38 protein-coding genes (2 of these 38 running past the window's edge) are annotated in these 57,671 nt (G+C 54.8%); 25 read left to right on the top strand and 13 right to left on the bottom strand.

The window, feature by feature from the left end; all coding sequences use genetic code 11:
* The 3 genes from MMC1_RS08235 to MMC1_RS08225 all read left to right on the top strand — a co-directional run.
* On the top strand, positions 1 to 913 hold the 3' portion of the coding sequence (locus tag MMC1_RS08235; RefSeq protein WP_011713273.1) for a ribonuclease J. 767 nt of this gene lie to the left of the window's left edge; the window shows 913 of its 1,680 coding nt (coding positions 768-1,680); its start codon lies beyond the left edge, outside the window; its stop codon occupies positions 911 to 913.
* Between the two features lie 3 nt (positions 914 to 916).
* Positions 917 to 5,350: a DNA translocase FtsK gene (locus MMC1_RS19885; protein ID WP_011713272.1), complete on the top strand. Its 4,434-nt coding sequence runs from the start codon at positions 917 to 919 to the stop codon at positions 5,348 to 5,350.
* A 304-nt stretch (positions 5,351 to 5,654) separates the two neighbouring features.
* On the top strand, positions 5,655 to 6,164 hold the full coding sequence (locus tag MMC1_RS08225; protein ID WP_011713271.1) for a hypothetical protein: 510 nt from the start codon (positions 5,655 to 5,657) through the stop codon (positions 6,162 to 6,164).
* A gap of 418 nt (positions 6,165 to 6,582) precedes the next feature.
* Here MMC1_RS08225 and MMC1_RS08220 read toward each other — a convergent pair whose 3' ends face one another.
* The 4 genes from MMC1_RS08220 to recA all read right to left on the bottom strand — a co-directional run bounded on the left by MMC1_RS08220 (position 6,583) and on the right by recA (position 12,106).
* Complete coding sequence (locus MMC1_RS08220; RefSeq protein WP_011713270.1) at positions 6,583 to 7,968, bottom strand: TRAP transporter large permease; 1,386 nt, start codon at positions 7,966 to 7,968, stop codon at positions 6,583 to 6,585.
* On the bottom strand, positions 7,968 to 8,510 hold the full coding sequence (locus tag MMC1_RS08215) for a TRAP transporter small permease subunit (RefSeq protein WP_011713269.1): 543 nt from the start codon (positions 8,508 to 8,510) through the stop codon (positions 7,968 to 7,970). The genes MMC1_RS08220 and MMC1_RS08215 overlap by 1 nt, the downstream gene beginning before the upstream one ends.
* Positions 8,511 to 8,558: 48 nt before the next feature.
* Positions 8,559 to 10,823 carry a DNA topoisomerase IV subunit A gene (gene parC, locus MMC1_RS08210; protein WP_011713268.1) on the bottom strand — a complete coding sequence of 755 codons (2,265 nt, stop codon included), beginning with the start codon at positions 10,821 to 10,823 and terminating at the stop codon, positions 8,559 to 8,561.
* Positions 10,824 to 10,960: 137 nt separating this feature from the next.
* Positions 10,961 to 12,106 carry a recombinase RecA gene (gene recA, locus MMC1_RS08205; protein WP_227665308.1) on the bottom strand — a complete coding sequence of 382 codons (1,146 nt, stop codon included), beginning with the start codon at positions 12,104 to 12,106 and terminating at the stop codon, positions 10,961 to 10,963.
* A gap of 240 nt (positions 12,107 to 12,346) precedes the next feature.
* Between recA and MMC1_RS08200 the strand changes: the two genes are divergently transcribed.
* The 7 genes from MMC1_RS08200 to MMC1_RS08170 all read left to right on the top strand — a co-directional run bounded on the left by MMC1_RS08200 (position 12,347) and on the right by MMC1_RS08170 (position 24,486).
* Entirely contained in the window at positions 12,347 to 13,384 is a 1,038-nt protein-coding gene (locus tag MMC1_RS08200; RefSeq protein ID WP_011713266.1) for a type IV pilus twitching motility protein PilT, read from the top strand.
* A 16-nt stretch (positions 13,385 to 13,400) separates the two neighbouring features.
* Entirely contained in the window at positions 13,401 to 14,018 is a 618-nt protein-coding gene (locus MMC1_RS19880; RefSeq protein WP_011713265.1) for a FlgO family outer membrane protein, read from the top strand.
* Positions 14,018 to 14,602 (top strand): FlgO family outer membrane protein, encoded by a 585-nt coding sequence (locus tag MMC1_RS08190; RefSeq protein WP_011713264.1) that lies wholly within the window; start codon positions 14,018 to 14,020, stop codon positions 14,600 to 14,602. Before MMC1_RS19880 ends, MMC1_RS08190 begins: the two co-directional genes overlap by 1 nt.
* Positions 14,603 to 14,775: 173 nt before the next feature.
* Positions 14,776 to 15,654: a 3-hydroxy-5-phosphonooxypentane-2,4-dione thiolase gene (lsrF, locus tag MMC1_RS08185; protein ID WP_011713263.1), complete on the top strand. Its 879-nt coding sequence runs from the start codon at positions 14,776 to 14,778 to the stop codon at positions 15,652 to 15,654.
* An 87-nt stretch (positions 15,655 to 15,741) separates the two neighbouring features.
* Entirely contained in the window at positions 15,742 to 17,814 is a 2,073-nt protein-coding gene (locus tag MMC1_RS08180; RefSeq protein ID WP_011713262.1) for a bifunctional aldolase/short-chain dehydrogenase, read from the top strand.
* A gap of 142 nt (positions 17,815 to 17,956) precedes the next feature.
* Positions 17,957 to 21,727 (top strand): helicase associated domain-containing protein, encoded by a 3,771-nt coding sequence (locus MMC1_RS08175; RefSeq protein ID WP_011713261.1) that lies wholly within the window; start codon positions 17,957 to 17,959, stop codon positions 21,725 to 21,727.
* 530 nt (positions 21,728 to 22,257) lie between these two features.
* Positions 22,258 to 24,486, top strand: coding sequence for an NADP-dependent isocitrate dehydrogenase (locus MMC1_RS08170; RefSeq protein WP_011713260.1), 2,229 nt, complete (start codon positions 22,258 to 22,260; stop codon positions 24,484 to 24,486).
* 147 nt (positions 24,487 to 24,633) lie between these two features.
* On the opposite strand, the gene MMC1_RS08165 is transcribed toward MMC1_RS08170, so the two are convergent.
* Positions 24,634 to 25,206, bottom strand: coding sequence for a hypothetical protein (locus MMC1_RS08165; protein ID WP_011713259.1), 573 nt, complete (start codon positions 25,204 to 25,206; stop codon positions 24,634 to 24,636).
* 391 nt (positions 25,207 to 25,597) lie between these two features.
* Between MMC1_RS08165 and MMC1_RS19875 the strand changes: the two genes are divergently transcribed.
* From MMC1_RS19875 to MMC1_RS19870, 3 genes are all read left to right on the top strand, one after another.
* The gene (locus tag MMC1_RS19875) at positions 25,598 to 26,848 is read left to right on the top strand and encodes a YeeE/YedE thiosulfate transporter family protein (RefSeq protein ID WP_011713258.1); all 1,251 of its coding nucleotides are present in this window, start codon (positions 25,598 to 25,600) and stop codon (positions 26,846 to 26,848) included.
* Between the two features lie 104 nt (positions 26,849 to 26,952).
* A complete protein-coding gene (locus MMC1_RS08155) occupies positions 26,953 to 27,306 on the top strand; it encodes a hypothetical protein (protein ID WP_011713257.1) in 354 nt (117 codons plus the stop codon).
* Between the two features lie 250 nt (positions 27,307 to 27,556).
* The gene (locus tag MMC1_RS19870) at positions 27,557 to 29,548 is read left to right on the top strand and encodes a carotenoid biosynthesis protein (RefSeq protein WP_011713256.1); all 1,992 of its coding nucleotides are present in this window, start codon (positions 27,557 to 27,559) and stop codon (positions 29,546 to 29,548) included.
* 438 nt (positions 29,549 to 29,986) lie between these two features.
* Here MMC1_RS19870 and MMC1_RS08145 read toward each other — a convergent pair whose 3' ends face one another.
* The 5 genes from MMC1_RS08145 to MMC1_RS08125 all read right to left on the bottom strand — a co-directional run bounded on the left by MMC1_RS08145 (position 29,987) and on the right by MMC1_RS08125 (position 37,308).
* Positions 29,987 to 32,962: a response regulator gene (locus MMC1_RS08145; protein WP_049757643.1), complete on the bottom strand. Its 2,976-nt coding sequence runs from the start codon at positions 32,960 to 32,962 to the stop codon at positions 29,987 to 29,989.
* Positions 32,955 to 33,491 (bottom strand): hypothetical protein, encoded by a 537-nt coding sequence (locus MMC1_RS21885; protein ID WP_041641022.1) that lies wholly within the window; start codon positions 33,489 to 33,491, stop codon positions 32,955 to 32,957. Before MMC1_RS21885 ends, MMC1_RS08145 begins: the two co-directional genes overlap by 8 nt.
* Positions 33,492 to 33,578: 87 nt before the next feature.
* On the bottom strand, positions 33,579 to 34,679 hold the full coding sequence (locus tag MMC1_RS08135; protein WP_011713253.1) for a TonB-dependent receptor domain-containing protein: 1,101 nt from the start codon (positions 34,677 to 34,679) through the stop codon (positions 33,579 to 33,581).
* Positions 34,680 to 34,709: 30 nt separating this feature from the next.
* Entirely contained in the window at positions 34,710 to 36,119 is a 1,410-nt protein-coding gene (locus MMC1_RS08130; RefSeq protein WP_011711816.1) for a transposase, read from the bottom strand.
* 154 nt (positions 36,120 to 36,273) lie between these two features.
* Positions 36,274 to 37,308 (bottom strand): TonB-dependent receptor plug domain-containing protein, encoded by a 1,035-nt coding sequence (locus MMC1_RS08125; protein WP_049757642.1) that lies wholly within the window; start codon positions 37,306 to 37,308, stop codon positions 36,274 to 36,276.
* A gap of 490 nt (positions 37,309 to 37,798) precedes the next feature.
* On the opposite strand from MMC1_RS08125, the gene napF reads away from it, so the two are divergent.
* From napF to pgl, 9 genes are all read left to right on the top strand, one after another.
* Positions 37,799 to 38,494, top strand: a complete 696-nt coding sequence (napF, locus tag MMC1_RS08120) for a ferredoxin-type protein NapF (RefSeq protein ID WP_320407289.1) — start codon at positions 37,799 to 37,801, stop codon at positions 38,492 to 38,494.
* Positions 38,482 to 38,748 carry a chaperone NapD gene (locus tag MMC1_RS08115; RefSeq protein WP_041641020.1) on the top strand — a complete coding sequence of 89 codons (267 nt, stop codon included), beginning with the start codon at positions 38,482 to 38,484 and terminating at the stop codon, positions 38,746 to 38,748. Before napF ends, MMC1_RS08115 begins: the two co-directional genes overlap by 13 nt.
* The gene (gene napA / locus MMC1_RS08110; RefSeq protein WP_011713249.1) at positions 38,745 to 41,258 is read left to right on the top strand and encodes a nitrate reductase catalytic subunit NapA; all 2,514 of its coding nucleotides are present in this window, start codon (positions 38,745 to 38,747) and stop codon (positions 41,256 to 41,258) included. Before MMC1_RS08115 ends, napA begins: the two co-directional genes overlap by 4 nt.
* 125 nt (positions 41,259 to 41,383) lie before the next feature.
* Positions 41,384 to 42,154: a ferredoxin-type protein NapG gene (napG, locus tag MMC1_RS08105; RefSeq protein WP_011713248.1), complete on the top strand. Its 771-nt coding sequence runs from the start codon at positions 41,384 to 41,386 to the stop codon at positions 42,152 to 42,154.
* Positions 42,151 to 43,008, top strand: coding sequence for a quinol dehydrogenase ferredoxin subunit NapH (napH, locus tag MMC1_RS08100; protein ID WP_011713247.1), 858 nt, complete (start codon positions 42,151 to 42,153; stop codon positions 43,006 to 43,008). The genes napG and napH overlap by 4 nt, the downstream gene beginning before the upstream one ends.
* A gap of 9 nt (positions 43,009 to 43,017) precedes the next feature.
* A complete protein-coding gene (locus MMC1_RS08095) occupies positions 43,018 to 43,476 on the top strand; it encodes a nitrate reductase cytochrome c-type subunit (protein WP_011713246.1) in 459 nt (152 codons plus the stop codon).
* A 68-nt stretch (positions 43,477 to 43,544) separates the two neighbouring features.
* Positions 43,545 to 44,135, top strand: coding sequence for a NapC/NirT family cytochrome c (locus MMC1_RS08090; RefSeq protein ID WP_011713245.1), 591 nt, complete (start codon positions 43,545 to 43,547; stop codon positions 44,133 to 44,135).
* Positions 44,136 to 44,341: 206 nt separating this feature from the next.
* Entirely contained in the window at positions 44,342 to 44,494 is a 153-nt protein-coding gene (locus MMC1_RS21880) for a hypothetical protein (protein WP_160162681.1), read from the top strand.
* A gap of 411 nt (positions 44,495 to 44,905) precedes the next feature.
* Positions 44,906 to 45,670: a 6-phosphogluconolactonase gene (pgl, locus tag MMC1_RS08085; RefSeq protein WP_011713244.1), complete on the top strand. Its 765-nt coding sequence runs from the start codon at positions 44,906 to 44,908 to the stop codon at positions 45,668 to 45,670.
* 119 nt (positions 45,671 to 45,789) lie between these two features.
* Here pgl and MMC1_RS19865 read toward each other — a convergent pair whose 3' ends face one another.
* Positions 45,790 to 48,783: a bacteriohemerythrin gene (locus MMC1_RS19865; protein ID WP_011713243.1), complete on the bottom strand. Its 2,994-nt coding sequence runs from the start codon at positions 48,781 to 48,783 to the stop codon at positions 45,790 to 45,792.
* Between the two features lie 161 nt (positions 48,784 to 48,944).
* On the bottom strand, positions 48,945 to 49,817 hold the full coding sequence (locus MMC1_RS08075) for a phosphate ABC transporter substrate-binding protein (RefSeq protein WP_011713242.1): 873 nt from the start codon (positions 49,815 to 49,817) through the stop codon (positions 48,945 to 48,947).
* 372 nt (positions 49,818 to 50,189) lie between these two features.
* Here MMC1_RS08075 and MMC1_RS08070 point away from each other — a divergent pair, with 372 nt between their 5' ends.
* Both MMC1_RS08070 and egtD read left to right on the top strand, forming a co-directional pair.
* Positions 50,190 to 51,641: an adenylate/guanylate cyclase domain-containing protein gene (locus tag MMC1_RS08070; RefSeq protein WP_011713241.1), complete on the top strand. Its 1,452-nt coding sequence runs from the start codon at positions 50,190 to 50,192 to the stop codon at positions 51,639 to 51,641.
* A gap of 143 nt (positions 51,642 to 51,784) precedes the next feature.
* Entirely contained in the window at positions 51,785 to 52,831 is a 1,047-nt protein-coding gene (egtD, locus tag MMC1_RS08065) for an L-histidine N(alpha)-methyltransferase (RefSeq protein ID WP_011713240.1), read from the top strand.
* A gap of 77 nt (positions 52,832 to 52,908) precedes the next feature.
* On the opposite strand, the gene MMC1_RS08060 is transcribed toward egtD, so the two are convergent.
* Positions 52,909 to 56,316, bottom strand: coding sequence for an IscS subfamily cysteine desulfurase (locus MMC1_RS08060; protein ID WP_011713239.1), 3,408 nt, complete (start codon positions 56,314 to 56,316; stop codon positions 52,909 to 52,911).
* Between the two features lie 113 nt (positions 56,317 to 56,429).
* Here MMC1_RS08060 and MMC1_RS08055 point away from each other — a divergent pair, with 113 nt between their 5' ends.
* Positions 56,430 to 57,671, top strand: partial view of a molybdopterin-containing oxidoreductase family protein gene (locus MMC1_RS08055; RefSeq protein ID WP_011713238.1) — the 5' portion only. 843 nt of this gene lie beyond the right edge of the window; 1,242 of the gene's 2,085 nt are visible here — the first part of the coding sequence; its start codon is at positions 56,430 to 56,432; its stop codon lies beyond the right edge, outside the window.

Raw genomic sequence — 57,671 nt, 5'->3', positions numbered from 1 at the left:
CCGCTCCATGGAGGCCAATGTTGGGGTGGCCCGTGAGCTGGGTTTTATCCGGCTGGATGGGGATGATCTGGTCACGGTCAAAAGCATTAAGAACCATGAACGCCATCGGCTTTGCATCATCAGCACGGGCAGCCAAGGGGAGCCCAACTCCTCCTTGATGCGCATTGCCCACCAAGAGCATCGGGATATTATCTTGGGGGCTGGGGATATGGTCATTCTCTCTTCCAAGTTTATTCCGGGCAATGAGCGGGCGATTTGGAGCTTGATTAACCTGCTCTATGAGCGGGGTGTTGAGGTTGTGCATGAAAAGGACAACCCCCACATTCACGTCTCTGGTCATGCCCCAGCGGATGATTTAAAAACCATGCTGGCGCTGACCAAACCACGTTTTTTTATTCCAATGCATGGCGAACCCCGCCATCTACACCTGCATCGCAAACTGGCCTTGGCAATGGGTGTAGCTGAGGAGCGCTCTTTGGTCATGGAAAACGGTGATCTGGTGGAGCTAACCCCCAACCATATCAGCATTATCGACCGGGTTGAGCATGGCCGGGTGTTTGTGGATGGTAAAGGGGTTGGCGATATTTGTGATATTGTGATGCGGGATCGGCGCCATCTTTCCGAGGATGGCATGGTGGTGGTGGTGATGGTGGTGGCTAAAGATGGCGGGCAACTGCTGGAGGGGCCAGAAATCCTCACCCGTGGGGTGATCCATGAAGATGAAAATCCCCAGATGTTGGAAGAAATGCGCGAAACGGTTGCACAGGCCCTTGCTATTGGGGCCAAAGGCATGGATTTTAATGAGGATGAACAGGTAGGCGCTAGTGATATCGCAGTACGTGCGTTACGGCGCTTTTTCAAAAAACGGCTAGGACGCCGACCGGTGGTTCTCCCTATGGTGATGGAGATGTAGGACGTGGCATCTACGCGAGGCAAGCAGCGCAATCGCGTCAAAGGATCTGACGCTGTCAAGGATGACAAGAGAGAGGCCCAATACCGTGAGGGAACGGGCATTGTATTGGCGTGCGCCACGGCTTTTCTTACTCTAAGTCTGGCTTCATATCATCGAGCCGACCCATCGTTTAACCATACCAACCCCATGCCCGCACAAAATTTAGCCGGGCAAGCGGGTGCCTATCTTTCCGATGTGATGTTTCAAACCCTGGGCTGGTCGGCGCTGTTGGTGCCCCTGTTTATGGCCATTTTGGGTTTACGCATGTTCCGACAGCCGCCCTTTTATCTGCCGTGGCATCGCGTAATCGCGCTGCCGATTTTTCTTGCCTCGCTCTGCGCCCTGATGAGCCTTGTCTTTCCAACCCTGCCGCTGAACGAGGGGCTACCCGCTGGACATGGGGGTTGGCTGGGTATTGTGACAGGCCGGGTGATGTACTACACCTTTGGCGCTTGGGGGTCGGTGGGGATATTGGTGGTGCTTGCCATCATTAGTTTTCTGCTCACCACCCATTTATCCGTCACCCAACTACTGGCTAGGTGGGCGCTGTGGCAGGATGAACGGGAGATGCACCAAGAGCAGGTTGATCAAAAATCCCAAGCCAAAGAGCGCCTTTTGGGTCATGTGGCAGAGCTTGGCAGCAACCCGGTACACAGCGGCCATATTGCTGAGGATCCCTTGGCAGACGAACGCGACATACCGGGCGCTGTTACCCAGTTAGGGGAGCGGGTTGGGCAGCGCCTCAGCCATGGGTGGGCACGCCTGTTACAGTGGGCCAGCCTGCTTACCCAGCTGGGCCGTTTACGTCGGCGTATGCAGTTAAATAGCCTTAAAAAGCATGCTCAGGATGAGATGCATAGCCGCGTAAAGAAACCGGTGATGGCACACATTCTGCGCAAGCCTGCCCGCAATGAGGATGCCGCTATGGCGGCCATGGCGGCGGTGGATGTGGATGCGCCTTTTACCAGCGCAGCGGAAGATGGCCGTCAGGAGCCCAGTTTTGAGGCGTTTTCTCCAGAGCTTACCCAGCAAGAGCCTCATTTTGACGATGAGCCTTGGCATGAGCCCACCGAACAGTTAAATCAAAACCTCTCTCAAGCCTTGGCGGAGGCCACGCTGCATGGTGGTGCGCATGACCAGCCACCTCCAACAGCGGAGAATGCCCTTTTAAGGAGCTTGGCTGATCTGGTGGGCGAGCAGCCCCCCTATGAATGTGACGCCAAACCTGCCACACCAGCCAGACCTACGGTGTCGTTGGATTGGGCACCGGCGGATGATCATGACGATTTTGAGCCGCAAGGGGGTTGGCATGACTTTGCCCAACAGGAGAAGGATCTGGAGGAACTGGAGGAACTGGAGGATGAGGATGAAGAGCGGGAGGAGGAGAGCCTACTCGACCCCTTAGCCGAGAGTATTGCCCGTCAATTGGCCCTCAAAGGGCTGCCCGAGGGGCACGCCATCGCCAGTGGTGAGGCAGAGGTGATGGATCCGGAACTTGATTTGGCGGATTTGACACAAGCCCAAGATCCCACGTTATCCTCCCTGGCACAAGCTATTGCGCAGCGCGGTTTATTGCAGGAACCCACGCCACCGGAGATGCCCCATTTAGATGCGCATGCCTTGGCTCAATTGCAAGAATCCGATGATGAAACAACGCCAGCTGCGACGCTGCTGGTGGACCCCAATGATCAGGTCAATCCCTTGCAAGAAGCCGAGTTAACCATTGCCGAAGCGGTAGCCTTAGCCGAAGCCACGGGGGATATGCATGAGGGGCCGGTTGGGGATATTGTGGTGGAAGATCCTGCCAATGGGGATCAACAGCCCGTACCCAACATTATTGCAGCCGCTCGTCAGGTTGCAGAAAAGCTCCATCCTGTCTTTCAAGGGGATACAAGCAGCTTGGATACGCCAAGAGAGGCTGCTCCTGAGCTACCCCCTACGCCACCGCCCCCCGCTGTGGATCCTTTACAAGCCAAAGAGGCGCGTATTTTACAAACGCTCAAGGCGAACCACGGCGCGTCCACGCTGCCCCCGTTAGCGAGGGATTTTTCCGCCACAGAGAGCCTATCAAGCCAGGAATATTCCGACCCTAGGCCAACCGCAGAAGCTGGGTCCGATGATGCGGATGCCGCCCTTCCAGAGAGTGGACAGGATGGTGCGGATAACGCCTTGATGGCGGCCTCACTACTCCAAGCGGCCCCTACCCCGGCGGCGGCGGCCCTCACCGCCATGGCCAGCATGGGCGAGAGCCTCTCCTCTGATTTGGATGGAGAAGAGGAATTCTGGCCAGATGTGCAATCGTACGAAGCATTTGAACCAAGCCAGACCGAGCCCACCACGCCCCATGATGTCATAGAGCCAGAGGCCGACGTGGTGGCAGCCGGTATCTCAGCCCCCATAGCCGAAAATTTCCCTACGGCTCCCGAGGTAGAGCGCTTCTTAGATCACCCCCCCGTGATTGATCGTGCCTTTGAGACCGCGCCCATCACGGATGGCTTTCATACAGCCCCCATGGCTGAGGCCGCTTTACAGGCCAGCCCCATGACACAGACAGAAGCTTTTGCCGAAAATCCTATGACGGCAAACACGTTTAATCAGCCCCCACTCATGGAGCCCCCTGCTGCGTCCGCTCCCGAGCTGGAAGACGAGGTTTTTGCCCAGCCCGCTCCCGAGCTGGAAGACGAGGTTTTTGCCCAGCCCACCCCTACGGATGGCTCCATTGAGGCTCTCCCTATGGCGCCGGAGGAGGCGCCCTTTGCCCAGGCTTCCATGGCTGAGGTTACGCTTCAAGCCCCTCCGCGCTCTGCACCTGTTGCCGCTGTGCCAACCTCTACAGCCCCCCCCTTACCGCCGGAACAGCGTTATATTTTGCCGGACATTGCCATGCTGCAACTGCCCGACCCCACGGCGCATGTGGTGGATGAGTCGGCGCTGAATGCCAAGGCACGGCAGTTGGAGGCGGTGTTGGGGCACTTTAAGGTTAAGGGGCAGATTATTGATTATCACCCTGGTCCGGTGGTGACCACCTATGAATTAGACCCCGCTCCCGGCTTAAAATCTTCCAAGGTAGTAGGCATTGCCGACGATCTGGCACGTTCTATTTCGGCGCTGTCGGTGCGGGTGGTGGGTAACATTCCCGGTAAAAGCGTGATTGGCATTGAGGTACCCAACGAGGTACGCGAAACGGTCTATCTGCGCGAAGTGCTGCAATGCAAGGCGTTTCAAGAGAACAAAGCCCCCCTGACCGTCGCCTTAGGCTCGGATATTGAGGGGGAGCCCGTGGTGGCCAACCTTGCCAAGATGCCCCACCTCTTGGTGGCGGGTACCACCGGTTCGGGTAAATCGGTGGCAGTGAACGCCATGATCTGCTCTATCCTGTTTAATGCCCGGCCCGATGAGGTGCGTTTCCTCATGGTGGACCCCAAGATGCTGGAGCTCTCCATTTACGAAGGGATTCCTCACCTGCTGGCCCCGGTGGTGACAGATGTGAGCAAATCGGCCACATTGCTCAAGTGGGCGGTGCATGAGATGGAGGAGCGCTACCGGTTAATGTCGGAGATTGGCGTTCGTAATTTGGCGGGCTTCAATGAAAAGATGGATCAGATGCTGGCCAGCGGCGAGCAACCCACCCGCCGTGTGAAGGTGGGCTTTGATCCCGAAACCGGGGCCCCAGTGGAGCGGGACGAGCCCATTCCACTCAAGAAAAAACCGCTGATTGTTATCGTTATTGATGAGCTGGCGGACCTGATGATCCAGGTTGGTAAAGAGGTGGAACCGGCCATTGCCCGTTTGGCACAGATGGCACGGGCGGCGGGTCTGCATCTTATTTTGGCCACGCAGCGCCCCTCGGTGGATGTTATCACCGGTCTGATTAAGGCCAACTTTCCCACCCGTTTGGCCTTTCAGGTCTCCTCGCGCATTGATTCGCGCACCATTTTGGACGCCATGGGGGCCGACCGTCTGTTGGGCATGGGGGATGGCCTCTACCTGCCGCCGGGCACCTCGCACCTACAGCGCATCCACGCCCCCTTTGTAGCCGATGGCGAGGTGCATGCTTTGGTCAAACATTGGAAACAGTTTGGCAGCCCCGACTATGACGATAACATTCTGATTCCCCGTGATGAGGATGATGGTGATGCCCTTGGTGACATGGGTATGGAGATGGGCTCCGCAGGCGGTAACTTGGCCGATTATGACGAATTTTATGATCAGGCTGCGCAGTTGGTGGTGCGGCAGCGGCGGGTTAGTACCAGTATGATCCAGCGTCACTTTAAGATCGGTTATAACCGCGCGGCCCGTATTGTGGAGCAGATGGAAGAGGATGGATTGGTCTCCCCCACCAACCACCAAGGCAAGCGCGAGGTATTGGCCCCCGAACAGCCGAGCATGGATTATTAAGGCGCAATCCCCCTGGCCGCCTCCCATGCTAGGGCTTGTTGCTTAAAGCGGCTCATGCATAGGATCAGGGTGCGTGAACAATCGGCATAGCCATTGCTAACCCAATAAAATTTAGTTTCTTTTTGCATATATACAGACACCTTTATATAAGGTTTTTTGTGCCCTTTGCTTTTTCTATTCCCACTTGAACATAAGAACGTCATAATATAGGGCGAGTGAGGCGCAGTTAATCATTGAGGGTTTGCTGGGTATTCAGCCATAGGACAGGGCAACCGAGCAGCAAACGCGTAAAGGGAAATTAACCATGAAAAGTGGCGAAAAAAAGTTCACGGGCCGTATTGGCGAACTGTTGAAAGCGTTTGAAGATCGGCATAAGAACGATGGCGTGCTCTATACCGATATTGATAAGCTGCAAGAGCGCATTGAAAACTGGAAACAGCTTACCGATGTTATCAGCCACATGTGCTACCTTATGGCCGATACGGTCGAGAGTCGTGGTTTCGCCTGTTCGGCGTTTCACCATCCCACCTTTCACCCGGATACTCGTCAAACCTACAGCAGCCAGATCACGCTGCAAGCCTCCCGCGTTCAGCTAAACAGCTATCCTCGTTTTCAACGCGAGGTTATCCGCGAAAAAACCCTGGAAAAGGCCGACCGTTTGATGTTTGAAGAGGCCATTCTTGATGGCAAAATGTGGGTGCATATGTGGATTGATGATCAAGCGGAAGAGCCCCGCGAATTCAAGCTCTCCAAGATTACCGAAGAGGTGGTGGAAGAGATTTTGATCGACTTTTTAAACAAGGTCTATCGCTAATCTCGCCCCTCTGGATTAACCATGCCCGCCACACAGACGCCCCCATGTTACCAACATGGGGGCGTCTGGCATATGGCGCGGACTCTCTACCGGAACATCCCACGGATAATAATCTGCCATCCGCGTGATAGGGGGTTGCGTGAATGGGCAGATGGATCGACGTCGCGATCAAGCATCACAGATTTTATGGCGATTGGAATGCGGCTTTTTGCGGCACTCAGTATACCGTGGGTGGCCGCTATTGCTGTGCAGCTGCCGCCCTTGCCAATAATTCTTGCATCCGTTGCGATTCTTTTTGTGCTTCTGCCAGGCAAGCGGATACACGTCACATCCCGGGCTTATGCTGCTCCTGCCAAGAATCGCCGCCATGGATAACCCTTTTTATTGACAACCGGGGGTTGCCCCCCCAATACCTTTGTTACTCGCCATAAACCAGCCTCGGCAACCATGTCGCCAGATTGGGCCACTGTGCCAGCGCGGCTAAAGCCAGCATCTGAAGGGCAATAAAGGGCAACACCCCTCGATAGATCTGTAGCGTAGAGAGCTGCGCAGGGGCCACCCCCCGTAGATAAAAGAGCGAAAAGCCAAAGGGCGGGGTTAAAAACGAGGTTTGTAAATTGATGGCGATCATCACCCCCAACCAGATGGGGTCAAACCCCATCATGAGCAAAATGGGGCCAACGATGGGCACCACCACAAAGGTGATCTCGATAAAATCAATAAAAAAGCCCAACACAAACATAAGCAGCATCACAGCCAGCATCGCCCCAAACTTACCACCGGGTAGATCCTGTAGCAGCTCTGCGACCAGCTGATCGCCACCAAAACCCCGAAAAACCAGGGAAAAGAGGGTTGCCCCCACAAAGATTAAAAAGACCATACTGGTGACACGGGTGGTGCCTTGCATAACCCTTTGCAGGGTTTGCAGGGTGAGCTGTTTTTGCAGGGCCGCCAACAGCAAGGCCCCCATGGCCCCCACCGAGGCCGCTTCGGTCGGCGTCGCCAGCCCGCCAAGGATAGAGCCCAGCACCGCCAGGATTAAAAACAGTGGTGGTACCAGCACCTTGAATACCTGCAAAACCAGCGCCCGCCCTTTTAAGGTGCGCTCTTGCGCGGGGATTGCGGGTACCGCCTCGGGCCGCCGCCAAGCCAGCCACAGCAGATAAAGGATATAGAACCCCACCAGCATTAAACCGGGAATCAACGCCCCCACAAACAGATCCCCCACCGAGATGGTGCGGGGGGAGTAGCTGCCCATTTGCAGTTGCGCCTGTTGATAGGAGGCCGAGATCACATCCCCCAGCAGCACCAAGACAATGGAGGGGGGGATAATTTGCCCCAAGGTACCCGAGGCGCAGATGGTACCCGCCGCCACAGCGGGATCATAGTTGCGTCGCAGCATGGTTGGCAGCGAGAGCAGACCCATGGTCACGACGGTCGCCCCCACAATGCCGGTACTAGCGGCCATCAGCATGCCCACCAGGGTGACAGAGATACCCAAGCCCCCCCGCAATGGGCCAAACAGCATGGCCATGGTATCCAGCAGCTGTTCGGCCACCCGGGAGCGTTCCAGCACCATACCCATAAAGATAAACAGCGGTACGGCAATCAGCGTATCGTTGGTCATAATGCCGAACAGGCGGTTGGGCATAAAGGCCAGATCGCTTAGATCGTAAAGGTCAAGTAGAGATCCCCCCCACGCAAATAGCAGCGCGGTTCCCCCTAGCGCAAAAGCCACGGGATAACCCGACAGCAGCACCACACAGACCCCAGCAAACATGTAGAGCGCGGCATACGCTTCCATTATGCCCCCTCCTGTTCATGGATCTCTTCGGTTAGGCCCGGCACTTCGTGTCCCCGGAGAATAAGCAGCGCTTTGCCGACCTGGGCCAACCCTTGCACCATCATCAAAGCGGGCATGATCAGCAATACAGATTTAAGCAGCCACACCCCATCCAAGCCGCCCGCCTCGTGAGAACCCTCGAAGATTGACCAGGATGCCGCCACATAGTCAAAGCTTATCAACAGCAAAAAGATCATCAAGGGCAGCAGCAGCAGCAGGGTCCCCAGCAGGTTGACCCACGCCTTGGCCTTGGCAGAGCGGGGTCGGTAAAAAAGATCCACCCGCACATGACCATCGTGACGCAGGGTATAACCGGCTCCCAACATAAAGAGCATGCCGTGCATGTAGGTAATGGACTCCTGCATGGCGATGGATCCCTGGTTGAACAGGTAGCGCAATACCACCACCACAACGGTCATGATCACCATGGCCAAGGTTAGCCAAGCGACGCCCCGCCCTACCCGTTCATTGATGCGGTCCAATCTCTGTAACCAGACGATCATGCTACAGCCCTTATGCCATACCGATGTTTGCTCAACACGGTGGTGTGGTCAGTCGTCAAACAGTTCACCTGTCAGTCCCTTACCCGCCTTCAGCGGCGAGGCCCCAGTACCGGCGAACACCGCCCCGCTCAAAAAGCCGTGGGGCAGCATCGCGCCCCGTCCGGCGCGGTTGCCATGCCACTGATCATAATCGGTGACATGTTTGGTCTTTTTGCCCGAATCCAACACAAAGCCCTCTTCATCGGTAAAGGTGGTGACATCCACCACCACCTCATCCGCACCCAATTTTTGCACCCGCACCCCTTTGCCTTTGGCCATCAAGGGGAATTGTTCAATGGGGAAGATCAACAAGCGGCGACTGCGGCTGATGGAGCCCACCCAAGGACCCTTAACTGGGTGCAGATGCAGCGGTTGGTCGCCACTTTTGAGGGTAATCAACTGTTTGCCTTTGCGCTGGTTGGCGATGAGATCCACCCCTTTAACGCGGAAACCCTGGCCCAGACGGGTAATCAGCAGATACTCCTGTTCTGGATCCACCGGCAACGCCCACAGCACCCGATCCCCCCCATCCAGATCAAACATACTGGTCAACGGTTCACCAAACCCTTTGCCTGCGGGCAGGTTGCTGGCCAAAATGGTAAACAGCTTGCCGCTCTGGCTAATAAACGAGACCGACTGATTGGTGTAGCAGGGGAAAGATCGCAGCAGCAGATCATCCCCTTTAAAGCGCAGCACCTCGGTGTTTACATCGTGGCCTTTGTTGGCTTTAACCCAACCCATTTGGGAGAGGATGACCGAGATGGGCTCTTTCTCCACAAAATCTTCGGGGCGCACATGCACATCCTCTACCGAGCCACAAATCTCGGTGCGGCGCACATCGGCAAACTCTTTGCGGGTCGCTTTTAGTTCGTCACGAATCGCTTTCCACATGATTTTATCATCGGCCAACATCGCCTCCAGCAGGTCGGCTCGGGCCTGCAACTCCTCCATCTCCTTCCGAATTTTCATCTCTTCAAGCTTGCGCAAATTGCGCAAACGCATGTTCAGAATCGCCTCGGCCTGAATCTCATCCAGGGAAAAACGCGCCATCAACACCGGTGCGGGATCATCATTCTTTTTGATGATCTCGATCACCTCATCAATATTCAGATGGACGATGAGGAACGCCTGTAACAGGTGCAACCGCTCACGGATTTTTTTCAGTTCATAACTGGCCCGGCGGGTATGTACCACAAAGCGGTGGTCCAACCAGTGGCGCAGGATGCCTTTAAGGTCCAACACCTCGGGCCGGTGCCCCCCCACAATCACGTTTAGGTTAAAGCTGGCGCGGGATTCCAGATCCGAATGTTTAAACAAAAAATGCATGATTAATTCAGGGTCCAGCGTGCGGGCGCGAGGCTCCAGCACAATACGCAGATTTTCGTCAGACTCATCCCGCACATTGGTTAAAAAGGGACATTTTCGGTCGATAACCAGTTGCGCGATGCGCTCAATCAGGCGAGATTTTTGCACCTGATAAGGAATTTCCGTCACCACGATCTGCCACAAACCCCGCCCCAGATCCTCCACCGCCCAGCGTGCCCGCAGACGTAGACTCCCCCGCCCTTCGCTGTAGACCTCCAACCGTTCAGCATGATCGGCCATCAAAATGCCGCCGGTGGGAAAATCGGGGGCGGGCAGGTGTTGCATGAGCTCTTCAATGCTACAATTTGGTTTGCTGATAAGCAGCAGGCAGGCGTCCAGAATCTCCCCCACATTATGGGGGGGCACATTGGTAGACATGCCCACCGCAATGCCCGATGAGCCGTTGGCCAGCAGGTTGGGGAAACGGGCCGGCAGCACCACCGGCTCTTCCATGGAGCCATCATAGGTGGGCATAAAGTCCACCGTATCCATCTCCAAATCTTCCAGCAGCGCTTTGGCCACACTGGTCAGGCGGGCTTCGGTATAGCGCATGGCAGCGGCGCTATCGCCATCAATATTGCCAAAGTTGCCCTGCCCATCCACCAAGGGATAGCGCACCGCAAACTCTTGCGCCAACCGCACCATGGCGTCGTAAGCAGCTTGGTCACCGTGGGGGTGATATTTACCGATCACATCCCCCACCACCCGTGCCGATTTTTTATAGGGGCTGTTGGGGTCCAGGCGTAGCGCGCGCATGGCAAATAGAATGCGCCGATGTACCGGTTTTAAGCCATCCCGCACATCGGGCAGGGAACGGCTGATAATGGTGGAGAGGGCATAAGCCAGATAGCGGCTCTCCAGCTCCTCACGCAGGTTACATGGATCGATCTGTTCAAAGGTATTGGACATAAGGCGCTGTATCTGCAAGATCCATTGAAGGGTGACAACCAAACAGGTAGACGAAGAGAAACATCGCCCACAGATTTTTAATCAACCGCTGTACCGACTGGCACAGCGGTTGATCCCATAACATAGGGTGCTAAGGGTTAGGCATCGTCGGCAAAGCTATCTTCGGTTGAATCCTCTTCGGCTGCGGCGGCTTTGGCTGCTCTCGACGAGCCTTTGGCAGAGGAACCACTCTTGGGGCTGGGCACGCCTTTGGTTTCGGTTGCGGGGCTTTGGCCCGCACCATGTTTAGCGCTTAAGCCCTCTTTAAGACGGATTTGATCTTCCAGTTTCATGGCTGCACTGGGGTTTTCTGCCATGTAGCGTTTGGCATTTTCTCGGCCTTGGCCGATGCGCTCACCGTCATAGGAGTACCAAGCGCCGGACTTTTCGACCACGCCCATCTCCACGCCCATATCCAGCAGTTCGCCATGCAGAGAGACCCCCTGTCCATAGGTGATATCAAATTCGCACTGGCGGAAGGGAGGGGCCATTTTATTTTTTACCACTTTGACGCGGGTGCGGTTGCCCACCACCTCTTCTTTATCCTTAATGGAGCCAATGCGGCGAATATCCAGACGTACCGAGGCATAGAACTTGAGGGCATTCCCCCCGGTGGTGGTCTCTGGGCTACCAAACATGACACCGATTTTCATACGGATCTGGTTAATAAACAGCACCAATGAGCTCGACCGGCTAATGCTACCGGTTAATTTGCGCAGCGCTTGGGACATCAGACGGGCTTGTAGACCCACGTGAGAGTCCCCCATCTCCCCTTCCAACTCGGCCCGTGGCGTCAGCGCCGCCACCGAGTCCACCACCACCAAGTCCACCGCGCCAGAGCGTACCAGCATATCGGTAATTTCCAGGGCCTGTTCCCCGGTATCGGGCTGGGAGATGATCAGCTCATCCACATTGACACCCAACTTGCGCGCATAGATAGGATCCAGTGCATGCTCGGCATCGACGAAAGCGGCCACCCCACCCACTTTCTGAATTTCTGCGGCCACATGCAGGGCCATGGTGGTTTTGCCGGAGGATTCTGGTCCATACACTTCGACAATACGGCCACGGGGCAGGCCGCCCACACCCAAGGCAATATCCAAGCCGAGGGAACCGGTGGAGACCACAGGAATATCGGTCGCGGCACCTTCGCTCATGCGCATGATGCTGCCTTTACCAAACTGACGTTCAATTTGAGCCAGCGCGGCATCCAGTGCTTTGCTCTTATCTTTATCCAAAGCCATAATGTTTCCTTTTGATGGCAGTCGCATCGCGATGATCCCATGGGGGCGACCCACGCGGGCAGGGTCACACCCTTTCGCAAAATGAAACACCCTTTATACAAAAATTTGCCTCTTAAAGCCACGGTTGCTGCATCGAAAGAGCGACAATTGCCCGCTGCGGTGCGGGGGTGTACCATCGTCAGGCACCGGATTTGCAAATCACCCTGGCAACCCCTTTTACTTGCGCGAGGATCATCACCCATGGAACTGAACGATCTGCTCACTTTTATCGTCCAGAATGGCGGCTCAGATCTCCACCTCTCTGCCGGGCTGCCCCCCATGGTGCGGATTGATGGGGATGTGCGGCGCATCGACGTACCCACCCAATCCAGTGACGATGTGCTGGCTATGCTGCACGGTATTATGAACGATGTGCAGAAACAGAGCTTTACCGAAACCCATGAATCCGACTTTTCATTTGCGTTGGAGGGGGTTGCCCGTTTTCGCGTCAACGCCTTCATGCAGCAACGGGGGGTGAGCGCGGTACTGCGGACCATTCCTTCCGAGGTGCTCACCCTGGAACAGCTGGGTGCCCCTGAGATTTTTAAGGAGATTGCCGCCACCCCACGGGGCATTGTATTGGTCACGGGCCCCACCGGTTCGGGCAAATCCACCACACTGGCGGCTATGGTGGATTATAAAAACAGTACCGATTATGGGCACATTCTCACGGTGGAAGACCCCATCGAATTTGTACACCAGTCAAAAAAGAGTCTGGTTAGCCAACGCGAGGTGCATCGCGATACCCTAAGTTTCACCAACGCCCTCCGGGCTGCCCTACGGGAAGATCCCGACACCATCTTGGTTGGGGAGATGCGGGATTTGGAGACCATTCGTCTGGCTCTAACCGCCGCCGAGACCGGTCACTTGGTGTTTGGTACCCTGCATACCAGCTCCGCGCCCAAGACGGTGGATCGTATTGTGGACGCCTTTCCTGCTGCGGAAAAAGATATGATCCGCACCATGTTATCCGAATCCCTTAAAGCGGTGATCTCGCAAGTGCTGTTAAAAAAACGCGGCGGTGGGCGGGTTGCGGTACACGAAATTATGCTCGGCACGGGTGCCATTAAAAACCTGATTCGGGAGAATCAGGTTGCCCAGATGTACTCATCCATTCAAACAGGCCGCAAGCTAGGCATGCAAACTTTGGAACAAGGTTTGCAAGAGTGCATACAGAAGGGTCTCATCACCCGCGAGCAGGCCTACGAAAAGGCCAACGTCAAAGACCAGTTCAAATAAAAACGGATAGGGTACCATGAAAAAACGACTCGCTGGCCTCTCCCTGGGTCTGCTGGCACTAAGTACGGCGCTGAGTGGCTGTAATATTGTGCTGCAAGCTCCCCCTCCCCCGCCACCGGTGGCGGTTCAATTAATGTCCGCCCCCGCTGAGGTCGATTTGGTAGGCATGAGCCACCAAATTGCTGACGCTTTGATTGCGGAGCTGCGTAAGAACCACCCTTCTTACCACCGCTCTAAGCCGATTTTGGTCACCAGTTTTGTGCATCGTAGCAATCTGGACAGCACCTCTGAACTGGGGCTCTTGATTGCCGATCACATTGCCTCACGCATTACCCAGCAGGGTTATGCGGTGCTGGAGCCTAAGCTGCGTCAAGATCTGGCGATTCGCATGCAGCAGGGTGAGTTTATTCTCTCTCGTGACATTGAAAAGCTCTCTGCCGAGTATAAGGCTTATGCGGTTGTCACCGGCACCTATACCCGTGGCCGTACCGAGTTGGATTTTACCACCCGCATGATACGGGTCAACAACCGTCAGGTATTGGCCTCGGTGGATGCCAAATTGCCCTTGAGTCCCAATACAGAGGATCTGCTGCTTGAGACGGGCGGCCCCTCACTGTCGGTGGTAGACCGCTAATGACTACCTTCGTCAAAGGGTTGGCCGTCACCCTATTGACGGCGGCTTTGCTCTCTGGTTGTGCGGAAGCCCGTTATCCGGACACCTATCCGCTGATCTCCACCCCCAGCGAACAGGGTAGCCCGCAAGAGACCCAGCTCCTTACCACTGCCTATGGGGCGGCGGATGCCATGATTGCCAATTTGGCCAATCGGTTTCCCCAGCGTTTTCCCATTGTTGCGGGCAGTTTTGTTGACAATGACGATCTGACCAAAACCAGCTCATTGGGGCGATTGGTCAGCCAGCAGATGACCGCACGTTTCACCCAGGCCGGTTACACCGTTACCCAGATGAATTTGCGTACCGATCTGTTGATGAAACCCAAAGAGGGGCAGTTTGTCCTGACCCGTGAATTGGACAAGATTTATAAAGAGACCCGCGCTGAGGCTATCTTTGCCGGCACCTATACGGTGGCTCGCAACCGGGTTTTCTTTAACGTGCAGCTGATCCGCATGAAAGACCGGGCCACTTTGGGGGCCCAGGATTTCAGTGTGCCTATTTCCAGCAATGTTCGGGTTCTGCTTAACCCCAACAGCCGCATGTAACACCCGCTCTATCCGTTTATGGTAACTCCCAGCCCCGCCCTTTGTTGGCGGGGTTTTTTTTATCTTGGGTCGGCACCGATTGTCTGTCGGTTGGGGCTTCTGCTACACTGCGGGGGTTTATAGACCGAGGCAACCATACAACCCCTTTTAATGCGATTAGGAGCATGGTGATCATGGCTGATAGCGATGGCGTGCAGGAGAGCAAAAACTACCATCTAAACATACCCCAGATCAATCCGCAGACCACCCTCAAAGGGTGCAACAGCTTGGATTGGGGCATGAAAAACCGTCTCTCTAAAATCTTCCGCCCCGAAACCGGGCGTACGGTCATGCTGGCGGTGGATCACGGCTATTTCATGGGGCCGACTACGGGTCTGGAGCGTATTGATGTTGACATTGTGCCGCTGCTCCCCTGGGCGGACACCCTTATGTGTACCCGTGGTGTGTTGCGCAGCATGACCCCCCCCAGCTACACCAACGGCGTGGTTTTGCGTGCCAGTGGCGGCCCGAGCATTCTGAAAGAGCTGTCGGATGAAGAGATTGCGGTCAATATGGAAGATGCCCTGCGTCTCAACGTGGCGGCGGTTGCGGTGCAGGTCTTTATTGGTGGGGAGTTTGAGACCCGCTCCATCCACAACCTAACCCGTTTGATTGATGCCGGCAACCGTTATGGCATGCCGGTGCTGGGGGTTACGGCGGTGGGCAAGGAGCTTACACGGGATGCCAAATATATGCGCTTAGCAACCCGCATCCTTGCCGAGCTGGGTGCCACTTATGTCAAAACCTACTATGTGGAAGAGGATTTTGAGACGGTGACGGCGGCCTGTCCGGTACCCATTGTCATTGCGGGGGGCAAAAAACAGCCGGAGCTGGATGCGCTGACCATGGCCTATAATGCCATTCAACAGGGGGCTTCTGGGGTGGACATGGGGCGTAATATTTTTCAGTCTGACGCCCCTACCGCCATGATTCAGGCGGTCAACAAAGTGGTGCATGAAGAGATGAAACCCAAGGAGGCTTTTGCCCTCTACCAGGAACTAAAAAACCGTTAAATGCACCTGATTAGGCTGGGGAGTCTCCCTCCCCAGCCACCCCTTGTAGGCAATCCTGACCACCCTCCTTTCAATAAAGTGACTGCCATGCAGAATCTCTGGTCCGAGCGTGACGCCGCCCAACTGTCAACCACCTATGCCCCCAGTGTTGGAGAAGCCCTGGCGCTGCGCACCTACAGCAGCCATCTATTGGGTAGCGAACTTGCTTTGGTACGACATGGCGGGGGCAACACCTCGGTTAAAGTCGAAGGTCAGGATCTGTTCGGCAATACCCGCTCTATTTTGCACATCAAGGGCTCGGGGCGAGACCTAGCAACCTTACAGCCGCGTGACCACGTGGCCATGGATCTGGAATCCCTCAAGGCACTGCGTCATCTGCCTCACCTTGCAACCGAACAGATGCGCAATCAATTGGCCCAGCTACGTCTACATCATGACGACCCCATGCCCAGCATCGAAACCCTGCTGCATGCTTGGCTACCAGCCACCTACGTTGACCATACCCATGCCGAGGCCATCCTGGCCCTCACCAATCGGCAGGACGGTGAACAGGTGGTACGTCAAGCGCTAGGGGATGCACTCCTCATTGTGCCCTATATGCACCCCGGTTTTGAGCTGGCGGTGGCGGCCCTGGACGCCTTTGACCAACATCCCCAGGCTATAGGTATGGTGCTTATGGGCCATGGTTTAGTGACCTGGGCAGAGCATGCCCAAGCCAGCTACAACCGCACCCTTGAACTGGTCACACGAGCTGAACAGTGGATTGCCCGCCAAGCCAGCCACGCCACCCCTCTGAGCGTGGATGTGGCGCAGGCTCAGCGTACTTATACCGCACTTGCCCCCAAACTGCGGGGCTTACTCAGCCCACCACAGAGCAATCGCGCCTTCCCTCGGCAACGCACCATTATCACCCCCATTATCCACCACGACATGCTGCAAGCCTTGGCCGCAGAGGGGGCCGAGGCGCTACTTACTACCCCCCCCATCACCTCAGATTATGTGCTCCGCATGAAACCCTGGCCCCTGTGGCTGGACAACCTGGAACAGGCCGAGGCACGCATCGCAGCCTTTCAGCAACGCTATACGGCCTATCTCCACACCCATGGGGGAGCACAGCCACCCACGCCGCAACATGCCCTGCCCCATGTGGTTTTTATACCCGGTGTAGGTGCCCTATGTGTGGCTCAAACGTTACAGGAGTCGGCAATTTTAGCCGACCTAACCGAGCAAAATGTGCGCGTTAAGCAGGCGGTTAAAGCCAGTGGCGGCACCTATAACCCCTTATCAGAACAGGCTTGTTTTGATATGGAATATTTCCTGCTTCAACGGGATAAAGTGGCGACCCCCACGGCCCTACCGCTCACCGGTAGCACCGCTGTTGTTACCGGGGCGGCGGGGGCCATTGGTTCGGGCATCGTGCGCCATTTGCTGGACTTGGGGGCCTGTGTGGCGGCCACCGATCTGGCCGGGGCCGCCTTAGAGAGTTTGATCACGGAGTTAAAACCCCAGTATGGCAAGCGGCTGTTGGGCATCCCCATGGATGTCACCGCGCCGACAGCCATACAGCAGGGTTGGGAGCGCATCATCACCCATTGGGGCGGGGTGGATCTGCTGGTGATCAACGCCGGTTTGGCCCACGTCGCACCCCTGGCGCAGTTGGAGATGGATAAATTCACCCTGCTGCATAAGGTAAATGTTGAGGGCACCCTTAATCTGCTGAAACAGGCGGCTCACCACTACGAAAACATGCAGATGGGGGGGGATATTGTGCTTATCTCCACCAAAAATGTGTTTGCCCCAGGGGCCAGTTTTGGTGCCTATAGCGCCACCAAGGCGGCCAGCCATCAACTGGCCCGTATTGCCTCTTTGGAGTTGGCGGGTATCGGGGTGCGGGTCAACATGGTGGCCCCGGATGCGGTCTTTTCTGATGGCCAGCGCGCCTCGGGTCTATGGGCCACGGTGGGGCCGGATCGCATGAAAGCACGGGGGTTGGATCAAGCGGGCTTAGAGGCGTATTACCGCAATCGCAACCTGTTAAAAGAAAAGATTACCGCAGAGGATGTGGCCCATGCTGTGGCCTACTTTGCGACCCGGCAATCCCCCACCACGGGGGCGACGCTACCGGTGGATGGCGGTCTGCCCGACGCCACCCCAAGATAATCCGTTTCAGCCCGAGGAGCCTCTGGTTGTTGCGGCATAAAGGGATACAAATCCCTACCTTTTATTCCAGGTCGCAACGACCGGTTACTTGGAGAATCGAGCCCTTTTATGGGGCTTGTTTATCCTGTTGAGCAAGGGTGCCATGGGTAACATCATTCCATCACGTCTGATTACGCTGGTCGAGCACGGTCTGTTCGACAATTTGCACACCTTTTCCGAGCTGGAGGCACGCTTTGGCGCGGTGGAGGATATCACCCTGCGCCATGAGTGGATGGCCTGTCTGCTGCACGGTTTGCTGGCCACGGGTCGGCTGCTGCGCATGACCGGTTTTCAGCTCTGGCGGGATCTACCCGAGCACCTGCGCGAGCAGATGGGGCTGCACCACAACAGCGACAATCCCTTCCAAGCCATTTATAAATCTCCCGAAGGGGGACTGCATGCGGTGGGGGCACTGTTTAGTGAAAATCGCGCCCCCATCACCCCTAAGCTGCTTGCCCCCTTTGCCGAGGCACAACCGGCCACCTTGCGGCGGGTATTAATCACCAATGCCAATGCTCTACCCAATAAGGTAATGGGGCAGGCCCCTTGGTTTGCGGTGCGTGGCCACGATCTGGATCAACTGACCCATGCTGATTTTGTGGCCCTGCGTCAATGGTTACGCAGTGGCCGTAGCGAGCCCCAACGCCATCAACCGGCCCCAGCTTTGGTGGCCTTGGCCAAAGAGAGCCTACAGGGATTACAGGCCAACCGCCGCCGCACGGTGGTGCTGCCCCCCAGTGGACTGACCGAATCGCTCCTGCTTACCTATCTGGAGGGGTTACAGGCCCCCGCCACGGTTACGGTTGCGGTGAGTGGGGGTTTGGCGCGACTGGGCAAGCTCTGGCGTCACTTAAATCGCCACGCCAGTTCGCTCTCCCTCAGCGTATTCCCGTTTCAACCGGAGGCGTCTCTGCGAGGTTCCAGCGACCGTCCCAAGCTCAACCCGTGGGAGCTGCCCTTTGCGCTCTATGATGAGCCTGCTGCGGTGGAGCGCTTTAGCCAGTGGCGTTTCCACGGCATCAAACTTTACCTCACCACCCCCGAGGGTTTACCCAAGTTAGAGGCGTTGTTACAGGGCAACCTGCCCATACTGCGCATGATTACCGATGCGCATAAGTTGGCGGGCAAGCGGCAGAGCCGTTATCCCTATTTATTTGAGGAGTTGGGGGATTTTGAGCCTGCCCGACAGGAGCCCCCTACCCTATTTTTGACCCACGCGCCAGAGCCCAAACAGGCGGGGCGGTTAAGCCCAGAGGGAGACCCCAAACCCCTCTACAGCATGGAGAGCGGCCAATTTGGCCCCCAGGTGATGCCGCTGGAGTATCGGGCTGCGGTGGAGCGCCAGTTGGCGCGTCCTTATCAGCTGCACTTGCCGTTGATTTTTATGCCCACGCCCACCGATGGACTCTCGCGGGAGGAGCATCTCAGCAGCGCCCAGTGGCGGGGCATCAAGAGTGTGTTAAACCGGCTGCGTCCCCATCGGGTGTTAAGCACCCATGTGAGCAGCAGTGCTGCGCAACAGTTTTATACACTACCGGGCCGACAGGAGCCCGATGCCCTGCGAGAAGGCTATGTGGTGCGCTGCTTTGATGGCAAATGGGCGGCCCACAAGCGGGAGAGCCAGTGGAACACCCTACAAGCGGACCCGCCCATGTTGTTGGCCCATAGCAGCTGTTTGACCAAGGGGGAGACCTGCCCACCGGTCGACGCGCTGTTACTGGTTCCACAACTGGAGGATAAGCTGGATCTGTTGGATGCCCTGCAACCGCTGTTGCGTCCCACTTTAACGGGGGGCACCCCCACGGCACATATTATTCTGCCTTTGGTGTTTCACCGTGGTTTTGATGCCCACGGGCGGGTCGCTGGTGAACCCTTTGGGCTCTCTGACCTGCAAAGCCTGCTCATGGCCTTAAAGGGTATGGATAGCCGGTTGGAGGCGTGTCTGCATGAGATTCGCCTACGCCAAGGTATGACCGGCACGCTGGATATTGCGCCGTTGTGGCAGAGTATTGAAGTAACCGGCCATGGTGTGGATGGGGCTGATTTTAAAGCCCGTTTTGGCGCTACTTTGGTAGAGGCCCTGGGTGGTCAGTGGGAGTGTATGCTGGGGGCCTTTGCCAGCCAAGCCAAACGGCTGCCGCCGCAGACCCCCTTTTCTACTGAGGATGACGCACTGGATAGCTGGGTTAAGCGCCAGCGCAAGGCCCAAGAGTTGGGCGCTTTACCAAAAGCGCGCCACCAAGCTTTGTCGGCGGTGGGGTTTGATTGGGACCCTGACGAAACCCAATGGCAGCTCATGTACCGCCATTTATCGGAGTTTAAGCAGCAGCATGGGCATGATGATGTGCCAGAGCCGTGGCAAGCCCAACCAGAGCTGCCGGGTTGGGTGCGCAAGCAGCGCCGTGATGGATTTATTGACAAACTCGCCGACCGCCACCGTGCCCAACTGGAGGCCCTTCATTTTGTGTGGGATCTCAAGTTGGCCCAGTGGCAGGAGATGTTTGAACAGTTGCGATCATTCAAACAAAACTATGGGCATGACCGGGTACCCGAAGGGCCCCCCGGCAACAGCCGTCTGCACCGTTGGTGCAGTGATCAACGCAAACTCTATGGGGCGGGCAAGTTAGAACCGGACCAGGTGATGCAGCTTGAACAGCTCCATTTTGTATGGGATCTGGAGGAGCAAGATTGGCAGATCATGCTGGCCAAACTGAAAGATTTCCTAGACCTATTCCCCGGCCAGGAGCCCGATGCTGAACAGCAGCAAGAGCTGTATAGTTGGAGTGATAGCCAGCGCAAGCTGCACCAAAAGCAAAAGCTTGCGGAGCATCGCTGGCGGGCGTTGCAGCGCATTGGCTTTGACTGGGACCCTGCGTTAACCCACTGGTGGCGCATGTTGGATCAAGCCATCGCCTATCAGCGGGAGCATGGCCACATCTATCTGGATAAAGAGGATGCCACGCAGCCGCAGTTGGCCCAGTGGCTGTTTGAGCAGCGTAAATTGGGCAATAAACAGAGTTTACCGCCCGATCAATTTGCGGCTCTGAGTGCGGTGGGCATGCAGTGGGACCAAAAGCAGCATGATTGGCACGCTATGCGGGTGGCTTTGGTGGAGTATCACAGGCAGCGCCGCCACTGTCATGTGCCTAAGGGTTGGTCAGAAAATCCCGCCTTGGCCAAGTGGGTAGTGGCCCAACGCAGCGCGCGCAAAAAAGAGCAGTTGAGCGCCGAGCAGGTGGCACAACTGGATGAATTGGGCTTTATTTGGGATGCCCAAGAGCTCTATTGGGAGCAGATGTTTATTCAGTTGGTGGAGTTTCACACCCTATTTGGTCACTGCAATGTGCCGGATGATTATGAGGCCGACAGTGAACTGGCATGGTGGGTCGAGGCCCAACGCAAAAGCTTTAAGGCGAGCAGCTTGGGCGAGGAGCGCGGCCAGCGGCTGGATGAGTTGGGCTTTGTCTGGGACCCCCAACGGTTAATTTGGGAATCCAGTTACGAAGCGCTGAAGGCGTTTCACGCGCGGGAGGGGCACTCAACCATTCCCATCAACGATGCCCAGCAACCCACCTTAGCGCGTTGGGTACAGCAGCAGCGGGCGGCGGGCAATAAAAATCTGCTCAGCCCTGAGCTCATGGCTCTATTGGATGAACTGGACTTTATCTGGGAGATCAAGCAGGCTCAGGCCGAAGAGTTGTTTCAGGCACTGCGCCAATTTAAACAGCAGCATGGTCACTGTGATGTCCCGGTGGCGTGGGCGGGTAATGCGCAGTTGGGTCTATGGGTACAGTTTCAGCGCCAGACTTACCAGGATGGCAAGATGGACCAAAAACGTTTCGACCGACTCAACGAGCTCGGTTTCCGCTGGTAAAAGCAGGTGACAAGAGCAGGCAAGGGGCGGGGTCTCCTTGCCTGCCTGCATCACGATCTACCCGCGCCACAATCGACCGGAGCTAGGCCCATACCTAGCAAGTCAATCCTTGCCTGGACAACGCGCCGCGCACACGCCCCCCCTCCTTGGCACACCCTTTACAAGGGAATGCGAGCCAACCAAGACAAAAAAAGTTTGATCTGCCAATAAAACATGCTACAACGGTTGACGTTTCCCTGGAAAATAGCTTTCTTAACCACAAGAAAAATTGGAAAAACATGCGCATATTTACGCGATTTGCGCAAAAAGGTTTTATATACACGCTGTGTTATATCTAAAAAAAACGTCCAAAAGCTAGATTCCAGCGCGTTGATTAGTCTTCCCTAATGGAAACAATGATGGCATTATGTGGCAAAATTATGACCCGCAATCGCGGCGTCAATATAGCCTGCCCCCTAAGTGCGTCTACGGACAAAAGGGGTCTTAATGAACAACGAGCATACTGATTTACTTGGACTGGAGAAGAAAACATGTCTGAACAGCCCGACATCATCTATACCATCGTTGATGAGGCTCCTGAGCTTGCGAGCGGTTCCTTTTTGCCGATTATCCAGGCTTTCACCAAACCCGCTGGCATATCTGTCGGTACTAAGGACATCTCTTTGTCCGGCCGTATCATTGCCGCTTTTAATGACAAGCTGCCTGCTGAACAGCGCATTCCCGATGCCTTAGCTGAACTGGGTGAGATGGTTAAAACCCCAGGGGCCAATGTGATCAAGCTGCCCAACGTATCGGCCTCCATGCCCCAGCTTAAAGCCGCCATCAAGGAGCTGCAAGAGCAGGGTTATGCCCTACCCGACTACGTAGACAGCCCCTCTTCGGAGGAAGAGAAGGACAATCAAGCCCGTTATGACAAGATCAAGGGCTCTGCGGTGAACCCGGTCCTGCGTGAGGGTAACTCGGATCGTCGCGCCCCCAAAGCGGTGAAAGAGTTCGCCAAAAAGAACCCCCATAGCATGGGCGAGTGGAAACCGGACTCCAAGACCCACGTGGCGCACATGCAATCGGGTGACTTTTTCTCTCACGAGACCTCCACCACCGTGGATAGCGCCGATGCGGGCAGCGCCAGCATTGTGTTGACAACCAATAGTGGCGAAACCAAAGTGCTCAAGAGCGATGTTAAGCTCAAAGAGGGCAGCGTGGCCGACGCCACTTTTATGAGCGCCAAAGCGCTTTACAGCTTTTTAGAAGAGCAGATTGCCGACGCCAAAGCCAAGGGTGTGCTCTTTTCCCTACACATGAAAGCCACCATGATGAAGGTCTCTGACCCCATCATCTTTGGCCACTGTGTTAAGGCTTACTTTAAGCCAGTGTTTGCCAAGCATGGCGAGACCTTTGCCAAGCTGGGCATCAATGCCAACAATGGTATTGGCGATGTCTATGCCCGCATTGGTGGTCTGGATGCTGCGTTGAAAGCCGAGATCGAAGCCGACATGCAAGCTTGCATGGATGAAGGCCCCGATATGTACATGGTCAACTCCGACAAGGGCATTACCAACCTACATGTGCCCAGCGATGTGATCATTGACGCCTCGATGCCTGCCCTTATTCGTGGCGGTGGTCAAGGTTGGGGTCCTGACGGCAAGCCCGGCGATACCAAAGCGGTTATTCCCGACAACAGCTATGCTGGTGTCTATGATGAGACCATTAAATTTTGTATTGCCAATGGTGCCTTCAACCCCTCCACCATGGGTAGTGTTGCCAACGTGGGCCTGATGGCGCAAAAGGCCGAGGAGTATGGTTCTCATCCTCAGACCTTTGAAATTCCCGCCGACGGTACTGTGCGCGTGGTAAGTGCCGCAGGTAACACCCTGCTGGAGCACACTGTTGAGGCAGGCGATATCTGGCGCATGTGCATCACCAACGACGCCCCCATTCGCGATTGGGTCAAGCTGGCGGTCAACCGTGCCCGCGCTGCGGGTACCCCCGCGGTGTTCTGGCTGAATAAAAACCGCGCTCACGATGCTCAGTTGATCAAAAAGGTCGAGAGCTACCTTAAAGATCACGACACCAGCGGCTTAGAGCTGCCTGTCATGGCCCCTGTTGAGGCCACCCGTTACTCCTTGGAGCGCATGGCTAAGGGGCAGGATACCATCTCCGTCACCGGTAACGTGCTGCGGGATTATTTGACCGACCTCTTCCCCATTTTAGAAGTCGGTACCAGCGCCAAGATGCTCTCCATCGTACCTTTGATGAATGGCGGCGGTCTGTTTGAAACCGGCGCGGGTGGCTCTGCCCCCAAACATGTGCAGCAGTTTGTGGAAGAGGGTTTCTTGCGTTGGGACTCTTTGGGTGAGTTCTGTGCCTTAGGGGCTTCTTTGGAGCATCTGGCGGCGGTTAAGAACAACCCCAAAGCCAATGTTATTGCGCAGGCCCTGGATAGTGGTATTGGCAAACTGCTGGATAACAACAAATCCCCAGGTCGTAAAGTGGGGCAGTTGGACAACAAAGGCAGCCACTACTACCTCGCCACCTATTGGGCCGAGGCACTGGCTGCTCAAGATGAAGATGCCGAGCTCAAAGCCCATTTTGGCCCCATTGCGGAGAAATTGGCGGCCAATGAGGCCACCATTGTGGCCGAGTTGAGCACCACCCAAGGCAAGCCGGTGGATATCGGCGGCTACTACCGTCCTGACGCGGCCAAGGTTGCCGCGGCTCAGCGTTGCAGCGCTACGCTCAATGCCATCATCGACGCCTAATAAATTAGGCGGCTGAAGGCTGTCACACCGAAAAGCGGCTCCAGTTTACTTACTGGGGCCGCTTTTTTTGATTGATCTGTTTTATGGTCAGCGTAAAGCCGTGCGCACCAAGCGAGCGATGGGGGGGGAGCAACCATTCGCACAATGTCAGCCCACGCAGAGTTGACCAAGCATCTCGATTTTACTGGCAAGCTCATCATGGCAGCGGTCACAGACGCCATAATAGACGTCCAGAGGGTTTTCTCCAGACCTTAAACCAAGCTCTTCTAACTGTTCAACATCGTGCCAAGACCATCGCACCCGCAGCGCATTACAGTGGCTACAGCGCTTCACTTGTTCTGCGCAGGCATAGCGATTTTCGGGCACGCGGTTAAAGACAACCGGGGTGATGAGAGGTCGCTCGCGCACCAGCCGGTGCTGCATCCTGAGCAGGCCGGATACGGGGGGATAGAGGGTCATCTCCATATCACGACGCAAATCAGGGGAGTCACAACGGTAGGCACAGACCAGGGGGGTTTGGCTATGACGCACTGCGTGCAGCATGGTCTCCACGAAAATACGGGTCGCTCCACCCTCAATATAATCGAACAAACATCTTCCCACCACCGCTTCATCGGTCAGATGTTCGCACCCGTTCTCTCGGGCAAAACGATGCCACGCTGTATTGACCGCGCAGATGAGATTGGATGCATCCACAGTTATTTCGACAGCAGCGTGCATGAGCGTTCCTCCAAACGGTACGTGACAACCCAACCGCACCCTCTCCCAAACAAAGCGGTTACTATAAAGATCAAGCATGATCCCTTTGTATCATTTTATCACAAAACTTCTCATTTGTATCTCGCTTTTATAAACGACTTTTTCCTTAATAATCTCATGTAAATATTAATTTTTTTCTATATTGCGTATCTTTTGCCAAAATTTATGCAGAATGAAGGGGTCTTATGTTCGTCAGACATTCAGCCCCCCATAACAGTCGGCAACAGGCCCTGCCCCAGAACGCCCCTATGCTCAGGCGAGAAAAACAGGCTGAATATTCTTCAGCAGAGGGGTAGGATGGAGAGGATGGTATGCTTTAATATCTTAGTTATCCGAAACGGAGGATCGTTCCATGCGCCCCATCCAAACCGTAGCAAACCACCTTAACACCCTGCTACGCACCCCCTTTGTACAGGGCTGGAGCCCTGCCCTTGGCGCACTATTGGTGGTCTTAGGCATGGGATTTTTTCTGCTTACAGGCAATGTATGGAGTGTTTTTGCTGGGGTGCGTTATGTGGGAGATGCCATCAATAATGTGCTCGGTTTGGGGCCTTTTTTACAGTTAGATGAACATCTCTTAAACCCTTTACGGCACCGCTCTTTTGTCTCGGATATGGCCATGGTTTTGGGGGCCATGGGGGCCGCCATGTTATCGGGCCGTTTTCGCCTAAGCCTGCCGGCCCCAACGGAGTATGGTAGCGCCGCCCTAGGGGGAATTTTAATGGGGATTGGGGCCTCTTTGGCGGGTGGCTGCACGGTTGGCGGATTTTTCACCCCGTTGGTGTTTGCCTCTCCGGCGGGGTGGATGATGTTGGTGGGGTTGATGCTGGGGGCGGCTGTCGGGGTACGCTTTCTATTGTGGGCCATGGAGGCACTACCTTGGGGCCGCGCCCCCAAACCGCTGTTTACGGGAGCAGGTTGGCAACTGTTTTTTACGTGGCTGGGCTGGCTACTGCTGCTGGCCGGCGTGGCCTGGGGTCTATTTTGGCTAACCCAGGGGGGGCAAGATGCCACGCTCACGCAACGGGGCTATATTGTATTGATTGCGCTTTTTCTTGGGGTCAACCTACAGCGTTCGCGGCTCTGTTTTTCCCGTGCGGTACGTGAACCTTTTGAAACCGGCAGTGGCCGTTTTGCCCGTGCGGTAATGTTGGCCATTCTGTTAGTTACCCCCCTTTCAGCCTTAATCATAAGCCAACTCCAAATTGATGTTTACGCCATCATCCCGCCACGTTTTTGGTGGGGGTCACTGCTGGGAGGTTGCCTGTTCGGGGTGGGCATGGTACTGGGCAGCGGCTGCGCCGCCAGCTCCCTCTGGCGTTTGGGTGAGGGCAATCTTAAAATGGTGGTGACCCTGCTGTTTTTTGCCTGGAGCGGTTCTACCAGTTTTGCCCTTATGCGGATGCAGGGTTGGCTGGAGTTGGATGTCGATGTTGAGTACCTTGATGGTGTACCGACTCTTACCGCATTGGGCTACCAAACCTATCTGCCCGATCTGCTGGGGGGCTGGGGCTGGACCATGGGCGTAACCCTGCTGATTGTGGTGGTGTGGTATATACTGGTTCAATATAATGAAAAAAACGAGACCTTTACCCTTTTTTAAAGGGGAAATTCGCATACGGTGAACCACACTTCATGCCAAATCGGGTGGTTTTTTAAACCACCGCTTTAACTGGTCAAATGGACCAATTTTAACAGGGAAGATCTATGGAACTGCGTTGGACCAAACAAGCCCATGGCTTTCAACAAGCGACCTTTCCTAAGCGCAATTTTCAGCTTACCGCCAATTTGGTTGAAGAGCGCTTGCTGGAAGGAAACCGAGTCGAGCAGATAACCCCTCTAGGACGGCTTATTGTGGAGGAAAATCCTGGACATCCCTTAAAACCCCTATTTGGCACCGAGTTGGCTTTTTGGCCAGAGGTACGTGAAAAATTGTCGCACACGACCCTCAACAGCCAACAGCAAGCGGAGCTGCTGACGCAGATCTCTACGGTCATCCCCCAAGCCCAAGGTGAAACCACCCCACGCTTTCGCCCCCGCTTTGATGGAGAGCCCTCCTAACACCCTTCCCCAGACGGGGCTAAGATCCTCTTCCCACCCAACAGAAAGGCGCGGCTTTGCTGTCTCGCCCCGCGCTGCGGGTTGCGCCAGGACAAAATCAGTCTCATGCACTGGGACAAATAAATTCTTTTAAAAGAATCTATTGACTTGCGCTAGACTTCTAAAAAGGTTATCTAAAGATAAGATTTTTTAGGATAAAATCTAGCTACTTGTTAACATGCGTATCCTTAATAACCATAGGACTTAACCCATGGAATCCCTGTTCGGCTCTGCATCCCCAGCCTTTATTCTTATACAACTGGTCAACTACACCATTGCGGTCATTCTGTTGATCTACAGTTTTCGCACCGATCGTCAGCTGTTCTGGACACTGGTTGCGGGTATCTTAATGGGCTTTGCCATTGAGTATTCACAAACCTCCAAAGTTGACCCACCCTATTATTATAGCGAGGCCTTGGTATGGCTGCCGGGCGGGGTACCCCTTGGGGTCGTGCTCAGCTGGGGTACCATCTTTTTCTCACTCTTTACCACGCTGCGCCGCCTGGAACTTTCGCTATGGGTCATGGCACCCCTTGCGGGTTTCACCGCTACCGTATTGGACCTTGTCACCGATCCGGCCTTTGTCTCTATTGGCTTTTGGGTCTGGAAAGTCCCTCCCGGTTGGTATGGCATCCCGTGGAGCAACTACATGGGGTGGTACATCATTGTCGCCGCCTTTGTGGCCTCTACCCAGTGGATGCTCAAACATTTCAAACCAGGGCAAGCTGGCCTGTTTTGGGAGATCGTGCGCGCTGTCTTACCGGTGCCCATCACCTTTGTCGCCTTTATTGGCCTGATGACCGCCTATGTCTACCTGTTCCAGGAGCATCATTGGGTACCGGAACAGTTGGTGGTTGGTGCCCTACTGCTGCTCACCGGTTGGCTGGCTGCGTGGCAACTGCGCCGTGCAGACCGCAGCTGGCCGGTCAATGCCTTTAGCCTTGTCACCCCTATCTTTTTGATCATCACCAGTCTGCTGATCTTGGTATTATCCCCCCTGCACACCACCTATCCGACCTTGGCGGTGGTTATGCCGGCCCTGTCCGCCCTGGTGCTGCTGGTCTACCTAAGCCCCTATTTGGACGTACTGCTAGGGCGCGTACATCCCGCCGAACCCTGTGAAAAATGCGCCCACATTACATGGTGGGCCATTTTGGCGACCCTGTTGATGGTGGTTTCTCTCTATTTTGGCTACCTTGCCCCCAAGCGGGGCTTGATCGGTCCCGTGGAGATCCCCCAAAATGATGCCTTTCTCCCGAATGAGCAGGTGCAGTGGTGGTATTGGACCGGCCATTTAAAGACCGAAAGTGGCCGCGAATTTGGTTATGAAGTGGTCTTTTTCGCCTTCAAAACGGGCCTGTTGATGCGTGACCAGCTTATTCAAGCGGCCATTACCGATGTGGAGGGGCAAAAGTTTCATTTTGGTCAAAAAGTTGTGCTTAAATTGCCAGAAATATTGGACAGCAAATTTGACTTAACCACTCAGGATGGCCTGAAGACCGGCAATATTGTGGTGACAGCCAAGGGTGGTGGTGGCCTAGACCATCTGCATGCCGAGGTAGACGGCTATGTGCTGGATGCCGAGTTAAAAGAGACCAAACCGGTTGCCTTGCATTATGGTGGCGATGCCCATCCCTATCGTTTCCAAGGGTATACCTACTACTACTCCCGCCCTCATATGGAGACCACAGGCACCCTTAGCTACCAGGGGAAAACGGAGAAAATCACTGGTACCACTTGGTTTGATCGTCAATATGGTGAGCTCTATCAGGCCATTGTAAAAGGGTGGCAGTGGTTTGCTATCGAGTTGGAAGATAACCGCCAGATCATGATCTACGACATTCTGGGTAACGCCAATGAGGTTGAGCGGGCAGGCTCTTTAACCGGTGCCGATGGTATAACCCGCGCCATTTCCCGGTTTGACTTTGATGTGGAGATTTTGGGCGAGTGGACCAGCCCCCATACCAAGTGCACCTATCCTTCGGGATGGAAAGTCACGGTAGGGGATGAGGTCTTTACCATCCTACCCCAAGTGAAGGATCAAGAGCTGCGCGCGGTACATGGCTATTGGGCCGGACCAGAGTATTGGGAAGGCACCAACACCGTGACCAGCGATAAAGTCAATGGGCGTGCCTATGTTGAGCTCAACGGCTACTGCCGAGGCATCGAAGGCACTTGGGGCATTCGCAATAAAAAGAAGTAGTCCATCAACGCTCCCTACCCTTTTGCCCCACAATATAAAGGGTCTCCTACCCCATAAAAGAGGCCGCCAGTTCCAGCTTGGCGGCCTCTTTGTTGTGTTCGGTGGTAACGCGCTTTCCCGGTGTGGTATCGGCACCCAACGAACGCCTTGTCGGTCTTTTGGCATGACCCAAGCCAGCCAAGGGGGCGGAACACCCCTTAACAGGCCCTTAAAGATGCGCCCAGTTCAACCGGCCTGCCCCATTGACAACCACCGAGCCGCCCTACGCTACCTGTTTGACCTTGCTCGGCCAGCCCTTTATTCTCTGGCCGAGCAGGCTCCGTGACCGATTAAATTGTCATCCGTGCATAAGCGATAGAGTTGTATAAATTCACGTTTATAAACATACAATAGGCAGAGCGACGGCAACAGCCTGACAAGAGCGCATATGCAACATCTCTAACGTGTTTGCTGGTAGATACGTAACCCTTCGAGGAGCTGCTCTAAGGATGCCACAGCCTGCATAAAGGCCGCTTCGTCCTCGGGTTGCTGCTCCCAAAGTTGGCAGCACTGGGCCACGTTGGTGGCCCCCAAACTCAAGGCGCTACCTTTTATGGTATGAATCTGTTTGTGCAGACGCTCTGCCCCATCTGCATCGGCCCAATCCTGCCGCAATTGCTGGGGCAATGACCCATTGATCTCCAGGTATTGGTTCAGCAGTTTAGCAAACATCTCTGGCCGCTTGAGCAGGTGCGCAGGCACCCGACCTGGATCAATCCCATGGGGAAAACTCATCGGGGCATGCTCAACACGCTTCTCCACCCACGCCCCTTCGGGTTGCTGCATACCCGCTGGAGCCTGTTTACTCTGGGTACGGCGTTCGAGCTCTTGGTTTTTGGCGGCCTGCTTATGGTCGGGGTGCAACCATTTACCCAGCATGTCATAAAGGGGTTGGATCTCGATGGGTTTGGTCAAATGCCCCTGCATCCCCGCAGCCAGAGAGCGGTCGGCATCGCCCGACATGGCGTGGGCAGTCATGGCAATAATGGGCAAGCGCGCCCTCTCGGGTAGCTGACGGATGCGACGGGTGGCTTCGTAGCCATCCATCTCAGGCATTTGAATATCCATTAAGATTAGGTCAAATCGCTCTCGTTCCACTGCGGCCACAGCCTTAACCCCGTCCTGGGCGATGCTCACCTGGAGCCCACACTGCTCCAGCAGCTCTTGGGCTACCTGTTGATTGATGGGATTATCTTCCACCAACAAGACCCGCCCCCCTTGCAACCACTGGGGCGGGGCCCCTTCTTGCACCAGCTCGGACTGTTCAATCAAGAGTGGCAGGCCCTGTAATAAACGCTCCACACTGTTGGCCAATTTAAGCGGGCTACACGCTTTAGGAATAACCCCATCTACACCATAGTGCGCAGCCCCCGCATTGAGGGAGGCCACTTTGAAGGAGGGTGCCAAAACCAGCACTTTTGGCTTGTGCGGCTGCTGTTGAAGCCTTCTTTTCAACCGTTCGACAACACCTGCCTCATAGGCTTGCCAACCGATGATCACTAGGGCGACAGGGTGGGCATAAGCCTGCTTGAGCAGGGCCAATAAGCCCTCTGCATCATCGACCATCTCGACCTTGACCCCAAAGCCGAGCAGGTTTTGCTCAATGGCACGACGTACCACCCCCGCTTCCTGCACAAAGACCATCCGTTCTTTGGCCCCATGGATGAGGTGGGATTCCGATTGCGCCATCTGCACACCACAGCAGATCGTGAACTCAAAATGACTACCGACCTGCTCTTGGCTGCGCACAGAGATGCTTCCCCCCATCATCTCCACCAAATTACGGCAAATGGCCAACCCCAACCCCGTCCCCCCAAAACGGCGAGTATGAGAGACATCCACCTGAGTAAAGGGGGTAAACAGTAGTGAAACCTGCTCAGAACTCATTCCCATGCCACTGTCAATAACCGAAAATTTAAGCAGCAGCTCCTGCTCTTGCTGGTGCAGGGGTTCGACCAACACCTGCACATGCCCCTCTGTGGTAAACTTTACGGCATTACTCACTAGGTTGGTTAAGACCTGTCCCAACCGCAAGGGATCCCCAATCAATGCCTGGGGTAGGTTGCTGCTGTGGCTAAAAATCAGGTCTAGGCCCTTCTCTTCGGCGCGGTTGGCATTAAGAGCAGCCACACTATCGAGCATCTCATCCAGGGTAAAAGGCAGGGATTCAACCGTGAGCTTACCCGCCTCAATTTTGGAAAAATCCAGGATATCCCCAATCAACCCCAACAGAGAGCGGGCTGAAAAAAGGATTTTATTGAGATAGTCGCTCTGCTGTTTATCTAGGTTGGTTTTTAAAGCGAGGTGTGAAAAACCGATCACTGAGTTCATGGGGGTGCGAATTTCGTGGCTCATATTGGCCAAAAAGGCGCTCTTAGCCCGCGTCGCTTCCTCTGCCTGCTCTTTAGCGAGCAGCAGATCAGCCTGCACTTTTTTTAGGGTCGTAATCTCGGCAAAGCCCAACACCATCAGCGCTTCACCCACATTTTTATTGAGGGCGTAGGCTGAAACCAACGACCAACTGGCGTGCTCTTCCAGATCCCTGACTTCATACTCTTTGTGGCGTACAGAAGCACCGTTTTGCAAACGGCGACGGATGACATTAAAAGCTTGCTGATCCAAAAACAACGCCGAGGCTGGGTAGGAAACGGGCAAATCACCGCCTACCTTAAAAAATTGTTGTGCCGCTTGGTTGAGCCGCCGCACCCGACCATCCTTAATTCCCGCCAAAATCATAGGAAAAGGGGCCGCTTCAAAGATGGCGCGGGTACTGCGTTCGCTCAAGCGCTCCCGTTGAATCGAGAGCGCGACGGTGCGCCACATCCAAGCCAGCACGACTAAAATAAAGACCGTGCCAAAAATCAGTGTGGTGCGTACATCCCGTTTAATGCTTTCTTGAAAAGTGGTATTGGCATAAAACTCCGCAATGCCCAACAACTCCCCCGTCTGTTTGCTGTACAGGGGAACCGTCGTCAAAAAGCAGCGTTTGCAGTCGGTCTGGCCCTTCGCCCTGTCCAGTGAACCAGGCTTTGCGGCTACCATGTCATAATCCACTTCCACCCGCAAACCCAGCACAATGGGGGTATTGGCAATGGGCTCTTTAACCACCAAAATCTCATCTATGGCACCATCCAGTCGGGTTGCATCATAATGGCCCCCCACCGGTTGCAGGGCCTCCGCCAACACCCTAGCCTGATAACCTGCCAACGTACGTGCCTGGGATTGGTTATTGGCATCCAGTTTAGGTTCTAACAGAAAGAGCCAATACCCCCCCATCATAAACAGCACCAACATCCCAAAAATCGGGAACAGCACCGTAACATTAAACTTACGCCCATCCCTTAACAGGGCTTGATCCAACGCGCGGTTACTCATAGCGCTTAGCCACCCTAAGAAAGAACGGTTTAAGCTCAATCTGGCAAGCCCGCAGCGCCGCCATATTAAGATACGGCAGCACCCGATCGGTGATGGAGATCCCCCCAGCCACCCCAGCCTCCACATCCCCCTGAAAAGGCGAGACCAACATGACACCATGCTGACGAGCAGCCTCGATCACCCCAGGCAGCGCCTCATCCGCAGGCTGACTTAAAAACATGCCCGCAATCTGTTGATCCTCATATAGGGGGATATCAGAAAGTGCCACAGCTTCCACCAACAGCGGCAATCCCCGTAGTTTTTCACGAGACTGTAAACCCTTGGCCAAATCCATTGCCTGATTTAAACGATTACTATACAGAATAAGCAGATGCAGTTGACCCTTAGCGTTTTTTTTATGGGCCAGTTGGGGGTCCGCCGAGAGAAAAGAGGGAAATAACTTTAGTGCTACACTCAGCCGACGATCCTCCTGCTCCCCCGCAAAGGGAAGACCAAAAAGAGGGTTTAATAGAAGGGTTGCAAAAATCACAGAAAATAAACTTTTTACAAAAAACCTTCTACTGACCGTTTTATTCTCGCCTGTGACCGATCGGCACATATCGCCGAAATACCTTTTTTAAAAAGATTTGGATAACCCCACCCAAGCGGTGCGTCCAGGACGTATATGATCGCCTTGATAGGAGGGGAAATAACTGGTCGTTACAGCATCATAAGCCAAATTTGCAGGATAGCGCACCAGTTCGTTAAACAGATTATCAATTCCTACACGTAATGTCAGTCCCTTAATATCCATCAATTGCCGAACACGCCCTGTCAGGGCCACGGTATCGTATCCCGCCAGGGGTGCGCGGCTGTCATTATGCTCTCGATAGCGAGTGCCCACATGGCGCACCCAACTGGAAACACTTATATTTTCTGTTGGTTCATAGGTTACAGCCAAGTTCGCCATGGTCTCCGCCGCGCCAAAAAAGCGCACCCCATGCTCTTTATCATCCGTATAAACATAGCTGGCATTCCCTTCAATTTTTAAACGCGAGCTGTAGCGGTGCACGCCTTCAAGCTCAATACCGCGCAAATCGGCCTCATTGCTGCTCACGTAACCCAGCAGCGAGTCTTCATGAATGGTATTTTTTAAACGCGACATAAACAGCGTACTACGCAGTTCGTTTTGCGTGCCCTTATAAATATAGGAAAGCTCGGCGGTGTGGTTGCGTTGCGGTTGCAGGGATTTAGCCCAAGAGAGCTCATAAAAAGTGGGCGGGCGAAAGGATTGCGCATATTGCGCTTTAAGCACATGTTTATCATTGATCCGCCACACCGCCGCCAGACGCGGGGTAAAGCTGGAACCAAAATCGTTATAGTGGTCCATGCGCAGGCCACCGGTAATGGTCACTTGATCGTTGAGCCGGTAGGCATCCTGCAAAGTAAGGCTGGTGATGGTGCGCTTCCACTGGGTCGAGGGCCATTTCAGGCCATCTTCGTAGGTAAAATGTTGCATCGAGCCAATATTTGCACTGGTGGCGGGGTTGACATTGCTGTTTTGCCAAGCATCCGCGACCCACGTGTGGCTCAGGGCGAACCCCATCATCAGGTCATGTTGGCCTAGGTTCGCGCTCAGGTCCCCATTGACATAGAGCTTATGATCTTTATAGGAGCCTTCTGAGCGCCAGCCATCGGGGTAAACAGGAAAAACACCAATCTGGTACTCGATGTTCAAGTTTTCAGCGCTTGACAGCCGTTCAAGGTGTCACGCCAACGCAGTTTTATACTTGAGCGACGCTGATGGGGCCTGCCGCCCCAGATCACGCCCAACCATGTGTTTTTCCGAGAGGTTCAGCCTGAACTGTTTAGCCAGTACGTCGGCCAATTGGGTCAATTCCTGCTCTGGTGCATTTGCGTTCAATAGATCGTGAATGAGTGCCACTAGGTTGTCGGCCTTGATGTGATTGATCAGGCTTCCCACAGTGAACGCGGGTTGTTTGTGTTTCAACTGGGCCAGTTGGTCTGGTTGGACCAGGAGACAATGATCAACCATCAGGCTCAGGATCAGGCCTTGGCTTGATCCTTCGTCACCTTGAAGCTTGGTCAGATTCCCCCAGCCCTCGTGGGCCTTCCAGTCCTGGAAAAACACCTCGATCAGCCACCTCAAGGTGAACACCTTCAGGATATCTTCCGTTCGCCACGTCAAGTCGGAGGCAAACAGGTATCGATAATCTTGTTCTCCGTCATATTTCAATGCAATAACAAAGCGCTTCACGCCATGTGCTTTCACATGGATGCGGGCGCTGCGAAACACGATGGCCCTGTTCTCTCCACCTCGGACCGGGAGCCTCCCCGTTACACCGGGATAGCGCTGGAAAAATTCCTCAACAGTCAGATCCCGGCTCAGGAAACGGACCTTCTGGTTCTTCCTCAACTGACTGACGCATTGGATGCCAGCATACAGGGATGACCCTTGGTCTACAAAATCAGCAGCTCCATAAAGTGCATCAGCCAGGATCGCCTTGACCTGCACCACAGCATGCCACTGCTTGAACTGCCGCAACAATCGCAGTGCCAATTCTGGTTTTGTCGGATAGTCCGGGTTCCTGGCCGGTTCAACTGGGCGCTTGCTTTTCAGAATCCCTTTGCGCTTCTGCGCTTTGACTTCCTTGCGCCAAACCGTCCGTGCCGGGTCTGGACGATAAAACGCAAACCCGACCGGAATCGTCACCATGTCGGCCACCAAAAGCAAAAAGACAATTTGCTGGCCAAAAAGATAACCGCCGCTGCTCTTGTCCCTCATCTTGTGGACATGTGAGATGCGGGTCGTGACCTTGGCCCGCCTTTTGTCCGTGTCATCGACCACCAGCACACCATGCGTGATCCCATGGCGACGCAAAACAACCCGAACGCTCATCTGAAACAGCCGCTCCCAGGGAATCTTGGAACTCCGAAACATCCAAGCCAGTGCCCCGAGGCCGTAGCGTCCCAACCCAGCCCGCTCAAACTGTGCCCAGCAGATCGAGTTGGTCAGCATGATCGCCATGATGCAGAAACCAAACCAGCTCCGCTGGCAGACGCTCATCCCAACCGAATGCGTATGCTGCTCCCGCAGGGCTCCATCAATCTCTTCAACAAAGGCGCTGATAAATGGCAGAGGTCGATTGAAAATCATCCGTCTTCCCTCCATGGAAAACGGGACATTGGTTCATCCCTGGAGGAAAGTGTAAAATAAAGCAGGGGCAGCAGGCCAGCCCGTCAGATAATGAAGGGTCTCGATTGAATCTTGATCCAGAGTCCGACGGGATGACACTGCTGCCCTTTTCCCCTCAGATGTCAAGCGCAGAAAACTTGAACATCGAGTGGTAGTATGGTAAAATGGCCAGATCAATGGCGTTGGCATAGTGCATCCAGCCCAGTTTGGCGTCCAGTTGCACATCTTTTGCCACCTCTAAGCGGCCCCGCCCCTCTAACGACAAGAATTTATTACGATAGGATATACCACTGTAAGGTTCGGAGAGCGCATGCACCGTACCATAGTGATCGCCGTGCCCATCCTCGACATATTTTAGCGAGAGCCCATAGTCACCATAAACAAAATCCATGAGCATGGCGCGGCTTTGTAGCCCTTCATTGGTGTAACCGGGGGTATTGGTTTGCGATTGCAGACCGCCGTAAGAGGGATTATTGAACAAACCGTCATCGGCATAGAGCTCGCGGTTGCCATGGGTTTGCCAAGCGGAACCATTATAGTTCAGTGACCAGCTTTTCGATTTTGGCTGGACCTTCCCCATCACACCCACAAGATAGGTATCAAAGCTCCCCCCGCGCACAAAGCCTTTTTGCTCATCCTCTAGGGTCATCACGTTGATCACCCCGGCGTAGGCAAACTCGCCATGCACCGCTGAGCCGGGACCACGGATCACCTCAATTTGCTTAATCTGCTCCAAAGGTAGGTTTAAAACTGGGTCGGCGGTAGCGGCTAAGGTGGCATTAAAGGGCACACCATTGAGCAGGATTTTCATATTACCCGAAGCAAAACCACCCCCCACACCGCGCACCAGCACCTGCCTACCACCCGTTTTGTCGATAGAAGGTTCAATCCCTGGCACAAAACGCAACGCCTCCCATACCGTCAACGCACCGCGTTCCAACATCTCCTGGCCATGCAACACCGTGACCAGCCCTGGCACAAAATCCACATTCATACGGGTCTTGGTGGCAATGTCGGTCTGCTCATCCAGCACCGTTAGCAAACTTTCCAGCGCCTCTAAATCTCCCCCCTCCTCCATCTCCGCCGAGGCCGCCAATGAATGGGCTGGGAGGATACTCAAGAACAGAGTGGCAAACATTGTTATGGTCATGGAGCGATTCATAGATGCAACCTAGCGTTTAAGAAGGTATGTTTGCCACCCCAACCACACTCTGCCTGTTGGAGCCACGGTTTCGCATTTGCCCTGCAATAAAGATAAAAAAACACAAACAAAACCTTACACGCAAGCTACGCATTCTATCCAAACGTCGTGGCAAGCATCCCGGCATAAATACCTCAGGATAAGGGGAGATTGGCTAAAAAAACTGGCAAATCTAGAATAAGCGCAAGGAGCGTTGACTTATGATCAGCGTCTTGTAACAATTTTTAACAGAATTCTACAATTTTTTCCTTAAAAGTCAAGTACTACCTACGCATATTTACGATAAATTCTATGACAAATAGGTTGGTTTGCCCATCTGTTTGCCTAAACCACCCTGTCCGCCCCTTTGAGCTGGCGCAAAACCGCACCAAAAGCACCACACAATCCATCATATTCTTATATTTATATCTATTTATTTGCCTTTTAAAGCAATTCGTTGATGCACGTCAAGTTTACCTCCCCTCCTCCTCCAAAAAAATGCGCCCACGCTCAAAAAAAACGAGACCACTTGACCCACATCAACTCCCCCACGCCCAACCTTGCCCACAATAACGGCAACCGACAACTGGTAATGTGGAGATGGGCATTGGCGACACCGCTACGACGCCGCGACCTTTTACGGGGTAGCTTGCAAACCCACCACCCAACCCCGCAGCGCCCACCTTGGGCTGTGGAGGAGCCCCTTTTTTTGCGTCTCTGTGACCGCTGTGATCGCTGCCTTGAGGTCTGTCCCAGTCGTCTATTGGTGCGCGGAGAGGGGGGGTATCCCCAAGTCGATTACCAACAGGGCGCCTGTGATTTTTGTGATAAATGCCGTCAAGCCTGTCGCCCCGGCGCTTTAAGCATGACGCAAACACAGCCCTGGCAGCGCAGCCCACACATTGCCCAAACATGCCTACCGCTCCGCGGTGTGGCCTGCCAAAGCTGTCGGGATGCCTGCGAGCCGATGGCCATCCGTTTTCCGCCGGTGTTAGGTGGCATCGCCCGACCCCAGGTAGAGCGTGATCGTTGCAATGGTTGCGGAGCCTGTGTGGCACCCTGTCCGGTTGCGGCACTCTCCATGATTACCACACGGAGCGATGCTCAACCCTCCGTCACGTCACTAACCGATGAGGTTGCCCCATGCACCTTATGAGCGCTGTCATTTTAGTCAAGCCCCAAGTGAGCACCGAGATCTGCCAGCAGATGATGGCCATTCCCGGTGTAGAAATCCATGCCGATGGCGGGGATGGACGACTGGTTATCACCTTGGAGAGCGATCAATTTCGCAGCTTGGCTGACCATATGGAACAGATTCGTGATTTAAAGGGCGTCCTAGACGCCACCCCCGTTTATCAATATTCGGATCCCCCAGAATCCGAGGCATTCCAGAAGGAGATGGCATCGTGAAGCTCAGCAGGCGAGAGTATATCAAAGCCCATGCCATTGCCGCGGCAGCAGCAGCGGCGGGCATGCCCGTAGCGGCCCCAACAGAGGCCCACGCAACCACCCTCGGTGGTGACATCCGTTGGGATAAAGCACCTTGTCGTTTCTGCGGAACCGGCTGTAGCATTTTGGTGGGAACCAAAGATAACCGTATTGTCGCCACGCAAGGCGACCCTGACGCCCCAGTCAACCGGGGGCTAAACTGCATTAAGGGCTATTTTCTCTCCAAAATCCCTTATGGCAAAGATCGCTTAACCAAGCCGCTGCTGCGTAAAACAGCGGGCAAGTATGACAAAAATGGCGATTTCCAAGAGGTCTCCTGGGACGAAGCCTTTGATGTCATGGCCGATCACTTTAAAAAGGCCATCAAAAAGGGGTTGGATGCCGGAAAAATGCCACCCGTTGGTATGTTTGGCTCCGGCCAATGGACCGTGTGGGAAGGCTATGCCGCCTCTAAATTGATGAAAGCGGGCTTTCGCTCCAACCATTTGGACCCCAATGCCCGCCACTGCATGGCTTCCGCTGTGGCTGGTTTTATCCGCACCTTTGGCATTGATGAACCCATGGGTTGCTATGATGATTTGGAGCACGCGGATACCTTTGTCCTGTGGGGCTCCAACATGGCCGAGATGCACCCCATCCTGTGGTCACGTTTGACCAACACACGCTTGACCAAACCAAACGCCAAGGTGGTGGTGCTCTCCACCTATCAACATCGTTGTTTTGACTTGGCAGATTTGGGCATTGTTTTCAATCCCCAAAGCGATCTGGCCATAGCCAACTTTATTGCTAACTATGTGATCGAAAAGGGCCGTTACAATAAAGCGTTTATTGAAAAGCACGTCAATTTCCGCCTAGGCAATACCGATATTGGCTACGGTCTACGCCCCACGGACGAGCGGGAAAAAAGCGCGAAAAACAACAAAAACCGCAAGGACACCATCGGCTCACAACCCATCAGTTTTGAAGAGTATGCCGCCTTTGTCAAAACCTACGATGTAGCAAAGGCCAGCCAGATTTCTGGGGTTCCTGAGCGTCAGTTAATCGAGTTAGCTGAGCTCTATGCCGACCCAGACCGCAAGATTATGTCCCTCTGGACCATGGGCATGAACCAGCACACCCGTGGCACTTGGCAAAACAACCTCGTGTATAACCTACACCTGCTCACCGGCAAAATCTCCGAACCGGGCAATAGCCCCTTTTCGTTGACGGGGCAGCCTTCAGCCTGCGGCACCGCCCGTGAAGTGGGTACTTTTTCTCACCGTCTGCCTGCGGATATGGTGGTGGCCAACAAAGCCCATCGCGATATTTGTGAGAAACATTGGTTACTGCCAGAGGGCACCATTCCCGAGAAGGTGGGCTTCCATGCGGTGTTGCAAAACCGCAAGTTGAAAGATGGTGAGCTCAACGCCTATTGGGTGATGTGCAACAACAACATGCAAGCCGCCGCCAATATCAATGAGGAGGCGCTGCCCGGCTACCGTAATCCCGATAACTTTATTGTGGTCTCTGACCCCTACCCCACGGTAACGGCGCAAGCGGCGGATCTTATCTTACCCACCGCTATGTGGGTGGAAAAAGAGGGGGCTTATGGCAACGCCGAACGTCGCACACAATTTTGGCGTCAGCAGATTCCACCCCCAGGGGAGGCCAAATCCGATGTGTGGCAGCTTATGGAGTTTTCCAAACGCTTCAAAGTAGAGGAGGTCTGGCCTGCGGAATTAATCGCCAAACAGCCCGAGCTCAAAGGCAAAACCCTGTTTGAGGTGTTGTACGCCAATGGTCAGGTGAACAAATATCCCCTCTCAGAAACCGCCGAAGGGTTTGATAACAACGAATCTACGGATTTTGGTTTCTATGTCCAAAAGGGGCTGTTTGAAGAGTATGCCCACTTTGGACGGGGCCACGCCCATGATCTGGCGGATTTTGACAGCTACCACCAAGCTCGGGGTTTGCGCTGGCCCGTGGTGGATGGCAAAGAGACCCTGTGGCGCTTCCGTGAAGGCTATGACCCCTATGTGCCCAAGGGTGAGGGGGTCCGTTTTTACGGAAAACCCGATGGCAAGGCGTGGATTTTTGCCCTACCCTACGAGCCCCCAGCCGAAGAGCCCGATGCCGAATATGATATGTGGCTTTGCACCGGTCGGGTTTTGGAGCATTGGCACTCGGGCTCCATGACCCGCCGGGTACCGGAGCTCTACCGCGCCATGCCGGACGCCATGGTCTATATGCACCCCAATGATGCCGCCAAACGGGGGCTCAAGCGGGGCATGTCCGCGCGGCTCATAACCCGCCGGGGCGAGGTGATCGCACGGGTCGAGACCCGTGGGCGCAACCGTGTTCCAGAAGGGTTGATTTTCATCCCCTGGTTTGATGCATCCCGGCTGGTTAACAAGCTTACGCTGGATGCCACATGCCCTATTTCTAAAGAGACGGACTATAAAAAATGTGCCGTTAAGGTTTTGAAAGCTTAGCTTAATAGCCTGTTAATCTAAGCGACTAAACCGCCTATAAAAAGTGCGCTAGGGGCTGCATCGTTGGGGCCCGCAAGGGGGGGTAATACCCCCTTGCGGACCACAGCCCCACAAAAGGAGTCACCATGGATGAATCCCTGCCCCCTGCCAACGCAGCCACACCCGGCGGTGTGGATCGGCGTGGATTTTTGCAGGGAGCCGCACGGGGCATTGCGGGCAGCAGTGTCTTTGCCACCCTGTTATGGAGCCAAACCAAACCGGCCACCGCGTTACCCAGCCAATCGTTGCGCCCGCCGGGGGCATTGGCTGAAGCCGATTTTTTAAAGGCATGTGTACGGTGTGGACTGTGTGTGCGGGCGTGTCCCTATCACATTTTAAGCCTTGCTCAACCGGGCGCGGCAGAACCCTTGGGCACCCCTTTTTTTCGTGCCCGCAGTGGCCCGTGTGAGATGTGTGAAGATATACCCTGCGTACCGGCCTGTCCCACTGGGGCGCTGGATCGCACACTGAAAAAGATTGATGATGCCCGCATGGGTTTGGCGGTGCTTTCGGACCACGAAACATGTTTAAATTTTCAAGGGTTGCGCTGCGATGTCTGTTACCGTGTCTGCCCAGCTATTGACAAGGCCATCACCCTGGAGATGACGCCGGATCTGCGCAGTGGACACCACGCCAAGTTTATACCGGTGGTGCACTCACAATACTGCACCGGTTGTGGCAAGTGTGAGCAAGGGTGTGTCTTACCCCAAGCGGCCATCAAAGTCATACCCATTGCGCTGGCGAAAGGGGCCTCTGCGGCACACTACCGGCTGGGGTGGGAGGAGAAGGCGCTGCATGGTGAAGCGGTGCCCAATTTGATCAAGCTCCCTATACGTCGCCCGGATGGCCAACCATGAGCCGCCGTGCAGGGGTGGAGGCCATCCGTACCAGGGGCTGGTTGGCTGCGCACAAATGGCTACTCATTCGCCGTGCGTCGCAGCTTATGGTGTTTGCTCTCTTTTGGAGTGGGCCGCTGTTGGGGCTGTGGATTGCGCGGGGCAATCTCGCCTCAAGCACTTTGTTTGGGGTGATCCCACTGAGTGATCCCTTCATTCAGTTGCAATCGTGGGTGGCGGGCCATCCCCTGGCACAAGATGCCCTGTTGGGCACAAGCTTGGTAACGCTGTTTTATATGCTGGTTGGTGGACGGCTCTTTTGTAGCTGGGTCTGTCCCCTCAATGTGGTCAGTGATTTTGCGGGCTGGTCGCGGCGCCGTTTGGGTCTACGGGGTGGTTGGCGACCCAAACGCCACACCCGCTATTTGGTGTTACTGATGGTGTTGGGGTTGGCTCTGGGCACCGGGCAGTTGGCTTGGGAGTTGGTTAATCCGGTCAGCATGGTGCAGCGGGGTTTGATTTTTGGTTTCGGGTTTGCCTGGATGGCGGTGGCAGCACTGTTTTTATGGGAGCTGCTGGTTAGTCCCCAGGGGTGGTGTGGTCGGCTTTGCCCCCATGGGGCCTTGTTTAGCCTGTTAGGGCGCTGGGCGCCCCTGCGCATTCACACCCCAACCCGTGAAAAATGTGATGACTGTATGGACTGTTATCAGGTCTGTCCGGAACCTCAGGTGATTAAACCCGCCCTCAAGGGTGGGGATGCCACCGTTCCCAGGATAGGCGAGATCAACTGTACCAACTGTGGACGTTGTATTGATGTTTGCCCCCAATCAATCTTTACATTTGGGATTAAAATTAAGCCCTCAGAAACAAGCTAAGGTGGCGCTATGAACAGTTTCGCGAGATGGATGGTAATGGGATGGATGGCCTGCTTCGCACTGCTGGGCGTGGTCTCCACGGCATCGGCTAATGAAGGCGGCGTGCAGTCCCTACGGGGCGTGCACGGTTTGGATAGCAACGCCTCGGAACCCGATTTTAAAAAATGGAATGAGGACCAAAAACCGATCAAACGGGACTATCTTCAGCAACCGCCGTTGATCCCCCACTCCGTAGAGCAATACCGCATCAATTTGCGCCAGAACCGCTGTTTAAGCTGCCATAGTTGGGAGACCTACAAACAGTCTGGGGCAACCAAGATCAGCTTAACCCACTTCCGGGATCGTTATGGCAGTGAGTTGGCGGATGTCTCACCCGGACGCTACTTCTGCACCCAGTGTCATGTGCCCCAGCGCAACGCACAACCCTTGGTGGAAAATACGTTTAAACCGGTGGATGCACTGCGCTAAGCCAATCGAATGGGTGAGCGTATAAAATCCCCATCCCTAACCGATTCCGTCTTTAAGGAGATCGCGAGATGGCATTCATCGTCTACCAGGATGGTCCTTGGGAGCGAATCAAAACAGCAGGTTTGGTGGCGTCAGCGGTGCTGGTGCTGGTGGGCATCCTCTTTTGGGGGGGCTTTCACTGGGCGCTGGAGATGACCAATACCGAAAGTTTTTGCATCACCTGTCACGAGATGCGCGATAATGTCTATACCGAGTATCAAGACAGCGTACACTACAGTAACGCCAGTGGTGTACGAGCCACATGTCCCGATTGCCATGTCCCCAAAGAGTGGTTTTATAAGTTACGGCGCAAAATCCAAGCCAGTAACGAGGTCTTCCATTGGGCCATGGGCACAGTGGACACCCCAGAAAAATTTGATGCTAACCGCCTTATCATGGCGCGCCGGGTGTGGAAAGCCATGCAGGATACCGACTCTCGTGAATGCCGCAATTGTCACGATTTTCGTTCCATGGATTTCACCAAACAAGGCCCCCGTGGCTTTGACAACCACCGCCGTGGTTTTGCAGCGGGAAAAACCTGCATTGATTGCCATAAAGGCATTGCTCACCGCCTGCCCTATGGCATGACCCGGGAAGAACAGGCGCTGGGGGGAGAGTAATCCCCCATCCCAGCCATAGAGAACCCTTTCCAAGCCGCTCCCTCACGGGGGCGGCTGCTTTTTTACCCCCCTGCATCTCTTATTAAAGCCTGATTTGACGGGCGTCACCTACAGTTCACAAAAAGTTCACTCCAGCTCAACGCCCTTATCTCTACAACGTGCTAGGCTCGAAACAGAGTTGTTCTTGATCGGTTAGGAGGTGGCCCATGCGCTCGCTCAACCATTTTGAAAAAAACCTGTTCCTTCCCCGTTGGCTCCTGTTTGCCGCCACCGCCTTACTGGTTGGCTATCTTGCCTTGAGCGAAGAGGTTTCCAATAGTCCGACCCCGCCCTTGGTTCAAACCAGTATCCAAAGGTAGCCCACATTCAGGCCGCGCCCCCCGCAGCCCCTATGTGCGAGACCCGTTAGGGTTTACAGCCTGTATAGAGTATGGGCCGTAAACGCAAAGCGTTGCGCACTCATCACCGCGAATCCATGCAGCGTGTTCGCTTTTCTCCAATGCCATGAGCCTCCCTGCATCGCCCTCTTTTCAGCACCAAACCGTCAGGCTAAGGTTGTTTGCGCCGCCTACCTTTTCTGTCATGCGCGCCACCCCCCATGGGGTGCATACTTTTTTTTATGGCTGCATATAGACCTATTCCAGCAACTGTGGCAAAGTTAGCGTTATCTTCTTTTGAACGATGCTCCCCATTGGCGATGGTTGGCCATGTTCGTGATAGCAAAAAGAGCCCTTTTACCGCCTAAACAAAGCCGTTAGGTTGAGATCCCTATGAGAGATCCCCTTACCCTTATTTCCCCCTACTCCAGCAGCGAAGAAGCTGCCCAAGTACTGGCCCAATCCCTTACCCAAGCGATGCTTGCGAAGGGGGATTGTCCCTTTCATTTGGCCATCTCCGGAGGAAGCACCCCCAAGCGACTGTTTGAAATATTGGGTATCAGCACCATTGGTCAGCGGCTACCTTGGCACCGGTTGGTCATCTACTGGGCGGATGAACGCTGCGTTCCTACGGATCACCCCGACAGCAACCACGGCATGCTCATGAGCGCCATCGGTGGGGACTTACCCCACCATGAGCTTACTTACCATCGCATTCATGGAGAGGACGCCCCCCGGCGCGAGGTGCTCCGTTACGCCCAACTCTTGAGGGATAATGTGCCAGGCACCCCCTTACCGCAACTGGATTGGATCTGGTTAGGCATGGGCTTGGATGGTCATGTTGCCTCGCTCTTTCCTGAAAGCGTGTTGGAAGAAGAGCCTCATGGTATCTGCGGTATCAGTACCAATCCTTATTCGGGGGAGCAGCGCATCACCCTGACTGAGGCGATGATCATGGCCGCCAAGCAGGTTACTTTTTTAGTGACCGGCCATGCTAAAGCTGAAATTGTGCAGAGGGTACTCACCGCCTCGGCGGCGGATAGTGTGCTACCGGCGGCACGCATCACCTACCGCCACAGCAAGGTGGATTGGTTGCTGGATATGGAGGCCGCATCCACGCTGCCCGTGGGGGAAGCCACCCCACCCCGACACCTATAAAAAAAAGCCCCAATCGGGGCTTTTTTTTATAGGCTTACAGAGCAATCTAACGGGGGCCGCCACCTTAACAGATCCATAGACGGCCTGCATGGTGGGTAATAACCCACCATGCTTTCGCCCTAATAGCCAATCTTTTTAAAGATCACTTTATCCACCTTAACAATGTGCTGGCTGAGCCAATTTTTCAAAAAGGCCATCATCTCCATACTCAGCCCTACATTGCCTTGATCAAAAGCCAATTTAAACGCTTCCAGCTTTTTAATGAACTCTCGATGGATCGATTTATGTCCATCCAACCCTGGAGCCGACTTGCTGGCCAGCAGTTCTTCCTCCCGTCTTAGGTGGTCACGGGTATAGCCATCCAGCCGGAGCAGAATAGGGTTATAGTCGGGATTTTTTTCACCGCTCCACAACTTGATATAGAGTTCGTTGATAATGTTCATCAACTGTTGGTGTTCCCCATCAATCTGGGCATTACCCGTGCTGTAGCCATCATTCCATTTCAGGAAGGTACTGCGATCTATGCTCTGCCCAAGCTGTCCCAAGTATAGATCATTGGCATGGCGAAAGAAGGTGCTGCGCTGATTGTGAAAATCGGCCATTTTGGTAAGGGCCGCATTAAAATCCTGGCGACGGGTCAGTTCAACAATTTCCCCCCCTAGGGTGTGCATAGCTTTGACCGACTGCTCCAACTCTGCCAGATTGGGGAACCAGCTTAATATGCCGCGCTGCTTACCCAACCAACGCAAAAAGGGCACCGACTCTGGTGCTGGCACAGGGGATTCGGTCAGAGGTGTCTGGCTATGAATGGCTGTCTCCAGCGCCCCCATTAGGGCCATATAGCGTTCTTTAAGATCCCGCATATCAAACAGCTCATCACCAATATCAAAAGCGCACTGAGCAGCACACAAACCATCGCTGATAGAGCGGGCCACATCGCGCAGCGCGGCAAAGTGGTTGACGTGTCCATGCATCGCCATCGCCAACCCCAAAGACTCCTCGACCTTGTCATGGAAGATGCGCGTGGTTTCATCGGTGGAATCCACCGTTTTCAGGGTTTCATCGGCAAAGTGACTGACCTCCAGCGCTTGACCAGACATCTCCTGAGCCGCCGAGGCGGCATTGGCCGATGCCGCCGCGATCTCTTGAGAGCCTGCCGCCACCTCACCAGAGGCTTGGGCAACCTCTTGAACCGCGATTTCCAACTCCTGGGCGTTGCGTGTCACCTCTTGGTTGCCGTGGGTGACCTCCTGCATGGCGTGAGCGATTGCCTGCACCGCATGATCTTGTTCTTCAACCGAGTTTGAGATCTCGGCGTTGGATTGGTTGATGGCAGTAATGGTGTTGGAGATCTCATTAACCGCACGGGTAGCTGCCCGGGTATTATCCTGAATTTCATCCACCTGGGTACCGATCATCTTGGTGGCTTCACTGGTTTGAAAGGCGAGTTCTTTGACCTCATTGGCTACGACCGAAAACCCTTTACCCGCTTCGCCCGCCCCGGCGGCCTCGATGGAGGCGTTCAAGGCCAGCATATTGGTCTGTTCGGCAATGTTATTGATAATGTCCACCACTTTACCCACCTCTTGGGCGGAGCGGGTCAGCTTTGTCATGACCTCCATGGTATGGTTGGCGTGACCATTGGCGGCCTGTGACAGGTTGGTGGCTTGAGTACACTGCCCTTTGACCCTCTGCAAAGCAGATTTAACCTCGCCAACCGCATGAGAGACCTGAGAAACGGATCGGTTCATTACCCCCAGGGATTGGTTGACGCCAGCCACGTTAGCGGTCATCTCTTCGGCGGCCGAAGCCATGGTGCTCACATTTTGGCTGGCTTGTTCGGCTGCTCCAGCGATGGTGTTCATATTTTCCGCCACCGAATTGGCCCCGTTGGTCAGGCTGCCCATGCGGCTCGCGGTACGGTTGGAGAGATCTTTGATGTTGGCAATCGCCTGGGTTAAGGAGTCGTTCTGTTCGGCCAACACATGGGAAAATTGATTCACCTTTTCCGAGTTAACCCCTAGGGTACGGCTAATGCCCAACACCTCTTGAATAAAAGCGGTCACGGTACTGGACTGCATACCGATGGTGCGGATACTAAAGGTCAAGCTATCGGCCAACTGATTGACAAAAATGGCGATTTCATCAATTTCATCAGGTTTTTCAGAAATGGTGATCCGTTCGGTCAGGTTGCCATCGGCCAGCCCCCCGATGGAGCGACCAATACGGGCCAAGCGCCGGGTAATGGTGTTACGGGTAAATAGGGAAATCAGCACCACCAACACCACGGCGGCCATGAAGGCGGTTAAAGAGAGCTTCCACACCACCGCCATGGCACCCGACTGTTCGATCCCGCCCACCATAACCCATTTAAGTGAGGGTATTTCAATACGGTGCGTCACCCAGCCTGCCAGCTTGCCAGCCATCATTTTTTGTTGCAGCGCACCCTCCATGCCAGCCGTTTTACCCACCAAACTATTATCGCCGATGACCGAGGCCACCACCTGTTCGGCCTGCAAGCCAGCAGTGAGCTCTTTGACCAAGGCCGAGATGGGTTGATAGAGCAGCAAGATACCCTCTACCCGACCCTCCACTTCCAGAGCCGCTGCGGTATAGAGGCCCCAATGGCCATTTGTCAATTGGGCCCTATGGATGCGTTTTTTATCCTGTGCCTTCATCTCGGCCAACATACTCGCCACATCAAAGGCGTAATATTGCTCAACCCGCTTACCCTCACTTAATTGCAAATAGGGCTTCCCCTTCGTGGAGGCCAGTTGGATAATGCTGTAGCGGGGTTTCGCTTGGTAGACACGCTGAAAAAAGAGGTCCAGATTGGAGGATGCCTCCGTCATGCCATCCAGGTCTTCAAAGACTAATGAGGTTAAAAAATTTTCTATATCCCGGTGAGCCTGCATCACGGCAACATCTTCACCGGTCTGTTTAACCCGCGCTTCCACCAGCTTGGCCGACTCTTTCATGGCTGTCTGTAGTTTGCCCTGCATATTCTCTTCTAACACCGTCAGCACCATAGAGCCTGACAGCCAGCCCTGTAGCAGCAGCACCAAAGAGACCAGAACAAATACCATCAATACCATTTTGACACTGAGCTTCATGGAGATACCTCAAAGACGACCAAAATCGCAGCGTGATCTCCCTCACGATCACGCCACACACAGGCCGGGTAGATTGCCGCGTCTTTACCCAACCTAATCTTTATTTGTACAAAAACTCTTCAGAGAGGGGTGCCCCCACACCCCTCTCATGAAAAGACGTTTTAAAACTTTGCTTTGATCGCTTGCCATTTTTCGTTCAAAGCCGCACCTTCGGCTAAATTGACGGTGCCTTGTGCCGAGATGATCGCTTGTCCTTCGTCACTGAGCACAAAATCCAGCACCTTTTGTGCTTCTGGATTGCTGGGGGATTTGTTCAAGGCGAGGTAGAGAGGACGAATGAGTGGGTAGTTACCCGAAGCGATATTATCCTTAGACGGGGCCACGCCGTTCAGATTTAAAAACTTCACCTCCCGTTTTTTCGCTGAGCTGATGCCATCAATCCCCAAGGAGGCCTCCGCTTTTTCAACTTTGGCTTCCAACGGACCGGTGGATTTAACTTTCAGGGAGCGGGCTTTAAATTCATACTCTTTATCGCCGAACACCTCCATACGGAACATGTGCCCAACGCCGGAATATTTACCGTCACGCGTGACCAGCACGATGCGCTTATCAGGACCACCCAGTTCGTTCCAGTTGGTAATGGTACCGTCGTAAATGGCTTTAAGCTGTTCAACACTGATATTTTCCACAGGGTTGCTGGGGTGCACAATCACCACCATGGCATCCCACGCCACCTGGGTCAGCACGGCGTTGCTCTCTTCGGGATGGACCGCCCCACCCTCTTTGAGCACTTGCCGACAGGTCCCCCCAATATCCGAAGTCCCCGCCGAGGCTGCCCGTATGCCCTGGGTCGCACCCCCACCACTTAGCTTAACTGGTATACCGGTTTTGGCCTCGTAAGCTTTAGAGATCTCCGCCATAAAGGCCAGTTTAGTAATACCACACCCTTTCCAAGTAACCTCTGCGGCGGATGCCCCGGCAGCCAACCCCAATGTAAACAACCCATAGACCCCTGCCATAACAAGACGCTTCATTTTTTCTCTCCCACACATGTGAATCAAATATTCCTAATAGTTACATCTATAGATGTAACATGTTGTGTTTTCATATACTAGCTATCACCTATACTACACGTGTTAAAGCGTAACGCCCAACAAAGTAAATCCATTTTCGCCCCTTTTTTTGTGAACAAAATGTTAACAAAACCTCTATTCAGTACACATTTTACCCATTCGCAGACCATAAAAACTCTATAATGGCAGCCTTTTTCCATGCTTATTGGGTAAACCACAAGCCCAGCGCCTGCCCATCTGTGTTGCCCCCATTCAGCACTTATCAGTTGGGGCTAAATAGCGTATGATGGCGTCATTATCCTCAACCATAAATACAACCTTGGTGACATGAGCATGGATTCTTCCCCCCAAACGGGCTCAATTCATTTAAAGCTGCATGCCCTCGCCGGAGTGGCGGTGCTTTTTTTAAGCTTTTACGGCAAACAAGTTTGCCCCTTCATTGATAAGGTCAATTTTCTGCATCTGTTTACCACCCTATCGACCATTGCTGTGGTACAAATTGGGCTACGGGTGTGGATGCTGCGCCGTTTTCATAAACCATCCCATGGCATTTCCCCAGCACGTCAGCAATTTAGGCTATCGGTCCTCAACTGGCTGGTGACGGGCGTGTTGGCCTGTTTGGTCTGTTGGCAGGTCTACGGCACCGCTTTTCACTGGAGCAGTTATCTCAAATTACTGGTGGGTTATTGGGCTTTAGGGGCTGGGCTGCTGGCGCAGCTCGAATATATCTTGCTGGAACAGCACATGCGCCGCTTCGCTCACCTTGGACAAGGTCAGGAGCGCATTACCATTCGCCTGTTAGAAGCGTTTGCCGCTTTTACCATTGTACCGGCACTGGTGATGACCCTCATCAGTTTCCGATTTGTTTATGAAGGCTATCTGGCCCGCAGCGCCGCCTTTGAGGTGCTCTTTTTGGCCATCTGCTTTGTGGGGGGCGCCCTGTTTGTGGCGTGGCACTATGGTCGCGCACTGCACCGCGATTGTACCGCGCTAACCGAGGCCCTACAACAGGTTACGCAGGGCCATTTTGGCGTGCGGGTAGACAGCTCACGGGCTGATGAGTTGGGCAGCATGGCCCAGGGCTTAAATGAGATGGGACAGGGCTTACTGTTACGGGAGCGCATCCGTGATGCCTTTGGCCGCTTTGTTAATCCTCAGGTGGCCGATGCCTTTATCCAGCGTTTTAGCCAAGGCGAGCAGGCCATTCAAATGGGCGGAGAGCGTAAAGAGATCACCATTATGATGGCAGATTTACGCCAATTCACCCCACTCTCGGAGTCGCTCCCCCCCGAAGCCCTCACCGAGCTGCTCAACAGCTATTTGAGCGTCATGGTGCAGGTTATCCAGCAGCATGGTGGTATGATTGATAAATTTATTGGCGATGCCATCTTGGCGCTGTTTGGGCTCGGCCATCATGACCAGCCCGCCCAGTTGCAAGCGGTGCTGGCTGCCCAAGCCATGCAGGTCGCCTTAGCCGATTTTAATGAAAAACAACGGGCCAAGGGGGCACCCACCCTTAATAATGGCATTGGTTTGCACCATGGCGAGGTGGTGGCGGGTTATATCGGCAGTACCGACCGTTTGGAGTTTACCGTCATCGGTCACAACGTCAACATGGCTGCCCGCATTGAGTCCATGACCAAAGCCCCCAATCCCAGCTTACTTTTCTCCCAATCGGTGGCCGATGCGGTGGCCCACACCCTGCCTGTGCGGCAAGTCACCATCGCAACGTTAAAAGGCATTTCCGAGCCAATCCCCCTCTACACCCTAGCGGATCCCCAATAATGCCTTTAATGATGACTTTTCGGTAACAATTCAGGGCCATTTTTCACTCCCTGGTTGACGTAGGAATGCCCATCCTTAATTATAAGGTTCCCAAGCAGGGATCTTCATACGGATCTGCTATTTTATGAACAAGGCCTTATTTTATGGATACTCAGCACGACGCCGCCACCCACGGTTTTACCGCACACGCTTTGCGGGAGCTTAGGGCGCAACGCCCCCCGCAATATGGCACGATCCGGGGTTTTTATGATACCCACCCCACTTTAGCGGAACTCAAGGCCGAAGTGCTGCAAGGTCTGGCCTGTACTCCCAAGCAGATTTCGCCCAAATTTTTTTATGATGCCCAGGGCTCAAGACTGTTTGATGCCATTACCCAGCTGCCCGAATATTACCCCACCCGAACTGAAATCGAGCTTATCCGCCACCATGGTGCCGAGATGGCTCAATTGGCCGGCACAGGCTCGGTGTTGGTGGAGCTTGGCAGTGGCAGCAGTCTAAAGGTAAGGCTGCTGTTAGAGGCTTTAAAACCTGCGGCCTATGTCCCCATAGATATCTCCCGCCAACATTTGTTGGAGTCGGCAGAATCTCTCGCCCAGAGCTTTCCTGACACAGCCGTTTTCCCCGTTTGTGCCGACTATTCTAAGGATTTCCATCTACCCGCCATTGAAGAGGATGCCCCAAGGCTGGCCTTTTTCCCAGGCTCAAGCATCGGCAATTTTGAACCCCAGGATGCGATGGTACTATTGGAGCGTATTGCCAAGCTGCTGGGTCCGGGGGGTGGGTTAATCATTGGGGTTGATCTGCCCAAAGATCCCGCTGTACTGAATGCCGCTTATAATGATGCCCAGGGGGTTACGGCTCAGTTTAACCTTAATCTGCTCACCCGCATTAATCGCGAGGCTGCGGGCCATTTTCCCTTAGAAAACTTTACCCACCATGCCTTTTTTAATGAAAGCCTCAGCCGTATCGAGATGCACTTAACCAGTATTAAGGATCAGACTATCCCCGTTGGGGGGCGGCATTTCCAGTTTGCCAAGGGTGAGCGCATCCATACGGAGAGCTCCTATAAATATGCCGTTACCGCTTTCCGGGATCTGGCAAGCCGTGCCGGTTTTCACTCCGAGGCGCTTTGGATGGATGCCCAACAGCGGTTTAGCGTCCATTTTATGCGGGTGGGTAAAAGCAACTAAGGCAGAGGGACAAACGACCGACTGGAAAAAAAGGGGGGGTGGAAGGGGATTTCCACCCCCCCCACTTCTGTATGGCACTATCGACAACTGACAAAGCGGATGCTACCCATGGTGTCGGCGAGGGTCTCCTTAAACAGCGCCAGCAGCCGTTCCAGCTGAGCGAGGGTCGTTCCAGAGCCTAGCGAAAAGCGCACCGAACAGTGGGCATCGGCGGGGGAGATCCCCATGGCCAACAGTGCATGGGAGGGGTCGGGATTGCCCGACTTGCAGGCTGAACCCGAAGAGAAATAGACACCCTGCCGCTCCATGACCAACACCAACGACTCGCCCCGGATGCCCGGCAGGGTTAGATTAAGCGTATTGGGCAGGCGATTGTGTGGGGGGCCATTGCGTTTGGCACCGGGCACCAACGCCAGCAAGCCATCCTCCAGCCGATCCCGCAGTTGCGCCAGCCGCTGGGCCTCGCCATGGCGCAGGGCGTGGTCGGCCCGCTCACACGCCTTACCAAAGCCCACGATCCCTGCTACATTCTCGGTTCCTGCCCGCAAGCCCCACTCTTGGCTCCCCCCTGCGATGAGGGGTTCGATCTCCACCCCCTTACGCAGATAGAGCGCCCCTACCCCTTTGGGACCATGGATTTTATGGGCGGATAGGGAGAGCAGATCCACCCCCAGATCATCCACGTTAAGGGGGATTTTACCCAGCGCCTGCACCCCATCGCTGTGAAACAGCACCCCCATGGCGCGGGCCTGGGCCGCCATGGCCTGGATGGGTTGCAGCGTGCCGGTCTCATTATTGGCGGCCATAATGGAGACCAGCGTGGTCTGGGGGGTTAAGGCGTCCACATAGGCGTCCTGATTGACCACCCCTTGGGCATCCACTGGCAGATAGGTAATCCGGTGACCCTGCCGCGCCAGCGCGGCGCAGCAGGCCAAAATCGCGGGATGTTCCACCGCACTGGTAATGATATGGCAGGATTGACCAGGGTAGCGAGCCACCACCCCCCGCAGCGCCAGATTATCTGCCTCGGAACCCCCACCGGTAAAAATAATACGGCGAGCCGTAGAGCCCAACAGTTGCGCCACCTGACGGCGGGCCGCTTCGACACCATGGCGTGCCTTGACTCCCAAACCGTGAATGCTGGAGGGGTTGCCAAAGGCGCTTTCCAGATAGGGGCGCATGGCCGCAATCACTGTCTCATCCATGGGGGTGGTGGCGTTGTGGTCCAGATAGATCACCTGCTGTACGCCAGGGGTGTCCGCCAAGGTTGGCCCACGGTCAGGCTCCTCAATCTCCATAAACTGGGCATCTGCATCAGCCGCTTTACGGATTTGGCAGAGCAAGGTTTTGTAGATGGGAAAGCCGGAAATGGGATCGTAGTGTTCAGGATCGGTCAAGGCATTCACATTGCAAGCCTGCCACGGCGCTGGACCCACCGGCCCACCCCCGCCCATGTTGGCATCCACACTCCCCTTTACAATCGCATCGGTAACACGGGCTCGGTATTTCACCTCACCACGGGGGCTGCTCACCCATACCCAATCCCCATTTTGGATGCCCCGTTGGGCGGCATCTTCGTGGTTCATGGTCACCCTAGGGTCGGGCTGTTGCTCGGCCAAGCCCTTAACCCCATGGTGCTGACTGCGAAAATCGTAATAGGTGCGGGCACCGGTGTTCAGCACCAAGGGAAAGTGGCGGGCCAGATCGGGACGCGCCAACGGCCCCTCCTGGGGCTCTGTGTAGACGGGCAAAGCGTCGTAGCCATGCTCGACCAATAGGGAAGAGGCGATCTCAAACTTTCCGCTTGGGGTGGCAAAACCGGGTTTACCATCCTCCCGCAGCCGCCCCTTTTCCCATTTTTTATACTGCATCATCTGGCTCTCAAGCTGCACCACCCCACCGGCTGCCTGCACCTGCTCTAAGGTAAAGCCGCTGCCCTCCAGCGCCCGTTCTAAGATTGCCGCTTCAGTTTGGGGGTAGAGGTGCCCATAGCCCAAACGCTGCGCCAGTTCCGCTAGGATAAGAAAATCATTCCGCGCCTCGCCCACCGGCGGTACCAACTTTTCCCGTATGGCGAACATTGGTCCATAGCGCATAAAGGAGCGGCACTCATAGAGGGTGGTAGCAGGTAGTACAATATCGGCATAGGCCGAATCGGCGGTGTGGTAGCGGTCGATCACCACCAAAAACTCCAGTGCGTTCAGGGTACGTTTCCACAATTCCGGATCGGGCCAGGAGGTGATCAACGATCCCCCCAAGACAATCAGATCGCGCACCTTATAGGGGGTACCTTGCAGCACCGATTGGGGCAGTGCAATGGCGTGGGATTCGCCCCGATAGGCCGAATAGACCGGAAAACGGTCCCGCCCAAGGGCTTTATCCGCCCCGGGGTTTTTAATCAGGTGTGTGCGATTTTGCGGAAACTGGTTCTCCTTCATGCGGATCAGCAGCCCCCCGGGTACATCCAGCTGACCGGCCAGCGCCCATAGGGTAAACACTGCGCGGATCGCCTGCACACCACTGTCGGAATACTCCAAGCCGGTATACATCACCGGGCAGGCTCCTGCCGCGTTGGCAATTTTACGGGCGATGTTGCGCACCTGTTCAGCGGGCACGCCGGTGATTTCGGCCACCACATCCGGGTGAAAGTGCTGCACATATTGCGCAAGCTCCTCAAACCCTAGTGTCCAATTTTTCACAAAGTTTTCATCGTAGAGTTCCTCTTCGATGAGCACATGGATCATGCCCAGAGCCAAGGCACCATCGGTACCAGGGCGGATGGGGTACCACTGGGCATCGGCCTCGACACAGCTTTCGGAGCGGCGCGGGTCGATCACCAACACCTCGGCCCCCCGCTGTTTGGCCGCCAAAATCTGCCCATGGGCCATGGGGGGGGAGTCGGTGGCGGGATTGGCTCCCCATAGGACAATAAGTTCAGATTGGGGCAGGTCGGTCTCTAGGCTGATGAGCATCTCCCCAAAGGTGACATGGGGGGCGATCATGGCAAAAGAGACATAACAGAGCGCCCCCACCCCTAGGGTGTTGGGCGAGCCAAAGGGAAACAGCACACTGCTGGCCGAAGAGACCGCCACATCCGCCGGTTGAAACAGGTCGCACATGGCCATATCAAAGCTGCCCCGACCGGTATAGATGGCGGTGGCTTCGGCACCATGTTGGGCTTTAGTCTGTTGTAAGCGGCTGGCGATGGTGGCCATCGCCTCATCCCAGGAGATGGGTTCAAACGCATAACTGCCCTTGGGGCCAACCCGTTTAAGGGGGGTTTGCAAACGTTGGGGATCATAAACAATATTGGGGGATTTACGCCCGATACGACAGATCATACCCAGGGGATGGTCGGGTCTGGGCTCTACCGCCACCATGGTTTCACCCGCATAGTGGACCCGCACCCAACACCCAGCGGGGCAGATACCACACATACCATCACGGGATTGGGAGGAAGAGGTTTGCAGAGGCGATTGAGACATGGGAACCTATCCACTTGCTGTTTATCCAAAGGCTGGGCACACTCTAGCCTATACAAGGGGCCATTGACCACCGGCCCAGACACTTTTAAACCGATGCACACGGGAAAAGTTCCATGATCAAGCCAGGCCCGCAAAAAACCACCTGCTACCAGTGTGACATGAACTGTGCGTTTGATGTCCACTATCAAGCCGACGGCAGCTTGGAGCGACTTACCGGTCCCAGTTGCCCACGGGGTGCGGTGCAAATGGAGATGCAGACCCACCCCGAGCGGCTACGTACCCCCTTAAAGCGGGTGGGGCCACGGGGTGGCATGAACTTTGAGCCCATTGGCTGGGACGAAGCCTTGGAGATCTGTGCCAGCCAGTTGGATGCCATTCGCCAGCGAGACGGGGCAGAGGCGTGTGCCTTTTTCAGCGGCTACACCAAAGAGGCCAGACCTCATTTGCAACGGCTGGCCCATCTTTTTGGTTCCCCCAACTATATGACCGAATCGGGCTGCTGTTTTACCGCGACCCTGGTATCGGAACAGCTAACCTACGGCTACCGGCTTAAAACCTCCAGTTTGCAAGAGGCCCCAGAGACCCGCTGCCGCCTGATCTGGTCCACCAACCCGGTACACTCGGTGCTGCCCTATGGCGAGCACCCCATTATTCGCCCCAAGCCAGGGGTCAAGACCATTGTTGTGGACCCTCGGTATACCGAAACGGCTCAGCGCGCCGATCTCCATCTGCCCATCCGCCCTGGTACCGATGGCGCATTAGCCCTCGCCATACACAACCAGCTGTTTGCCAACGGCTGGGCTGATGAAGCCTTTTTGGCCAAGTGGGCCAATGGCATTGAGGCCTTTAAGGCCTATGTTAGGGCGTTTACCCCCGCCCGGGCCAGTGAGATCTGCTGGGTACCCGAAGCGGATATTAAACAGGCTGCTCAGTGGTACGCCACCCATGGCCCCGCCCAACTGGTCTTATCGGCCACCTCCACCACCCAACACAGCAATGGTTTCCAAAACCATCGTGCGGTCATTTTATTAGCCGCAACGGCGGGTTATGTGGATATCCCCGGTGGCAACCGCTTTTTTATCGACAAGGTGGTCCCTAAGGGCATTGATCTGTTTAAGGAGCTTATCCACACCCTGCCCCCACGGGTGGGACAAAAGCGCTTTCCCGTCTGGAGCAACCGCTACCCAGCGGCCCACAGCATGCTGCTGGGCGAGGCCATTGAAAAGGGTGACCCCACCCCCATACGCGGATTGTTTGCCTTGGGCATAAACCCCATCATGTGGCCAAACACCGACCGTTTTATGCGTGCTTTGGAAAAATTGGACTTTTTCTGCATGGTGGATTTCTTTCACACA

The sequence above is a fragment of the Magnetococcus marinus MC-1 genome, assembly GCF_000014865.1.
Classification (GTDB): Bacteria; Pseudomonadota; Magnetococcia; order Magnetococcales; family Magnetococcaceae; genus Magnetococcus; species Magnetococcus marinus.
This window is presented reverse-complemented; position numbering and strand designations above follow the sequence as displayed.

Coding starts and splice junctions, on each gene's coding strand:
- MMC1_RS08225 (WP_011713271.1), top strand. CDS start 5,655: ATGAAAAGTGGCGAAAAAAAGTTCACGGGCCGTATTGGCGAACTGTTG.
- MMC1_RS08220 (WP_011713270.1), bottom strand. CDS start 7,968: ATGGAAGCGTATGCCGCGCTCTACATGTTTGCTGGGGTCTGTGTGGTG.
- MMC1_RS08215 (WP_011713269.1), bottom strand. CDS start 8,510: ATGATCGTCTGGTTACAGAGATTGGACCGCATCAATGAACGGGTAGGG.
- parC (WP_011713268.1), bottom strand. CDS start 10,823: ATGTCCAATACCTTTGAACAGATCGATCCATGTAACCTGCGTGAGGAG.
- recA (WP_227665308.1), bottom strand. CDS start 12,106: ATGGCTTTGGATAAAGATAAGAGCAAAGCACTGGATGCCGCGCTGGCT.
- MMC1_RS08200 (WP_011713266.1), top strand. CDS start 12,347: ATGGAACTGAACGATCTGCTCACTTTTATCGTCCAGAATGGCGGCTCA.
- MMC1_RS19880 (WP_011713265.1), top strand. CDS start 13,401: ATGAAAAAACGACTCGCTGGCCTCTCCCTGGGTCTGCTGGCACTAAGT.
- MMC1_RS08190 (WP_011713264.1), top strand. CDS start 14,018: ATGACTACCTTCGTCAAAGGGTTGGCCGTCACCCTATTGACGGCGGCT.
- lsrF (WP_011713263.1), top strand. CDS start 14,776: ATGGCTGATAGCGATGGCGTGCAGGAGAGCAAAAACTACCATCTAAAC.
- MMC1_RS08180 (WP_011713262.1), top strand. CDS start 15,742: ATGCAGAATCTCTGGTCCGAGCGTGACGCCGCCCAACTGTCAACCACC.
- MMC1_RS08175 (WP_011713261.1), top strand. CDS start 17,957: ATGGGTAACATCATTCCATCACGTCTGATTACGCTGGTCGAGCACGGT.
- MMC1_RS08170 (WP_011713260.1), top strand. CDS start 22,258: ATGTCTGAACAGCCCGACATCATCTATACCATCGTTGATGAGGCTCCT.
- MMC1_RS08165 (WP_011713259.1), bottom strand. CDS start 25,206: ATGCACGCTGCTGTCGAAATAACTGTGGATGCATCCAATCTCATCTGC.
- MMC1_RS19875 (WP_011713258.1), top strand. CDS start 25,598: ATGCGCCCCATCCAAACCGTAGCAAACCACCTTAACACCCTGCTACGC.
- MMC1_RS08155 (WP_011713257.1), top strand. CDS start 26,953: ATGGAACTGCGTTGGACCAAACAAGCCCATGGCTTTCAACAAGCGACC.
- MMC1_RS19870 (WP_011713256.1), top strand. CDS start 27,557: ATGGAATCCCTGTTCGGCTCTGCATCCCCAGCCTTTATTCTTATACAA.
- MMC1_RS08145 (WP_049757643.1), bottom strand. CDS start 32,962: ATGAGTAACCGCGCGTTGGATCAAGCCCTGTTAAGGGATGGGCGTAAG.
- MMC1_RS08130 (WP_011711816.1), bottom strand. CDS start 36,119: ATGATTTTCAATCGACCTCTGCCATTTATCAGCGCCTTTGTTGAAGAG.
- MMC1_RS08125 (WP_049757642.1), bottom strand. CDS start 37,308: ATGACCATAACAATGTTTGCCACTCTGTTCTTGAGTATCCTCCCAGCC.
- napF (WP_320407289.1), top strand. CDS start 37,799: ATGCACGTCAAGTTTACCTCCCCTCCTCCTCCAAAAAAATGCGCCCAC.
- MMC1_RS08115 (WP_041641020.1), top strand. CDS start 38,482: ATGCACCTTATGAGCGCTGTCATTTTAGTCAAGCCCCAAGTGAGCACC.
- napG (WP_011713248.1), top strand. CDS start 41,384: ATGGATGAATCCCTGCCCCCTGCCAACGCAGCCACACCCGGCGGTGTG.
- napH (WP_011713247.1), top strand. CDS start 42,151: ATGAGCCGCCGTGCAGGGGTGGAGGCCATCCGTACCAGGGGCTGGTTG.
- MMC1_RS08095 (WP_011713246.1), top strand. CDS start 43,018: ATGAACAGTTTCGCGAGATGGATGGTAATGGGATGGATGGCCTGCTTC.
- MMC1_RS08090 (WP_011713245.1), top strand. CDS start 43,545: ATGGCATTCATCGTCTACCAGGATGGTCCTTGGGAGCGAATCAAAACA.
- MMC1_RS21880 (WP_160162681.1), top strand. CDS start 44,342: ATGCGCTCGCTCAACCATTTTGAAAAAAACCTGTTCCTTCCCCGTTGG.
- pgl (WP_011713244.1), top strand. CDS start 44,906: ATGAGAGATCCCCTTACCCTTATTTCCCCCTACTCCAGCAGCGAAGAA.
- MMC1_RS19865 (WP_011713243.1), bottom strand. CDS start 48,783: ATGAAGCTCAGTGTCAAAATGGTATTGATGGTATTTGTTCTGGTCTCT.
- MMC1_RS08075 (WP_011713242.1), bottom strand. CDS start 49,817: ATGAAGCGTCTTGTTATGGCAGGGGTCTATGGGTTGTTTACATTGGGG.
- MMC1_RS08070 (WP_011713241.1), top strand. CDS start 50,190: ATGGATTCTTCCCCCCAAACGGGCTCAATTCATTTAAAGCTGCATGCC.
- egtD (WP_011713240.1), top strand. CDS start 51,785: ATGGATACTCAGCACGACGCCGCCACCCACGGTTTTACCGCACACGCT.
- MMC1_RS08060 (WP_011713239.1), bottom strand. CDS start 56,316: ATGTCTCAATCGCCTCTGCAAACCTCTTCCTCCCAATCCCGTGATGGT.